The sequence below is a fragment of the Candidatus Binatia bacterium genome, from assembly GCA_029243485.1.
Classification (GTDB): Bacteria; Desulfobacterota; Binatia; order UBA12015; family UBA12015; genus VGTG01.
In genome coordinates this window covers 1-56160 of the sequence record JAQWRY010000011.1, presented here as the reverse complement: position 1 = coordinate 56160, position 56160 = coordinate 1, and the positions used below count along the sequence as shown (strand labels likewise).

Here is a 56160-nt window from a genome sequence, read left to right as displayed (position 1 = left end):
CAGCGACCAGCGGATCGCCATCTCGCCGTACTGCGCCGCGAGCACATCATTCGCGTATCCCACCGCGAGCGGCCCCAGGCCTTGGCCCAGCAGGGTGATGGCCAGAATGATCAGTGATGCCGCCGTCGCCCGCATATGGGGTGGGGCGATGTTCTGGCCCATCGAGAACGCGATCGGGGCCCAGGCGCCTCCGACCAGCCCGGACGGAATCATGAAGTAGATCGCCTCGCGCCCGTCCGGCCACAGCAGGGTGAGGCCGAGGAACGGCAGCATCATCAGGATCGAGAGTGCGCCCGCGAATGGGTACCAGCGCAGGTCCCGCCGCCCGAGTGCATCCGTGATGCGCGCGCAGACGACCAGGCCCACCATCCCGGCTACGTTGCTAATGATGCCGAACCGCAGCCCGATCTCGAGTCGGCTCATACCATGCACCCGTTCGAGGAATGCCGGCATCCAGAACCCGAACCCGGTGCCGGCGAACGACGCGATGCCGGCGCCGAGCGCCACCCCCCAGAAAGTGGGTTTCCGCGCGAGCGTTCGTGCCACCTCGAAAAACCCCACGCGTTCCACCACCGCCGGAGCGTCCGGGTCCAGAGCCCCCCGTTCCGGTTCACGCACGGTGAGCCGCAGGACGATCGCAACGAGAATCCCGGGAAGGCCGACCGCGACGAGCGTCGACCGCCAACCGATCGCGTCGACGAGAAATCCACCGATGAGCAGCCCCAGCATGCTTCCCAGCGGCACGCCGCCCTGGAACACCGACAGTGCCGTCGCGCGCCGCTCGGGTGGGAAGTAGTCGGAGAGGAGCGAGTGAGCCGGCGCCGCCCCGGCTGCTTCGCCCACTCCGACTAGGACACGGGTGACCGCGAGTTGGAACGCACTACGTGCCAAACCCGAGGCCGCTGTGAACAAGCTCCACACGACCAGCCCTGCGGCGATGATCGACCGACGAGAGTGGACATCCGCCAGTCGCGCGACGGGGACGCCACACAGAGTGTAGAACAACGCGAACGCGGGGCCGATCAGGAACCCGATCATCGTATCGGAGACGCCGAGGTCCTCCTTGATCGGTCCGATCATCTGCGTGAGCACGTACCGGTCGAGGTAGTTGAAGACGTACATCACCAGCAGAACGCCGAGGACGTAGTTGCGGTAGGCGGGCGACGTCTGGAGTTGCGGGGTGTCGGACATGGCGCTTGAGCCGCACCCAATCCCATTTGGGGCGCGGAGGGAATGATCCACGCAGCGGGCTGGGCCTTTCCATCCGAAGCGGATCGTGGCTAGGGTTGACCCGTGTTCAGCCTGGCGATTTTTGGAGCGAGTTCCGTCGACGGTGCAGACCTCGACCCCTGCGAGCCGGTGACGGCCTTAGCGTTGTTCGGGGGCGGGGAGATCGATTTCTCCGCGGGCCCGGTGGCGCCCGCGCTCGACATCACCGCCATCGCGATTTTCGGCGGTTTCACGGTCAAGGTCCATCCACGGCAGGTCGTGCGGCTGAGCGGCATTAGCCTCTTCGGCGGAAAGACGATCGAGCCCCGGCAGCTCGCCGACGCGGACTCGCGCCTTGGTGACCGGGGCGACGATGAGGAGGACAACGTGACCGACCTGTTCGAGGAGCCGCTCGAGATCCGGGTCTTCACGATGTTCGGCGGCCTTGCCGTGAAACGCTGGGTCCTCGGCCAAGACGACGAAGCCTGACCCTTTCACCGGATTCGGACCGGAGAAGTAGAGGCACGGTTCCCAGCGGAACGGCTCAGCGTCGCGTCTCGAGGAACTCCCGGGCCCGGGTGTTCTGGGCGTTCACCAGGGCGGCGCATTGCCGGACCGATTCGAGCGCGCCCAGGGGGTGGCATCGATCCAGTGCATCATCGCTCGAGTACGGCTGTTCCTGAAGCGCGTCGAACACCCGGGCCCCGCCGTCTTGCGCTGCGGCCCGGTCTTCGAGTCGGACTACGTCTCTGCGCTAGAAGGCTCCTCCCCGCCGACCCGACGCCGCATGACGACCGTCCAGAGCGCGACGGGCAGGAGCGACAGCACCGCGTACGTCCCCGGGAACACGATTAGCTCAGGGCGGGCGAGGAGTGAGACGATGATCATCGTCGCGAGTGCACCATTCTGCAGGCCGACCTCGATCGAGATCGTAAAGGCGTCCGTCCCGTCCAGCCGTGACGCGCGAGCGAGAAGGTATGCGATCACCAGCATGGCCGAGACGAGAAGGAGAGCGGCCCCGGCCGACGCCTGGAAGTGTTGGAACACCGTGTCCCACTCGCTGCCCACGATGAGGAAGAGTGCCGCGCCCATCAGAACGGCCATCGTCTGACGCAGAGGCCCGCGAACGCGCTCGGTTAAGTCGGGCCATCGCGCTCGGATCCCCATGCCGATCCCCAGGGGAAGGAGCGTCACGACGAAGAGCTGGACCACCGTGCGCCCGACCGGCAGTCGAATCGTCTCGGTGCCGTCGATTCCCGCCCCGAACGTGTCGATCGCGAGATTGATCCAGAACGGAATAGTGAGGAAGCAGAGCACGCTCGAGAACGACGTCAGCGTGACCGAGAGCGCGATGTTTGCTCGGCCGAGGTAGCTGAAGACGTTGGAGGTCGCGCCGCCGGGGCAAGCCGCGATGATCATGATGCCGATCGCGACTTCCGGCGAGAGGCCCGGCGCGTGCGCGAATGCGAGCGCTGCGACGGGCAGAATGATCATCTGCCCGAGAAGGCCGACGAGAGTGGCGCGCGGGAATTCCACGACCCGTCGGAAGTCGCGGGTCGTGAGCTCCATCCCCATGCAGATCATGATCACCAGGAGGATCACGGGCACCGCCAGCACGTACCAGTCGGTGACGAAGGTGGTGATCGTATTCATCAGAACCGAAACATCAGGCCCAGGTTCAACTGCGTGCGCCCGTGTCCGCGAAAGTCACCGCTACGTCGAAGAAGAGAAAGTGGTTCTCGTAGCGCAGCGGGATGGCACCACCGGCTCCGCAGAGCGAGCCTTCGAATTCGCTCCTGACGGAGCTGTCAATCTGGAATGGCCTCGCGACGATCAGTGTCGTACTCTCTATTTTGGAGTAGCCCGCCAATCCGTAGACGGACAAGAACGGGAGCACGAACACGTCCGCGCGCAGAAAGAGATCGAGGGTCTTCTGGGGGGACGTCGGGACCCGCAGGTCCTCCCCGAACGATTGGCGGCCGATCGTGATGTTGTCCACCAAGACGTCCTGCTCGAATGCGCTCGTGACGAAGGATAGCCCGAAGGGCGGGAACAGGCCGCGTTCGCGGAACTCGTTTCCGAAGAACGGGAGGTGCTTCTGCCAGGCATCACTCCGACTCGCCCCCTCCAGATCCTGGTGGAATTTCTGGATCGGCCCCTCTGCGAGTGCCGGCGGAGCGAACGCCAGAAGGAGCGCGCCGGCGATGATCGGAAGGAGAGTCTTCAAATGCGTGCCTTACGGCATCTGCAGGAGCTCGATCAGAAGAGCATCCCCTTCGCGCTCGAGGTATGAGAATGCGATCTCCGGCGAGAGTTTCTTGTACCAGATCGCCCGGTAGCCCACGGTTCCGAGCTTTGCGATCCAGCTTTCGACGTCGTCGACCCGGTAGCGCAGGTGGTGCATGCCTTCGCGTCCCGTGTCGATGAACTCCCGGTGTGGGCTCTCGCCGTCTTGCCACTCGATGAATTCGATCTCGAGATCGCCCGAGCGGCCGAAGAGGATGGCTAGTTTCACATCGGCGATCCGCCCGCGGTACTCGGCCTCCTGAACGGATCCGTCGATCTCGGTGAACGGGCCGAACAGGGCCTCGTACCGCTCTCGGGCCTCCGCAAGAGATTTTACGACGAAGCCGACCTGGTCGACCGGGGGCAGGCCGAGGCTTGCGACGCCGTCTGATGCAGAAACAGTGGACATGGGCTCCTCCGAGGTCGAAAACTGGGCTGCTCTGGCACGCTAACGCGTCGGAAACGGGCAGGGCAAGTGTCGTAGGACTTGCACGGACCGAATCGAAAAAGAGAAGATGAGCAATGGCCACCGACGAGAAAGACCTCCGCATCAACCCAGGCGACATCATGGGTTGGCCGATTCTCAAGATCGACTACCTGGCCGACCCGGCTCGGATTGCCGCGCTCCTCCCCCCGGGCATCGACCCGGGTAAAGAGCCGACCGTCCACCTGTCGATCTATTGCTACCCGGTTCCCGACGAGCCGGAGTTCGGCATCGTGATCGCTGTCGACGCCGACTATCGCGGGACGCCCGGCGTCTACACGCTGGGCTACGGCATCGATCAGGAAGCCGCGATCTACATCAGCAAGGACATGAACGGGCAGCCGAAGTTCCCGTGCGACATCGACTACTATCGCATGGGCGACAACGTGACCGCGCGGTGCTCGCATCAGGGCTACACGTTCGTCGAGTTCAGCGGGAAGACGGGCGAGGTCGTAGACCTCCCTGCCTCGCACGAGGAGAACGAGTGGTGGGTCAAGGTCTCGCGCGCCGTGGGTGGCGCCGAGAAGGCGTATGATCTCCCTCCGCGAGTCGTGATGGTGAAGACCACGTACCAGCCGGTGCGCCGCGAGAACGTCCAGGGCAAATTGAATCTGATCCAAAGCCCGTGGGACCCGATCGCGACCCTGCTCCCGATGAAGGGTGACGCGTCCGCGTACCTATGGACGGCGATGCCGACGGCGCGCGACATCACGCAAGAAGGCGCGCTCGATCCAGACGGCTTCTGGCCCTTCGTCGATACGATCGGAAGTTCTCGCTGGCCCGGAACGATGGGCGGTCCCCGCCGCGAGCTCTGAGCCCTCGCGCGGAATCACGGACCGCCGAGAATCGGCTTGGGGTCGGGGGTGCCTTGGGTGGTTCGTCGGGATCGCGGCGCCGCGCAGGGGGGCGCTTCGGCTCGGCGGGGTGCACGGAGCCCGCACTCTCGACCCCGAACGCCGCAAGGGACACTTCGATGTCTGATGGAGGAGCTCCTCGCGCACTGCGAGTCGCGGTTTGAAACGCTCGTCCGCTGGGACACAGGTTTCTACATGGTGCGTGGGCCGCTCGCGGCCGAGGGGCAAAACCTTCATGGTCCCACCGCCTGCTCGGCACTAGACGCCATAGCGTTCGTCAAAGAATCGCTCCCAGGATCGGGCGGGTGCCCTCAAGGGACCGGCGGAGTTCGCCGATCCGTTCCATGAGGCCGACGGGATTTTCGGCCCGGAACCACAGGAGCGTCATGATCAAGGTATTGCTCATCGAGGACAGCGAGACGGATGCCTCGCAGATTGAGGATCTCTTGCGCGGAGTCGAGCGCGAGAGCTTCGAGGTTACATGCGTCGATAGCGTCGGCGCGGGTGTCGAGCAGTTCGCACAGGAGTCGTTCGACGCAGTGCTCCTAGAATACCACCTCGCGGGCGGCCATGACGTGCCGGAGCTCGCGAATCTGAAGGACCTCGCGCCGATGCTGCCCGTGGTCCTGCTCTGCACGCGAGAGGAGCGCGATCTCGCGAGTCTTGTCATCGGTGAAGGCGCGGAGGACTACGTCGAAGAGAATCACCGCTCCGGTGAACTCCTTGCGCGCTCGGTCCTTTGGGCGATCGAGCGCGTCGATGCTGCGGCACGGCTTGCCTTCCTTTCGCGCAACGATCCTCTCACGGGCCTCGTCAACCGCGCCGTGTTTCGGGACCGCGTCCTACAGACGCTCGCGCGCAGCGATCGCAACCAGACGTCGGGCGCTCTGCTGCTGGTGGATCTCGATTCGTTCAAGGCCGTCAACGACGCGTATGGCAACGACACGGGAGATATTCTCCTTCAGCACGTCGCGACGCAGCTGCGGAATTCGGTCCGCCCGTACGATGTGGTCGCCCGGTTGGGCGGAGACGACTTTGGTATTCTGCTCGAAGACGTGGTGGATGCTCAGGAGGCCGGGGTGGTCTCCGCTCGCCTGCTCGACGCCATCGCGACGCCGCTGATCGTCGCCGACCGAGAGATCGTGAGTACCGTGAGCATCGGGGCTGCGCTCTTCCCGTCGGACGGCACGGAACTCGGAGCTCTGTTGCGAAGCGCCGGTTTCGCACTGGATCGCGCCAAGAGACAGGGCGGTGCCGCAGTTTCCTTCTACATGGACGTGTTCGGACCCGGCCACGGCCAGAGGATGACGGCGGCGTCCTGACCGTCCTGACCGTCCTGAAGTGACTGGTGCGGTGAACTAGCGCGTGAGCCAAGTGCGGAGGGTTTGCGCGACCTCGGGATCGTGCAGCAGGCCGAGGTGGGCCCGGCCGTAGACGATCCGCACATGCTCGGCTGGGAACCGGAGCGTCTTCTCCGGGTCGGCGTGTCGGCCGAGCCCGCTCTCTGGGTGCACGAGCCCATCACCGAGGAGTCTATCGGCTGGCTGACTCTTCTCCTCAGACAACGTGCCGGCGATCGCGTAATGGGCGATGCCCTCGGCCAGCGGTGACGGGCGCCGATGGTCCGCGTTGTCCTCGTGCGGGTCATGATGATGCCAGTCCTCGGCGCGGATGTTCCCGTGCCGTAGGTCGGTGATGCCGTCGCTGCGAATCCGGCCCAGCGCCGCGAGCGGCGCGGTGTAGGGACTGAAGCCGGCGACGCGCTGAAGATGGAAGCCGCCGCGTTCGAGAGCGGCACCGTGATGCGGTGTGCCGACGTACACGGCCTTGTCGACGTGCGAGACCCAGGCGTTCTTCTCTTCTTCTCCGACCTGGAGGGCCGCGCGCGTGACGAGTCCGCCCATGCTGAATCCGAGGAGCGTGATGGATTCGATCTCGGTTGGCCAAGTGTCCAAAAGCTCTGCGAGCGCCGAGGAGAGTGCGCGCCCGTTTGCGGATACGTGTCGTCCCGAGTTGTAGCGAAGGTAGACGGGTGTGTAGCCGAATCGCTCGGCGAGCATCTGGCCGTGATCGTGGCCCTCCCAGGTCCAGTGCCGGTCGTTCATGCACAGGCCGTGCGCGAGGACGAGGACGCGGCTCGATGGTTGGAAGGGCGAGCCGGGTTCTACGGCGGCGCGCAGGTCCACCGGCTCCGCATCTTTTTCGTGGAAGGTGCGGAACTGGAGGGGAATCGCGAGAGGGTTCTCGGTCCGTTCGAGGTGATCGCCGCACACGCCGTTCAGCAAGGCTGCGACCGCCTCCCGCTGCGGGCCGGGAGGAAAGAACCCGTCCAAGTGGCTCGACAGGGGGGCGAGGGCGAGCTCGGAGATCTCGCGGACGCCGCCGTTCACACGCCGGATGATTTCGTGAACGAGACCGGCGATGCCGCGGGCCGGTCCCTCGGGTTCCGCGCCGAACGGGAGCGGTGCCGCGGAGATGTTGCGGTACATCCCTTCGACGATGTGTGTGACCTGTTCGACGGCATCGAAAGCCAAATGGGTTGCCCCGCGGATCGTCTGTCCGGTCTGCATGATGGGGCCTAGTCTAGCACAGCGGTGGTGAACGGGGGCAAATGTGGCTCTCTCCGGAAGTTAAACGAGGGTCGACGCGGCCGCGGTCGGCTCGCAAAAAGCGCTTTCAGATCAGCTGACTTTCTGAGCGGACGGGCCTGGCCTGGGCGTTGCGAAGAGCAGTGCTCCATGACGACTCCGACGCGCGGCTTCTCGCCCGGTGAGCTTCCCGTCACGTCTTCCACTCCTGCGCACGCGATGCGCGACGGCCGCACCCGAACCGGGACCGTCGCGGGGAGGGCTCTCGGCTTCCTTTCGGCCGGAACCGGTGTGATGCGAGCCCTCGTCACGCTACAATAGGCTGGCCGCGGATTCCGGGGCATGGGGGAGTCGAAGCATGCAGGCCTATGACCTGGTGATCGTCGGTGGTGGTGTGGGGGGGACGGCCCTCGGAGGCGTGCTCGCGCGCGCCGGTCTCGAAGTCTTGATCGTGGAGCGCGAGACCGAGTTCGTCGATCGGGTCCGCGGCGAGTGGATCGCCCCGTGGGGAGTGGCCGAGGTGAAGCGCGTGGGCCTCTACGATCGGTTCGTGGCTGCGGGGGGCCATCACCTCGCGCGGCACATTGCCTTCGACGAGATGGTGCCTCCCGAGATGGCGGCCGAAAACCCGCTGCCGATCGGAGCGCTCGTGCCCGGCATTCCGGGACCACTCTGCCTCGAACATGTCACGCTGCAAAACGAGGCACTAGAACAGGCGGTCGAAGCGGGCGCCGAGTTTCTGCGGGGAGTGACGGCGGTCCAGGTCACGGCTGGCGAGCAGCCACGCGTCCGTTTCACCCACGAGAGTGAGGATCGCGAAGTCTCGTGCCGCCTCATCGTCGGCGCGGACGGGAGGTCCTCGACGGTACGTCGGCAACTCGGACTCGAATTGGTGGAAGATCCGGTCGATCATCTGATCGCCGGCCTGTTGATCGACGGCGCGAACGGCTGGCCCGATGATTTGCAGGCGGGTGGCAAGGTCGGCGACATCAACTATCTCATCTTCCCCCAGGGCGGTGGCAAGATCCGGCTCTACGCAGACTACGACGCGGCCGAGCGCGGACGCTTCGGAGGAGAGGGTGGAGCCGAGCGGATGCTCGCGGCGTTCGACATGCCGTGCGTGCCCCTCAGCGGTGCGATCGCGGGGGCGCACCCGATCGGCCCGTGTCGCTCGTATCCGAGCAGCGACTCGTGGCTCGAGGGCCCGCCGTACGTGCCGGGCGCGGTGCTCATGGGAGACGCCGCCGGTTACAACGACCCGATCAACGGTCAGGGTGTCTCGGTCACGATGCGCGATGCGAGGATTCTCGGGGAACTTCTGCTCGAGGATCACGACTGGCGCTCTGAGGTTTTCGCACCGTACGCGGAGGAGCGTCGCGAACGGATGCGTCGACTGCGGGCTGCTGCGCTGTTCGCAACGGCCTTGAACGCTCGTTTCGGGCTCGAGGATCTGGAACGACGGCGGTGCGCGATCGAGCGCATCCGCGACGACCCGTTGTGCATGATGCCTCTGATCTCGGTGATGGTGGGGCCGGAAGCCGTGGAGGCGAAATACTTCGAGGACTCGTTTCGGGAGAGTGTGTTCGCGGTCCCGACGTAGCGGACTCGGAGACGTTTACGCGGGCGTCAGTGCGTCGAGGCGCGTCCCTTCGGCGAGCGATTCGCGCTGTTCGCGGGCCCCTTCCAGGCGGACACAGAGCCCGGCGTCGTCGGCACGGCGAACGTCGATCTTCGAGAGCCGAGCAGCGCGGCCGTAGAGGATGAACACGTCTCCCGGGAGGACACTGGTGTTTTCACTCGGCGCGCCGAAGTATTGCCCGTTCGACCGCTGTACTCCGAGGACGAGGATGCCTCCGAGCGGCAAGTTCCACGACGCCTTACTCGCCCGAGAGGTGCAGAAGATTTTGCGTAGTCATGAACTTCGATCTCGGTGAAACGACGTAATGCGCGTGCGGTCAGACGGGAGAGCACGCGATCGAGGTCATGTCGGATCCTTCGGGCTACGCAGCCCGGGGTGTCGGGGCCGGTCGGTCACAACCAGCCGACGTGTCGGAATCGCGCGAAGAGCCCCGCGCACAAGCTGAGTGTCACCGTGGACACAGCGGCCAGGACAGCCGCCGAATTGAGCCCGGGTAGGTGGTCGAAGTTCATTCCGTAAATACCGGCGACCATCGTCGGCACGGCGATGATCGCGGCCCAGGAGGCGAGCTTCTTCGTAATGTCGTTCTGGCGGAGGGAAACGAGAGCTACGTGGGTTTGGACGGCGGCGCCCGTAAGTTCGCGGAGATCGTCGAGTCGGTCGTTCAGCCTTAGCACGTGGTCATGGACGTCGCGGAAGTACGGTCGCAGCGTAGCGGGCACGAGCTCGCCGCGCGCGAGGGTCAGTCGGTTGGTGATCTCGATGAGGGGCGCGACGGCGCGACGGGCCGACGCGACCGACGCGCGTGCGGCGTAGACCTCCCGGATGAGCTCCTGATCGACTTCGTCGGCGAGCAGTCGTTCTTCGAGTGCCTCGACCAGTTCCTCGAGTGCATCGATCACCGGGACCCACTCGTCGACGACTGTGTCGAAGACCACGTGAAGCGCGTACATCGGCCCGCGCTCGGGGTGGCTGGGGACGTGTTGGCATCGCGCGCGGAACGTCGAGCCGGCGGGACTGGAGCCGTGGTGCACGGTGAGCACGTGCTGCGGCCCGACCGCGATGTGGGTCTCTCCGAGCTCCACCTCCGCCGCGGACGCATTCCACCCGCCGGTGCGGAGGACGAGGAGCAGGCTGTGATCGTACTCCTCGAGCTTCGGCCGCTGGTGGGCGGACTCCATGTCTTCGACCTCCAACTCGTGGAGGTGCAGATTTCGTTGGAGGGATTCGAGGCTCTCGTGGTCCGGCTGATCGACCGATACCCAGACGAAGTCGTTGGCCGAGCGAACGTCGTTCAGAAGAACGGATTCGAGCTGCTCGACCCCCGCGTCCTCGACCCACTGCCCATCGACGTAGAACGCGCACTCTGTGATTGGCGCCACAGCGGGGACGCCTACCATAGCTTGGCCTCTCGGAGCCATCATTTCGCTGGGGGCGCCTACGGGCCGCGGTAGACCGAGATTTCGACCGCATCCGGGATCTGTGTGTACTCGATCGTCGCGGGGCGGTTCTCGGAATCGTAGCGCCCGCAGTTCCGAACGTACTCTAGGTAGTCGGCGGCGCCGAAGACCTCGCCGACGTTATCGGCCACCACGATGCTGCCGGGGCGCAGTTGGCCGGATTTCTCGAGCAACTCGAGATCGCCGCGGTACAGGTCTTTCCAGTGGTCGAGGAACACGAGGTGGAAGGGCCCCTGGAGCGTCGGGATCTGCTCGGTCGAAGCGCCGTGGATCACCTCGATCCGATCGGAGAGCCCGGCGAGCTCGATGTTCGCGCGCGTTGCTTCGGTCGCGCTGCGTGACTTCTCTACCGAGACGATCCGTCCTGCGGGTCCGAGCGTCACGGCGAGGAGGATCGACGAGTACCCACAGAACGCGCCGAGCTCGAGAATTCTCGCCTGCTCGGGAAGCTTGTCCAGCACTTCGCGAACGAGTGGCCCCTTGTCCGGACCTACGTTCATGAGGAAGCGCTCTTCGCGTGCGAATCGGTCCATCAACCGCAGGACGTCGGCGGGGTCTCCCGAAGCGGCGTGTTCCGCGAGGTAGTCCCGTACGCGCAACGGGATAGGAGGGGCCCCGGTGACCCTGTCGTAGAGCATGTGGCCGCCGTTGCGCAGGGTGAAGCCGAGGGCTGGGGGGATGAGGAAGCGCCAGAACTGCATCGATCAAGCTCCTGTCTTGGGGGCGCAGAGGATCATCTGGGTGCCACAATCGGCCTGTCCTCTCGTCTCGGTCTAGACCAGAGGCCGAGAACGTTCCAGCGTTGCGAGAGTCATGGTGGGGAGCCGCCCTGCGAAGTATGGTGCCTCGCAGAGGAGTCCAGTTGATGAAACCTTACCTAGAGCGCCCGGATTGGGTCCGACGTTTGAATCAGTTCGGCCCGGCCGTCGGCGGTGCCGCCCACGTCATTCCCCTTCTGCCCGAGGAGTTGCTGGCGTCGGCGCGGGAGGCCACCGGGCTGTACGATGTCGGTGATGCGCTCTTCGAGGAGACGTTTCGTCGGCGGATCGAATCGGTCGACCGCGAGTCGAACCTCAACCTCGTCGGTCGGCTCCTCTGTCGTGCCGAGGCGCTCCGGGTGCTGCAGACGCGTTTGCGACTGCGCGCGTTATGGGCCGAGAAACCCGAAATCCTCGACGAGCCGATCGAGCGCCCGGTCTTCATCCTCGGTGCCCCGCGGACGGGTACGTCGATTCTGCTCGAGTTGCTGGCCCTCGATTCGAATCTCCGCGCGCCGATTGCGTGGGAGGCCCATCACCCGCTCCCGCACGGCGCCGCTACGGATGCCGGCGCTGCGATGGAGATGGCCGAGGCCGAGCAGGAGCTCTGGGCCGACATCCAGCCGGAGCTGATGACCCTGCACGAGCTGCGCAGTGATCTTCCCTGCGAATGTGTGCACTTCATGGCTCTCGACTTCGGCTCTGTCTACTGGGCGATGCACTACGCGACGCCGTCGTTTGATGCGTGGGCCGGCACGCAACCGGACCTCGGGGCGCGAACCTACCGCGAGCACCGTCGCTTTCTCCAGACGCTTCAACACGGATCGAATCCCAGACGATGGCTGCTCAAGTCACCCGGCCACCTCGCGACGATGGAAGCCCTGATGGACGAGTATCCCGATGCCGTCATCGTTCACACGCACCGCGATCCGATCAAGTTCGTCGGTTCCGCCGCGAGTACGACGGGGCTGATCCACTGGCTTCGTTCCGACGTGGTCGACCGTATCGCCGAGGGACAGATCGGGCTGCACGGGTTCTCGTTCATGCTGAACCACGTTCGCTCTCTGCGTATCGACGGGACGCTGCCCGATGGGCAGTTCGTAGATAGTCACTATCTCGACCTGATCGGCGATCCAGCCGTCGCGCTCCGCAAGATCTACGAAGGCGCGGGGCTCGATTGGCCCGGCGGGCACGAGGACGCGGTGCGTGGGTATCTACGAGACAAGCCGCATGGCAAGTTCGGCAAGCATGAGTACAGCCTCGGCGAATACGGTCTCGACGAGGAGCAGGTCCGAAGCACGTACGCGGAGTACGTCGCGCACTACGGCGTGGCGTCGGAGGCCTAGCGCAAGGCACGAGCTGCGGGGTCGGGGCGTGCGGGGTGTCGCTCGGGAACGAGCGGATGTAGCCCAGCAGGGCGCCGCCGGGAGGTGGGACCCGAGAGCGAATCAGATCGATCATCTCGTGGGTTCCCTCGCCGAGGGGAAGAGAGGGGGCGTCCCACGCGCAGGCAGTCGCGAGGCTCGATACGACGGCGCGACCGATGTCCGCAAGACAGATCCGTCGGCGGCTGAACCGGTCGGCGAGCCGCCCCGCCGCATCGAGGATCGGCAGCTGAATCGCCCAGGCCTCCCGCGGGAGGTACGGGGCCCGAACGAAAAAGGGCGCGGCGCTCTCGTACGCGCCGCGCCCCTTTCGAGCGGTGGTGTGAGCCGAGACTAGAAGATCTCGAAGAGCCCGGCTGCGCCCTGGCCGCCGCCGATGCACATTGTGACCACGCCCCACTTGGCCTTGCGGCGCTTGCCCTCGAGCAGAAGGTGACCGACGCAGCGCGCGCCCGTCATCCCGAAGGGGTGGCCGACCGAGATCGAGCCGCCGTTCACGTTGTACTTCTCGGGGTCGATGCCTAGCGTGTCCCGCGAGTAGAGGCACTGACTCGCGAACGCCTCATTGAGTTCCCAGAGGTCGATGTCGTCGACCTTGAGGCCCGCGCGCTCGAGGAGGCGGGGGACGGCGTAGACCGGGCCGATGCCCATTTCGTCGGGTTTGCAACCGGCGGCGGCGAAGCCGCGGAAAGCGCCGAGCGGCTCGAGGTTCCGTTTGCTGGCCTCGCCGGCTTCCATCATCACGACGGACGCTGCGCCGTCGGAAAGCTGCGACGCGTTCCCGGCGGTGATGAAGTGATCTTCGCCGCGGATCGGCTTCAGACCGGATAGGCCTTCGAGCGTCGTGCTCGGGCGGTTACACTCGTCCTTGTCTACCGTGTAGTCGACCGTCGAGGTCTCGCCGGTTTCCTTGTTTTTCACGATCATGGTCGTCGCCATCGAAACGATCTCGTCGGCGTAGAGATTCGCTTCCTGGGCGGCTGCGGTGCGCCGTTGGCTCTCAAGCGAGTACTCGTCCTGCGCTTCGCGGCTGACGTTGTAGCGCTCGGCGACGATGTCGGCGGTTTCGATCATCGGCATCCAGAGGCCGGGGTATTGCTCAGCCAGCGGCTTGTCGACCTGCAGGGTGAAACCCTGGCCGGTCATGCTGTGCGTGATCGACTCGACGCCCGCGCCGACGACGATCGGTGCACCGTCGACGATGATCCGGCCGGCGGCGGTCGCAATCGCGTTCAGGCCCGAGGAGCAGTGACGACTAACGGTGACACCGCTTGTGGTGATCGGACAGCCGGCCTTCAGTGCCGCAACACGGCCGATGTTGTTGCCCGTGGTCCCCTGCGGGGTGCCGCAGCCAAGCACGACCTCTTCGACTTCCGCGGGATCGACACCGGCGCGCTCGATCGAGTGCTTGATGGCATGGCCGGCCATGGCGGCTCCGCCCGTGTTGTTGAATCCGCCGCGGTGGGACTTCGCGAGCCCGGTCCGTGCGGTCGAAACGATGACTGCTTCACGCATGCTGGAATCTCCTTGTTTCGGTGTCGACGCCGCCGCTGGAATCCGGCGATCCCTCTATCCGTATCATCGAGAACCGGGTTTCGCTTGAGAGGGTGAGCGAGCGGGTCCGGGGCCCGCCCAGTGGCCGAATCGCGCCGGAAACGGTCGCCGTCTTTGCGTCCACCGTGTTTCCGACGGGCGACAGCTTGCCGCCCGGCGCGGGCTTGCCGCCCGCCCGCCCGACCAGGCCACGTCGAAGATCTTCTCCTGCATCTTTCCCTCGGCGTCGACCCAGCCCTTGATGATCTGGGTGCGATCGAGCATGCCGCTGTTCGCGTCGCGGATCGCCCAGGCGCCGGTCAAGGCTCCGGTCCTTCCCTTTGATCCAGCCGCCGACGTCACCGGTGCGGCGTCGTTCGGCCGTGCTGGCGGCCGCACCGTGACTGCCGACGATGAAGTTGTCTTCGGCGACGTTCGAGGCGAGCCCGCTGTGATTGTCGGTGCCGCCGGGGCCGCGGGCGTTCCTGTGGACGTACTTGAGAAACCCCTTCTCCCGTTCCTCGAACGAGTCGAGGCTGCGAAGCTCATCGAGCAATTTCTGATCGTGTCCGGGAGCGCCTGCCGTCAGCGTCGAGCGAGTACTCCGAGTGCATGTGCGTCTTGCCGAAGTAAGCGTTCGTGGGAAGATTGCTCGCGGCAGGGACTGCGTGGGCGGTGACCAGGATCCCGAGGAGAGCGACGCGGAGAGGGCCTGCGACGGTCGAGATCATCGTCGCTGAAGATAACGCGATCCCGCGCGGGCATCTTCGGTCGTGGTCCTTGGCCGTGCGGTCCGGTCAGGTGTCCTGCTTCTCGAGCGCGCCATCGTCCGGCTCGCGCCGCTTGCGAAGTGCGCCGAGCAGAGCCGTCATCAGCCCCAGGACGATTTCGTCCGCGAACGGGACCAGGTCTGGCACGACGAGATCGATGAGGAACGCCGCGGCCGTCACCACGAACAGAACCGGGAATCGCAGCTTCGCGAAGAAGCTCACCAGGAATGCGACCGCGATGTTGGGCGATTTCTTCATGGACGAAGAGTAGTGGAGGGCTGCCGAGAGCGCATCCACTCGCGCCTCGCCGTTCGCCAGGCCGCTGGATTGAGAGCATGGTGGCCGGATGGCGCAAACCGCGACGATCTACACCCTGCAAGTCGAGCTCTCCGACATCGACCGGAACGTCTTTGAGAGCGTGTCGCTTCGTGTGGCGCAACACCCCTCGGAGGACATGCCGCGGCTCGTCACGCGAGTTCTCGCCTATTGTCTCTTGTACGGACCCGATCTCGAGTTCGGCCGAGGGTTGTCGAACGCCGAAGAACCCGCGTTGTGGCACAAGGAGCTCGACGGTCGCATCGTGCACTGGATCGATGTGGGGCATCCGTCCGCCGACCGGATGCACCGCGCGAGCAAGGCCGCGAACAAGATGACGATCGTCACGCACAAGGATCTGTGGCCCCTGCAGAAAGAGGCGGGGAAGCGCGCAATCCACCGAGCGGACGAGGTGGAGGTCTGGCGCCTCCCCGGCGACTTAGTCTCGAAGCTCGCCGAACTCACGACGCGCAAAAGTCAGTGGGTCGTCGTCTACGCGGACGGGGGCTTGATGGTCACCGTCGACGACGCATCCGAGCCGCTGGAGGGCGTGGTCGAGCGGCACAGGCTCGCGACGCTCTCGGGCCCGGGCTAGCGCGGGTCGTCGCTGCTGCCGCGAGCGGTAAGCGGCGGGCGAGGGATCCCAGGGCTGACCCTCGCTTCTTCTCGGCTGGTCGTCCCCTCGGTGGTCCCGTAGAGTGCCGTGCGAAAGGGCCGACGATGAGCGAGAGCGAACCCCAGTCCGAGAAGCCGAACCCGACGGCGCCTGCCTGGTTCCAGTGGGGGATCTTTCCCACCGTCATGGGTGGTGCCGTGCTGAGTGCCGTTGCACTCGTGAACGGTGGAATGGCTCCGGCGATCGCCGTGCCGCTGTGTCAGGTCGCCGCCGTCGTCTGTGTAGCGATCGCCGAACACATCCACCCGTATCACCGAAGCTGGAACATTCCGCGGGCGGATGTCGGCGTCGACACCGCGCATACCCTCACGATCACCATCGGGGTCGGTCTCGCCTCGCCGATCGTGATCGGTGCGGGGGTCGCACTCGGTGGGTTTCTCTCGCGAACGATCGGAGCGACCGTCTGGCCCGAAGCGTGGCCGCTGGTGTTCCAGATCGTCCTCGCTCTCGTGATCGGCGAGATCCCTGGCTACTGGCTGCATCGCCTGGAGCACGAATGGGACGGCCTGTGGCGGTTCCATGCAACGCATCACAGCGCGCCCCGCCTCTACTGGCTCAACGCGGGACGCTTCCATCCGTTAGACACGCTCCTCACGTTCGTGCCGTCCTATGGGCTTCTCGTTCTACTCGGGTGTCCGGAGTTCGTGCTCGGCTTGTTCACGTTGGTCACCGGCGTGCACGGCATCTTCCAACACGCGAACATCCAGTTGCGCTTGGGTGCGCTGAATTGGTTCTTCAGCATGGCCGAGCTTCATCGTTGGCATCACTCGAAGACCGTCTTCGAGGCGAATCACAACTACGGCCAGACCGTCAGCATCTGGGATGCCGTCTTCGGCACGCGCTTCCTGCCGGAGGATCGGCTCCCGCCGAGAGACATCGGGATCGCCGACCTTCCCGACTTTCCCATGACCTGGGCGGCACAACTCGCTTCGCCGTTCCGTTGGGAGAAGATCAAGCAGGGCTCGCCCGAGTAGTCGGGAGCCGTCGGCCCTCAGTTTTGTCGGAAGCCTTGGCACCAGCTGCTGCCGTGCGTTCGACCTTGTGGTGCATGAAATCGTTATCGCCCACGCCGGCGGTATTCCGCATGGTCGCGTGGCTCACGTTGATGCCCTCGGGAACGACTCGTCCCGTGCCGCACACTTTCGCCGCCGCTGAAACGCGATGTCTGGACACGGGTTTCGGGTGAAACTTGGCTGCGGGGGCCCCATCGTGGTTTGTTCGACCGCATATCGGCAGATCCCGAATGGAAAACGACCGGCTGCATCCTCTGTGAGTGCAATTGCGGAACCGAAGTGGAGTTCGGCGGTGACGACGGGCGGAGCTTCAAACGGATCCGTGGAGACAAGAAGCGCCCGCTCTCGAAGGGCTATGCGTGCGAGAAGGCCGGCTGGCTCGACTTCTACCAAAACGGTCGCGACCGCATCACGCCGCCGCTGCATCGTAAGCCCGACAGCAGTTTCGAAGAGATCAGCTGGGAAGCCGCCATCGAGGAGGTCACCCAGAAGTTTGCCGCCATTCGCGACGAACACGGCGGCGACAGGATTTTCTATTAGGGAGGCGGAGGGCAGGGGAACCACCTCCCTGGGGCGTACTCGCGCTCGTCCCTGGCTGCTCTGGGCAGCGTTTGTCGGTCGAACGCGCTGGCGCAGGAGAAGACGGGGGAGTTCTGGGTCAACAGTAAGGTGTTCGGCGGGATCGTTCGCGGCGACTTCGACCACTTCGAGGTGGCGCGCTTGATCCATCCGCAGGGTGCGGAGGTGCTCGTCCTCACGATCGGCGGTCGTGCGCGGGTGGCCATGAAGCGCGGCCGGCCCGCCGTGGCACAAGACCGTACCGGCGCGCGTGTCGGGGGTCTGAGCGGAAGGCGGTCTACTCGAGATCCAGGCCCGTGAGTTCCCCGTCTTCGCGCCACGTCTCGAGCACCCGGAAGAACTCGACGGAGCCTCCACCGTAGAAGCCGTCCTGCGCGCTTCGCTCCGTCGGCTTGCCTTCGTTGTTGTAGTATCCGGGCGTGCAGTTCTCGAGGAAGTCGCCGGTGTCGCGCGCCTTGCGGATGCAGGTCTCGACCCATTCGGTCTCGCCCTCCGGCGACGCCTCGACCTTCTTAGCGCCCTTCTTCTCGACCGCTTCGATGATGTAGGCGATGTGCTTCGCCTGCTCGTTCAGCAGGTGTGGGTAGCTCGCGGTGAAGCCGGCCTGGGAGTTGCTCATGATGTAGCAGTTCGGGAAACCGTGAACGTGCATTCCGTGGAGGGTGCGAATGCCGTCCGACCACTTCTCCTGCAGGCTCTCCCCGCCGCGGCCGTAGAGCTGCATCCCGGCGCGCCGTGAGTAGTCGGTCCCCACCTCGAAGCCGCTCGCGTAGATGATGCAGTCGACCTCGTACTCCTGGCCGTCCACGACGAGGCCCTTCTCCGTGACGCGCTCGACCCCGTTGCCCTGGGTGTCGACCAGCTTCACGTTCGGGCGGTTGAAAGCGCCGAGGTACTCGTTGTGGAAGCATGGGCGCTTGCAGAATTGGCGGTAGTACGGCTTCAGAGACTCCGCGGTCGCCGGATCCTGGATGATCGCTTCGACGCGCGCGCGGATGTCCTCCATCTTCTCGAAGTCGGCGAGTTCGACGGCCTTCGCGATCCCCGCAGGAGAGAAGTCGTTGGCCCGGCCCTCGCGCATGCGGACGAGCAGGTTGCCGATGAGGTCCGTCCAGCCGTCGTTCACCAGGTCCTCTTCTTGGGGGACGCCGGAAACCAGATTGTTGAAGTTGTCCATTCGGTGCTGATGCCAGCCCGGTTTCAGGGATTTCTCCCACTCGGGGTCGGTCGGTGGGTTGTCTTTCACGTCGATGGACGACGGCGTGCGCTGGACGACGTAGAGCTGATCGGCGAACTCGGCGAGGTGCGGCACGACCTGGACCGACGTGGCTCCGGTTCCGATGATGGCGACGCGCTTGCCGCGCAGCCCCGTGAGGCCGCCTTCGGAGGAGCCACCGGTGTACTCGTAGTCCCAACGGCTGGCGTGGAACGAGTGGCCGGCGAACTTCTCGATGCCGACGATGCCGGGCAGCTTCGGTCGGTTGAGGGGGCCGGTTGCAAGGCACACGTGGCGGGCCTTCATGCGGTCACCGCGGTTCGTCGTGATCGTCCAGCGTGCTTCGTCGTCCTCCCACCGGATCTCGTCTACCCGCGTCTGGAAGCAAGCATCGCGGTAGAGGTCGAACTTCCGGGCGATCGCCTGGCTGTGCTCGAGGATCTCCTTGCCGAAGGAGTACTTCTCCTTGGGGACGTAGCCGACTTCTTCGAGAAGCGGCAAGTACGTGTAGGACTCGATGTCGCAGGCGATGCCGGGGTAACGATTCCAGTACCACGTGCCGCCGAAGTCGCTGGCGGGGTCGATGATGCGAAGGCTCTCGACGCCGGCCTGTCGCAAGCGCGTGCCGGCGAGAAGGCCGCCGAACCCGCCGCCGATGATGAGCACCTCGACTTCGTCGTGGAGAGGGGCCCGCTCCACCGGTGCGGCGTAGGGATCGTCGAGATAGTGCTCGAACTGACCTTTGACCTCGACGTACTGCTCGTTCCCGTCGGCGCGGAGACGGCGGTCGCGCTCGTCGCGGTAGCGCTGCCGAAGGGCATCGGGATTGAAGGCGAGTTCTTTTTCTGGGGACTCGGTCTGCGGATCTTCCTGGCTCATGGTCGTCCTCCCCCGCTTCGAGGCGAGTTTGGAGTTAAGCCAAACGGTTCCTGAAGCGCAGTGCAACGACGGCCTCGATGCGGCGGTCGCGGGCCCTGGGATCCAGGTCTGGGCGGTTCTTTCGTTGCGGGATTCGAGCTCAGGCCGTGGGTTCGAGCTTCAGCTTCGCGTTGTCCCAGGACAGGACGCGCTCGTCCGGCAGGATCTCGATGACCGCCCTCCCGCCGGAGTAGTGGCGCTGCGCGGTTTTGGGCATCGACCTACGGGTGGTTCGGAAAGCGGCGTACTTCTCGTCGAGCAGGCCGCCCACCGCATCGATGAGGGCGGGGTCCTCCACGAGTCGTGCCCGGCCCGTCACGTGGACCGCCTTCAGTTCGGCCCACCTCTCACCGCTCTCGGTGAGGAAGGAGACGCGGTCGTCGTTGCGAATGCGAAGAACCTTCTTGGTTTTCGCGGGAGTTGCGACGTAAATCCGCAGGTCTTTCGCAGCGAACCATACGGGCAACGCGATCGGGGTGCCGTCGCGTCGCAGGGTCGTCAGGATTCCGGTGTGGGACGCTGCGAGAAACGCGAAGGCCTCGTCGGGTTTCATTCGAACGCGCATGGGCTCCCGGTATTGCGATCCGATTTGCAACGCAACACCTCGGCGGGGCACTACCAGTGGCGAGGAGTGTCGTGGGCCATGGAGTGGATCCTGAGAGAGGTGTTGATCGGCGGGCAGTGGTCGCCCGCCGAGGGTGGGACGTACGAGATCGTCGATCCGTCGACCGAAGAGGCGATCGGGGCGGCGCCCGAGGCGCCGCCGGCCCAAGTACAGGCAGCCTGTCGGGCGGCCCGTGAGGCGTTTGAGTTTGGGCCTTGGCCGGCCCTGTCGGGGGCGGAGCGCGGTGCCTGCCTGCTGCGCGCGGCCGATCGCATCGAGAAACGCGCGCCCGAACTCATCCGTCTTGCCATGGCGGAGACCGGTTCGACTCGGTCGCACGCGGATCAGGTACAGGTGCGGGTGGCCGCCGAACGGCTTCGAATGTACGCGGCCCTCGCAGGGGAGAGCAACGAGACGGTTCTGCCGCCCCTCGAGCGCGAACCCATCGCGGGTAGTAGCGCTCGCACCGCGGCCGTGGTGACCAGTAGGGAACCCGTGGGGGTCGTCGTGTGCATTTGTCCCGCGAACACTCCGGCCACGAATTGCGCAGGGAAGGTCGGACCGGCGCTCGCGATGGGCAACACGGTCGTGATGAAGCCGCCCGTGCAAGACCCCCTCGGCATGGCCGAGCTCGCGCGCGAACTCGACGCGTGCCTGCCACCGGGGGTGGTGAACTACGTCGCGGGTCGGGCTCCGGAGATCGGAGAGGCGCTCGTCGCGTCGCCGGACGTCGACATGATTTCGTTCACGGGAAGTACGCACGTCGGTCGCCGGATAGCGGAAGTGGCCGGTCGGGGCATGAAGCGCACCCTCCTCGAGCTGGGAGGAAAGTCGGCGAGCATCGTCTTCGCGGACTGCGGCGGCCGCCGTCCTCCGGATTGCGAACGAGGCTTCTTCTACGAGCCCACATTGTTGACCAGCGTCGACAACCGGATGGAGGTCGCGCAGCAAGAGATCTTCGGTCCGGTCATCGCGGCGATCCCGTTCGACGACGGGGACGAAGCCGTCCGGATCGCCAACGATTCCGAGTTCGGGCTCTACGGTTACGTGTGGACGGCGGATGCCGAGCGCGCGCAGCGCGTCGCGAAGGGCATTCGCACGGGTACCGTGCAGATCAACGGCGCTCCGCCCAATCCCTGGGCGCCCTTCGGTGGATTCAAGCAGAGCGGTGTCGGTCGCGACGGCGGTCGCTATGGGCTCGAAGCCTACAGCGAGCTCAAGTACTTAGGCTGGGCGACGTAGGCCCGGCCGCCTCGGGGGACGTGGCCGCCTCGGGGCACGTGGTCGCGTCGCTACGTTCTGTGGCGCGATGGCCACGGGGGCACCACTCGGTGGCGCCAACGTCGTGCGGCCAGCGTTACCTGCACGCCGTTACGAATTTTGGAGTTCACCGGGGCGTGTCTCCTCGGCAGATTCCCGTATCCCTCCTCTGTGGCGTCGCCGCCACTCTTGTGGCGCTGCCGGGAATGGTCCTCCACTCGTTCTCGGTCAATCGACGACAGTCACGATAGAGGGGACAGGATTCAATAATCCGCTCGTGAATCTGTTCACGTCGATCGGGAATGTCGGACCGATCACGTCGGGGCCGGGGGGAACGGATACGTCCTTCGAGATCGTCATTCCGGTGGGAGCGCCTACGTATGTGCTGGTCCTGAATCCGCCATTCATCCCGTACGAGTCTACGACGGGAAATGCCGATGGCGCATTTCAGCTGAACGCCCTCTAGATCAGGCGCGCGACGGCTGGCCCCGTAGCTTCTGGGCCGCCTTGCGGCTCAGGCGGCCAGGCCGCGCCGGGTGAGTCGGGACGCGTCTGCTAGGTACTCCTCGTACGTCATGTCGAGATCGTAGAAGTTCCCACCGTCTAGTTCGAGGACGCGCGTCGCGAGGGAGCCGACGAACTGGACGTCGTGGCTCGCGAAGATCATTGAGCCTTCGAACTTGAGCATGCCGTTGTTGAGCGCGGTGATCGATTCGAGGTCCAGGTGATTCGTTGGGCCGTCGAGCACGAGAACGTTGGGGGCCTGCAGCATCAGGCGGCTCAGCATGCAGCGGACCTTTTCTCCTCCGGAGAGCACGCGCGCGCTCTTCTGCACTTCGTCGCCGCTGAACAGCATACGACCGAGGAAGCTCCGCACGAAGTTCTCTTCCTGCTGGTCGGTGTACTGGTGAAGCCACTGGATGAGGTTTAGGTCGGTGTCGAAGAACTCGGCGTTGTCCTTGGGGAAGTAACCGAGGTTGACTGTGTGTCCGGATTGCACCTCGCCGCTGTCGGGCTCGCGCGCGCCGCTGATGACTTCGATTAGGGCACTCACGGCGAGATCGCTTCCGGTGACGGCGATGCGCTCGCCCCGACGGACCGTGAAGCTCAGATCGTCGAACAGGGTCTCGCCATCGAGGGTCAGACCGACTTTGCTGACGGCGAGAACATCCTTCCCGAGCGGCTTCTCGGGCTCCGGGAACTCCACCCATGGGTACTTGCGGGAGGACGGCCTGATCTCGTCGAGCGTGATCTTGTCGAGCAGGGACTTGCGTGACGTCGCCTGGCGGGATTTGGATGCGTTCGCGCTGAAGCGCTGAATGAACGCGCTCAGCTCCTTGATCTTGTCTTCCTTCTTGCGGTTGGCCTGGCGGCGCTGGTTGAGCGCCATCTGGCTGGTCTCGTACCAGAAGGTGTAGTTGCCCGTGTAAACCTGGATCTTCTGGTAGTCGATGTCGGCGACGTGGGTGCAGACGCGGTCGAGGAAGTGGCGGTCGTGGGACACGACGATGACCGTGTTCTTGAACCCGTAGAGGAACTCTTCGAGCCAGAGGATCGAGTCGACGTCGAGGTGATTCGTCGGCTCGTCGAGCAGGAGGATGTCGGGTTCGCCGAAGATCGCTTGCGCGAGGAGGACTCGGACCTTCTCGTCGTCGGTGAGATCGCGGACGACGCGACTGTGCCGGTCTTCTGTGACTCCCAGCGAACCCAGGAGCTGGCCCGCGTCGGACTCCGCGTTCCAGCCGTTCAGGTTACCGAACTCCTCTTCGAGCTCGCCGGCCCGGATGCCGTCCTCATCGCTGAAGTCGGCCTTCGCGTAGATGGCCTCTTTCTCGGTCATGATTTCGTGCAGGCGGGTGTGGCCCATGATCACGGTTTGTAGGGCTTCGACGTGGTCGTACTCGAAGTGGTTCTGTTTGAGGGTGCTGACGCGCAATCCGCTGGGCACCGTCACGGAGCCGGAGCTCGTCGGCTGTTCTCCCGAGAGACAGCGCAGGAACGTCGTCTTCCCGGTGCCGTTGGCACCGATGAGCCCGTAGCAGTTGCCGGGGACGAACTTGGCGTCGACGTTCTCGAAGAGAATGCGTCCGGCAAAGTCGAGGGTCAGCTTTTCGGTGGAAATCATGGGTGGTTCTCGCAGGATGGGGCTGTCGGGGTCGCCTCGAGCCGGGTCGTGACGGAAGAGCGGCCCGGGTGCGTCCGGCGGCGTGGTGCGCCGCGGCGGGTGGGCCTCCATCATATCAAAACTGGACCGTGGACACCTTAGCGGACGAGGCGGCGGACCGCTCTTCTCCCCCCGAGCGGGGCTTACGGCCCCAGAGTCGCGAGCCCGCGTTGTCGTGCCGGTGGCGTGGCCAGACCGCCGATCCGTACCCCGCGGGCCCCGTGTAGAACCCCACCGTCTGGGTCTGCGGCTGGAAAGCGAACTCCAGGGGGCACTGCTCCCGGAGGTCGGTGTCGAGCCGTTAGAGCGCGGTGATCAGCTCCTCGTCGTTGTCCGCGTCGTAGCCGAACGCCGTCGGTCTCGCCGTAAGTCGCCTCGGGGATGAGGGGAAAATCGATGATGCCCGGTTCGGTTGGATCGCTCGGGTCTGTCGGTTCCTCGACCGTCGGTTCGTCGGTGACGGTCGTGCTTTCGTTCGAGGTCCCGCTCGTCCCGCCGCAACTCGCGGTGAGCAGGGTGATGCCGATTCGGGCAACGAGGTGAGAGCGTGCGCTCGACCGAGGAAAGTCGTGCGGATGCATGGGTTCGATCTCTTTCCGCATGTTTCCACCCACGGCCGGAGGAGGTCCGCCGCACGTTCTTTGCGCTTTTCGGCTCGGAGCCTGGATCAAGAAAAGGCGGGGTCGGTTCCGCAACGAGTGCGCCGCTTCGGTCCAGGTTGGGACTAGAGAACGTCTTGTCCTCGGCGGATCACAGCGCGCGGAGGCGCGTGGTGATGAGGACGGTGAGCGTGGTGGCGGCGGTGGCGCAGCCGATCAGGAGGAGGGCGGCGTGGAGGCCGACGGCGCTGGCGAGGAAGCCGGAAAGGAGGCTTCCCAGCGGCCCGCCGCCGAGTACGCCGAGGGTGTAGACGGAGAGGACGCGCGCTCGGTTGGTTTCGGAGGCGTGTTGCTGGAAGAGAGTGCGCATCGTGTTCACGAATACCGAGCCGGTGAGACCCCAGAGGAACACGACGAAGACCGTCCCCGCGAACGGAAGGTCGGCGGCGAGCAGGCTGACGGCGCCGGCCGCCGCGAGATAGCCGAAGCCGAGCGCACGTCCGTTCCTGCGGATGCCGCCTCGCTGCAGGATGAACAAGCCGCCGACCAGGGCGCCGAGCGGGAACATCCCGGTCAGGATCCCCATCTCGGTCGCGCCGCCCGCGTATTGGTCGCGCACGAGCAACGGCAGGAGGACCATGAACGGCCCGACGACGAGAATCCCGGTCATGACCGCCATCATCATCACGGGGCGAAGGATCGGGGAGTGTGAGACCTCATCGAGCCCGGCGCGAAGTTCGACCAGTCCGAGGCGCGGGTGGTCCTCGCGGTGCGCGCGGGCAGGCGTGAGCGCGACCGGGAGCGCGCCGACGAGAACGAGTCCGGCCTGCAGAGCCAGTGCCGGTGCGGGGCCGAAGAACGTGATCGACGTGGCGAGCAGTGAGCCGCTGAGCTGCGCCGCATGACGCGTGACCGACACCCCGGCGATCGCAGTGCTCATCCCTCCCTGCACGACGTCGGACAGCTGCGTGTCGCGGGACGGGATCGCGAACGCCTGTAGCGTTCCGACCGCGAGCGCGTACGGGATCAGAGCGGCGTAGGACACGGCATCGCTAGCGACGAGCAGGCAGAGGCCCGCGGCGACCAACGCGCCTCCCAGATGTATGGCCAGCAGCAGTCGGCGTGGGTCGATTCGATCGGCGATCGCGCCGGCGAACAGGACGAACGCGAGCGTGGGCATCGTGAGGGCCATCTGCGCCGTTCCGACGTCGGTGGGCGAAGAGTCGAGGAAGTCTACGACCAGCCACTGGAACGAGACCTGCTGCATCCCCCAAAAGGAAAACCACGAAGCGAGCCCGCACAGCAGTGCACCGTAGCCTCGAGCGGTGGCCCGGTCTCGGGCTTTGGTGGTCGCGTCCTCCACGTTCGGTTTTCTGTAGCGGCCGGAAGCCGCCCAGGACAGCGAGAGCGGCGGTCATGATGAAGCGTCGTTTGCCTCAAGTAAGAGATTTCTGGGCGCGCGCTGGGTTCGGGTGGGTCGAAGTTCGGCGCGATCGTCCTGGTGCTTGGCGCGATGCTCGAGGTTCCGCGCTTCACGATCTGAAAGGGTCGTCGCATGTACGACCGGCGAATCAGAATGATACATCGTCCCCACTTCTCTGTGTCCGGGACCGTATTGCACGCGGTGCTCGGGTGCTCGTTCACGGACATGGGCGTCCCACTCGTCGGCAACCCTTCGGAAGGTGTTCCGGGACACCTTTGGATCGACTCCAGCCTCGTCGCGGGAGCGGATGTTGATGTCACTGGGGCCGGCTTCAGCGATCTCACCGTCGGAAATCTCTCCTCGACGTCGATTGCGTCGGGTGAGGGCGAGAACTTCTGGGACTTCGACGAGTTGGGGTTTCCCCCGAGGGGGCACTCGAGTTCGCGGTGCAGGGAGATGCGATGTCTGGGGCCGCGTTCTTCCACCTGCTCAACCCGCCGTTCATCCCGCTCTCGAGTTCGGGAGTGAGCCCGGCGGGTGAGTTTACGCTTCCCTGAGGGAGTCTCCGGCGCTCCGCGGTGCCCTCATTCTGGCGGCGTTGCGCAGTCCGTGTAGTCGATTCTAACGTTCACGACCGCGGAATCGTTCGACGATGCGCCGTGCGAGTTGGGTGCTGTGATGGAGAAGACGGGTCCGGGCCCGGGAGGCTCCGTCAGTACGGCGCTGGTCGCGCCGTCGCTGTCTTGCGGAGCCTTTCCGATGACGTCGATCCAGGTGCTGTTTACCGCGGCCATCCGAACGCTGAACCCGGCCCCGTCATCGAAGGCCCCGGAGCTGGAGCTCAGGAGGACGTAGTGCCCCAAAAAGCTGGGGGGAAGCTCCCCTTTGTGGGTTGGGTTGCAACATGTGAAATCGGTCGCCCAGAACGTGTGGCGCGATTGGAAGCCCTTGTTCGGAAACGGCTGCCAGATCGCGGACGATTCGTCGACCGAGACGTCGATTGGCGAGCGGTTGTAAGGGGTGTTGTTCCAGACAGCGACGTACGCGCAGCGATTGTGCCCCGATTCGCAAGTGGGGATCATTTCCCACTGCCCCGACGTCGGGGTTTCCTCGGAGCCGACGAGGAGACCCTCCTCGGAAGAGGCTGGAGTCGAACCGTCCCCGGCACGCGGAAAGCGTCAGCGTGGGTGCGCGAACGGCCTCGTGATCATCTGCCCGCCTGGCCGACGTCCACGCCGGACAGATGATTCCTCGAGGCCTCGCTGCCGCCGCCCGGGCCGTCTTTCCGGAGTTCGCAGCTATCGACCTGCACGTCGGCGACGCTGTTGTCGTGTGCGCCGCGGAAGCGAAAGCAGACCTTCGACTCACGGACGGATCCGCCCACGACTCGGTTCAGCGACGGGATCCCCGATGCTTCGCCCTCGGCCGCCGCCGCGGCCGCGGCGAAGACGTAGCCGGAGTCGACGAGGTCGTTGTCCTCGAAGAGGTTCCGCACGGAGCCGCCGCGAACCTTGACGAGCGAACCGCGGACCGAATTGCGCAGGAAGCGGCCGCTGATCGAGTCCTTCAAATCGATGGCGGCCGACCCGCTGCGTTCGATCGTGTTGCCGGTGACCTCGCACTTTCGGCAGGACTCGATGACGATCCCTTCCTCGCCGCTACCAATCACCGTGTTCTCCTGGATCAAGGTGTTTGCGGTACCGGCGCCGATGTGGATTCCGTCGCGCGCGCTGTCGATCACGCGGTTGCCCGAGATCCGATGTGCTCCGCTCCGCCCGCCGTCGGTCGCTCCGGACACTTCGATGCCGTAACCGTTGCCCGACACCTCGTTGCCGACGACTCCGTTTTGGCGACCTCCGCGGATGCGCACGCCGCGCGAGAACCCGGAGATGCGGCAGTTGCGCACCTGGGTTTGCTCCACGTTGTCGAGACGCACTCCGTACCCGGAGGCGCCACCTTCGCGTGCGCGAATCTCATGTCCTGCGCAGTCGAGCTTCGCGAAGGGGGCGAGTCGGACCCCGTGGTGGTCGCAATCGACCACGTCTCGGTCGAGGACGAGATCTCCCCGGACCGTCCAGCCGCAGGTCGAGTTTTTCTCGAAGGCGCGTCGGATCGAGTCGTGGGCGAAGAAGCCGCCGGCCGCGATCAGCACGACGAGGATCAGTACCCGACGGCCCCAGCGGGGACGCCTCCGCGACATCCTTCGCCGCTGGAGGGCTCGCGGGTCTCGGTTCATGGCCCACCATCGTACAGGTGTCGCAGGCCCCCGGCGAGGTAGATCGCCCGGTCTGTCACCACGAACTTCTCGGCGCGCCAAGCGCGCACGACCGGATGTGTTCCGATGAAGGTTCCGTCCGGCTGATGCCGTCGACGCCGGGTAAGCTCTCGACCCGCTGCGTTCCAGGGGCGGCACCGTTCGTCTTCCAGAGATCCATTCCAGACTCGGTCGCCTCCCAGAAGAACACGAGCTCACCCATGATGAGAACCGGAGAATGAATCGTCCGACCCTCGGTTCCGGGAATGATCTCGGTGCCGTCGCGCGTGCCGTCCGAGCGGTAGACGCCCTGGAGCCCGGCGAGCACGACCTCACGTCGCCACGGAACGACCGGGCGTTGCGGGACGAAATCGTCAGTCGGCTTAAAGTTGTCCCGCACCAGAGATGTGCTGGGGCCGTTGCCGTGGTTCCTGTGGTGTGAGATCCCGTCGGTGAATTCGGCGAACACCGAGTACACGCCCGACTGCTTCGCATCCGGTGGCTGTGCGGAGGGGCCTGCGGCGTTCGCGAATTCTTAGGTGATCCATGGGACCAGCGCGCGCCTCTGCCCCCCCCCACCACCACCATTCTGCAGGTCTGAGGCAGCGATCTGTCTGAGAGCGGGACCGCAGCCGGTTTGGGGCTAGGGACGTTCCTCAATCTCGGCGGCTTCTCTAACCGTCACTCTTGCCGCGCCCCGATCGTGCAGATCAGCCCACGTCTCGGAGTCGGGCCGGCCGAGCTACGGGGGCCATCCGGTTCGCAGCCTGGGCCCGGATCCCCGGCCCGATCGGGATTCAGGCGACAACGCCTGCCCGGTGGGTTATTCGCTGTGACGGATGGACCTGCCCAGCAACTTCGCTGCGCTCGATGCAGCCATCATCGTGCTCTATCTCGGCGCGACGGTGCTCGTCGGCGTCGTGGCGAACCGGCGGATCCGCGGTGGCGTTGCGACGTACCTGGTCGGCGGTCGTGCGGCGGGCGCGTCTCTCAACTCGGCTAGCTATGTCGGAACCGGCCTCGGTCTGGTCACGCTCATGTACGCCTCGATTGACGCGTTCTCGAACGGGTTCGCGTACGTCACGTTGGCGTTGATCAGTTTCGCGATCAGCGTTTTTCTCGGGCTGACCGGTTTCGTGGTCGGCCCGCTCCGGCGACTCGAGTTGCTTACTATCTCGGAGTATTTCGAGCATCGTTTCGATCGCCGCACGCGAGTCATCGGTGGCGGTATCGGCGCTCTCGCCGGCATTTTGAACATGGGGCTCTTTCCGAAAATGGGCGCGACGTTCGTCACGTTCCTCACGGGGGCGTCCCTCACCGCGCCCGGCAGCGAGACGACCGTCAACCTGGTCATGTCGCTGCTGATCGTTCTCGTGATCGCGTACACGATGCTCGGCGGCATGTTGTCGGTTCTCGTGACCGACTATCTGCAGTTCGTGGTGTTGAGCATCGGTCTCTTCATCGGGGTGGCCGCTTGTCTCTCGCATCCGCAGCTCGGATGGGAGGGAATCGTCGGGGCGATGGCCGAGCACCGCGGCGCGCGGATGTTCAACCCGGTTGCTGAAGGTGGGTACGGCTGGATTTGGGTTGGGTTCAACGCCGTCGTGTTTCTGGCGGCGGCGATTTGCTGGGCTCCCGAAGCCTCGCGTGCGCTCACGGCGAAGAACGAGAGTGTGGCGCGCGCGACGTTCCTTCTCGCGGCGCCCGGCCAGTTCGTCCGACTCGGCGTGCCGGCGCTCTTTGCGGCAGCCCTTTTCGCTCTCGCTGCGCAGACGCCGGAGTTGGAGCAGCACTTCTTTCCCGCGGGCCTCGGCGGCGATGCGAGCAATGCGGCGCAGGCGATGCCGTTTTTGCTGAGTCGCCTTCTCCCCACGGGAGTGCTCGGACTCGTCGCCGCTGGAATGCTCGCGGCCTTCATGTCGACCCACGATAGCTACCTTCTCTGCTGGTCCTCGGTTCTGACGCACGACGTGATCGGACCGCTCACGAAGGGTGGGCTCAGCGAGCAGGCGCAGATTCGGATCACACGGATCGGTGTGCTGGCGATTGGTGTCTTCCTGCTGGTGTGGGGTGTCTGGTACGAGTTACCCGACAGCGTCTGGACCTACATGGCGGTGACGGGAACCATCTATATGAGCGGGGCGTCGGTCGTGTTGATCGGCGGCCTCTACTGGTCGCGCGCTTCCCGTGCCGGTGCGCTCGCGGCTTTGCTCGGGGGGCTCGTCGCGGTGGTCGGGCTGTTTCGCGATCAGCTCGCGGCGTCGACGGGTCTCGATGTTCCTGGTGAAGTGATCGGGCTCTCGAGCTTCATCTTCTGCGCCGTTCTATTCGTGGTGTTCTCTCTTCTGTTCCCGGATCGGGGCGAGCCGTGAGTACCGAGAGTCTGATCACGGCTTGGGGCTGGATCTACGGTCTGGGGCTGGGAACGTTCTTCGTCGTGGCGGTCGTCCTCATCCCGCTCGGGGCGCGAGACGTCTGGCGTCTCTATCAATCGGTGTCCGACGAGTCCGGGGAGGGGAAGCGGTGAAGCTGCGCTTCGGGGCGCGCGACGTCGAGTTTCCGGGCGCCGGATTGGTGGATGAGATGAAAGACTCGGCGTCGTTGCTCGGCGATCGCGCGGGCCTTCGGGCGCGGCTCGCAGGGGACGGGTACCTTCTCCTGCGAGGCTTTCATCCTGCAGTGGAGATCTGGGCTGCGCGCGAGGCCATTCTTTCGCACCTCGCCGCCGCGGGTGCGCTCGCGCCAGACGCGGGACCGTCGTCTGCACGTTGTCGTCCGGGGGGAACGCCTCCGAACATGAAGGGACAGCGCGCAGTCACGCACCACCCCTCGGTCGCTGGGGTTCTCGAAGGGGAGCGAGTGACGAGGTTGTTCGGGGATCTCTTTGCCGAGCCTGCGCTGACCTTCGACTACAAGTGGTTGCGGGCGACGCCTCCCGGGGATTTCACCGGCGTGCACGCGGACTCGGTTTACATGGGTCGGGGCTCTGCGCGGTTGCTCAGTTGTTGGGTGCCGTTCGGTGACGTGACGCCGGCTCTCGGGTCGATCGCGCTCTGCGCCGGCTCGGATCGGTTGGCTGCGTACGCACCGGTTCGAGAGACCTACGGTCGCTCCGATTCGGACCGCGACGGCTACGGCGGCTGGCTCACTCTGGATCCCCTGGAACTCGTGGAGCGGTTCGGCGGGAGTTGGCATACGACGACGTTCGCGGCGGGGGATGTCCTCGTGTTCGGGATGCAGATGCTTCACGCGTCGTTCGCGAACACTACGGATGAGTATCGTCTGAGTTGCGATACGCGGTTTCAGCCGGCGGCTGATCCGATCGACGAGCGTTGGGTCGGCGCGGGAGCGGTCGAGTCGAAGGGCAGACAAGGTCCGCACGTCGCGACGGATGCGATGCGGCGTGCGTGGGGGATTTAGGGATGGGTACTGAGCCGATGCAGCACGCGTTTCGTTCCGATGTCCTCGCCAGACATGACGCGGTGGCTCTCGCCGACCTGTTGCGGCGCAAGGAAATCGGGGTCGCGGAGGTCGTAGAGGCCGCAGTCGCGCGAGCCCAGCAGGTGGCGTCGTTGAACGCCATCGCGCACGAGGGTTTCGAGCAGGCGCGGCTTCGCTCGAGCGATCCTCTCGAGGGAGCCTTCGGTGGGGTGCCGACATTCATCAAAGACAATACGGCGCTCGCCGGGCTGAAGACCGATCACGGCTCCGCAGCAGTTCGTTCGCGCCCGGCCAAGCATTCCGGCGTCTACACCAAACAGTACATGTCGGTGGGCTTCGTGTGTCTGGGCAAGAGTGCGATGCCGGAGTTCGGGTTGAACGCGACGACGGAACCCGCGTACGCGGAGCCGACGCGCAATCCGTGGAACACGGAGTACTCGACCGGCGCGTCCTCGGGAGGTGCGGCGGCTCTCGTGGCGGCGGGCGTCGTGCCGATCGCGCACGCGAATGACGGCGGCGGGTCGATCCGCATCCCTGCCGCGTGTTGCGGTCTGATCGGTCTGAAACCGACCCGGGGTAGGCACGTCGTACCCGAGTCGGCACAGGCGATGCCGATCGACTTGATCAGCGAGGGGGTCGTCACGCGGAGTGTTCGCGACACGGCGACGTTCCACGCGGAGGCGGAGAAGTACTACCGGAATCCCGCGCTGCCCCCGATTGGGCTGGTCGAGGGTCCGGCGAAGCGGCGGTTGCGGATCGGGGTGATTGTCGACTCGGTCGCGGGTGCACCGTCCGACGCGGCGACACGTGCCGCGGTCGAGGAGACGGCGCAGCGTCTGGCCGCACTGGGCCACCATGTGGAGACCACGCCGAGCCCGGTCGCCGCGCAGTTCTCGGATGATTTCCTCTTGTACTGGGCGGCGCTGGCCTTCGTCCTGAAGTTTGCGGGGAAGCGAATCATCGATCCTAGCTTCGATGCGGCGCGGCTGGAGGGTTTGACCGTCGGTCTCAGCGACCTGTTCATGCGCGGCTTCTACCGCCTTCCCACGGCCCTTTATCGTTTGAAGAAAAGTCGCCACGAGTACTCACGTACCTTCGACACGTTCGACGCTCTGGTCACTCCCGTCGTTGCGCACACGACACCGAAGCTCGGCCACCTGAGTCCCACCCTCCCGTTCGAAGAGTTGATGAACCGCCTGCGCAACTACGCGTCGTTCACCCCACTAGCCAACGTGACCGGCGCCCCCGCGATCGCCCTCCCGGTCTCGAAAACCCCCGAAGGCCTCCCCATCTCCATCCAACTCTCCGCCAATCACGCCGCCGAGCGCACCCTCCTAGAACTGGCCTTCGAACTTGAGGGAGGGGACGTTGGTTAGTCTTGCCGTTTTTGTTTAGCCTTCGTCGGGCCAGAGTAGAACGGCAGTGCGACTAAACAAAAATCGGGAGACTAACCAACGTCCCCCTCGCTTTGGGTAGCCCGAGACGCGAACGGAGATACGAGGGATGACGCGCACGCGGTGGATCTGGCTGTTGTTGATTGTGCTCTGGGTTGCGTTCTTCAGCTGGTACACCTCGTTCGGGGGGCCCCTCACCGAAGCGGAAATCGCGCACTACATCTCGCGCGCGGAGAACCGTGAGCCGCCACCGTCACCGGAGCGAGTCGCGATGCTGCGCAAGTTCATGGAAGAGGATACCGGTGACGACTTCGTGATGGTCAACTTCATCGACATGTACGAGGCGCCGCTGCAGGTCGAGGGGGTGGAGCCCGGTGAGGCCAGCGACGATGTGCTGGGGAAGTATATGGCGCACATGTACCCGGCGTTGTTTGCCCGCGCCTGCCATCCGGTTCTCTTCGGTGCGGCAGCGGCCCCGGCGATGGACCTCATGAACGCCGACGGGATGGAGGAGTGGACCACCGGCGCGGGGATGCGCTATCGGAGTCGACGGGACATGCTCGAGATCGCGACTACCCCGGCGTTCCAAGGGGCCCACGAGTTCAAGGTCGCGGCAATGAGCAAGACGATCGCTTTTCCCCTCGACCCTTGGATCCAGCTCGGGGATCCGCGTTTTGTTATGGCTCTACTCTTCGCATTGATCGGCTGCGCCCTCAGCTGGCGGGAAGCCGCGCGGCGCACTGCAGATTCCTGACGTTCCCCTTCAACTCGAGTGACGACTCGACTCCGACAATGAAAGGTCTCTCATGGCTGACTCCCCCTCGTACACGCCGCCGAAAGTCTGGAAATGGGATGCGGAAAGCGGTGGTCGCTTTGCCAACATCAACCGCCCGATCGCGGGGTCGACGCATGAGAAGGAACTGCCGGTAGGTGAGCACCCGCTGCAGCTCTATTCGCTCGCGACGCCCAACGGCGTGAAGGTCACCGTATTGCTCGAAGAGCTTCTGGCGATCGGCAAGGATGCCGAGTACGACGCGTACTTCATCAACATCGGCGAGGGCGCCCAGTTCGGGAGCGGGTTCGTCGCGGCCAATCCGAACTCCAAGATCCCAGCCCTAATGGACCACAGCACCACGCCAGCGACCCGTGTCTTCGAGTCCGCAGCCATCTTGCTCTATCTGGCTGAGAAGTTCGACGCGTTCCTGCCGAAGGATCCGTCGGCACGCGCTGAATGCATGTCCTGGCTTTTCTGGCAGATGGGCAGTGGTCCGTTTCTCGGAGGGGGCTTTGGTCACTTCTATGCCTATGCGCCGGAGAAGTACGAGTACCCGATCAATCGCTATGCGATGGAAGTGAAGCGCCAGCTCGATGTTCTCGATCGGAACCTCGCAGACCGCCGATTCCTCGGCGGTGACGAGTACACGATCGCCGACATGTCGGCCTACCCCTGGTACGGAAGCGTCGTGTTGAACAACATCTACGACGCCGAGGTCTTCCTCGAAGCGAAGTCGTACAAAAACGTCGTGCGGTGGGCGGAAGAGATTCAGGCGCGTCCCGCGGTGCAGCGTGGCCAGCGCGTTAATAAGGCCTGGGGCCCGGAAGAGGAGCGCGTGATCGAGCGCCACAGCGCGAGCGACCTGGACATCTCGTGAGCGCGCCCGCTTCGATCGCGCTCGACGAAGGCCGGTTCTACGCGGATCGGGCCGGGGCGAATGCGGCCTTTCGTTGGCTTCGTCAGGAGGCGCCGGTGTGGTGGTTCGAGCCACGTGCCTTCTGGGTCGTGTCTCGCCTCGAAGACGTTCAGCGCATGTCGAAGCAGCCCGAGCTCTGGAGCTCGTCGGCGGGGATCACGATGCCGCAAGGCCCTGGCCGGGTGGAGCCGGGTGTTGGTGCGGATCCCGCGCCGTCGATCATCCAGATGGATCCGCCGAGCCACAATCGGCACCGTTCGCTGGTGAGCCGGGCGTTCACGCCCCGCCGGGTATCCGACATGGAAGCCCGAATGCGAGAGATCGCCATCGAGAGCATCGAGAACGCGCCGTGCGGGACACCGATCGACTTCGTGGAGCACATCGCCGTTTCGCTACCGATGCGGGTGATCGCCGAGATGCTCGGCGTGCCCAATGAAGATCTCGATGACTTCCGACGTTGGTCCGACGCCGTCGTGGTGCAGGCGGGCGCCGACGCGGATCGCACGGTCGGCAGCCAGGCGGTTGGCGAGGTGTTCCTCTACTTCTCGAAGATGCTCGAGCAGCGCCGTTCACAGCCGGGAGACGATCTCATTACGGCGCTCCTGCAGGCAGAGCTCGAGGGGCGTTCCCTCGAGGAGTCCGAGATCCTCATCTTCTGCATGACGCTTCTCGTCGCCGGAAACGAGACCACGCGCAGCCTGGTCGCCCAGGGTACCCGACTCCTGCTGGAGAACGGCGATCAGCTCGCGCGGCTGCGGTCGGGAGAGGTCGCACTGCCGGACGCGGTCGAGGAGATGCTGCGGCTGACGACGCCAATCCGGTATTTCTTCCGGGGAGCGGTGCGTGACATCGAGCTGCACGGTCGGACTATCAAGGCCGGCGACCCGGTGATGATGCTCTACGCAGCTGCCAATCGAGATGAAATGGTTTGGGGTGAAACGGCGGATGATCTGGACCTCGGGCGTCCACTCGAACCCCACGTGTCTCTTGGCTTCGGGCAGCATTTCTGTCTGGGCGCGAGCCTGGCGCGGCTGGAGGCGAGGATCCTGTTCGAGGAACTGCTCGCGCGGCGCTCGCATTGGGAGCTTGCGGGCGACATCGAACTCGTCGACAGCAGCTTCGTGAACGGCATCGAGCACATGCCGGTCGTATTGCGCGCGTAGCGCGCCTGCCCCGTAGGCGGCTGCGGCTCAGGGCTCCTGACAGCTGCGCCTGAGCTCTTACGACGACGGCCCCGTCGTTGACCACAGACGTTTGCTCGCGAGAGATCGCCCGACTGGCGGTGCTCGGACGTGACCGGCCCGGCGCGGCCCGCCTACATCGTACTGATCTCGTAGATCCGGATGCTCGCGAGGAAGGGGTTGCCCTTGGCGATTTCTTTGGCCTCGTCGAGGCTCTCGGCCTCGAGGATGGAGTAGCCCGTGATCGAGTTCATCCCCATGGGGAGGTCCTTGGTCCCGTCTCGCGAAATCTCCCGCGCGTCGCCGTGAAAGCCGCCATTCTCTTCGCTCTTGTCGGCGATCGATTCGAACCAAGTGCGCCACTGGGAGAACGCATGGATTGAATTTCGTAGCGATGCTGCATATGTGCCCGCGCAGCCCGAATGGTCCTGCCTTCTGCCAGCGCTGCGTTCTCCCCGGCTCGTCTCGGCCCGATCACGCTGAAGAACCGTGTAATCAAGGCGGCGACCTTCGAGGGTATGTCGCCGGGTGGAAAGCCGAGCGACAAGCTGACCGAGTTCCACCGCAACATTGCTCTGGGCGGTGTTGCGATGACGACGATCGCGTACTGCACGACCGAGGCCGACGGTCGAATCAGCGACGGGATGATGTATCTCCACGAGGCGATCGAGCCCGAGCTTCGGCGGCTCACGGGCGCCGTTCACGAGGCCGGTGCTCTGGTTTCGGGCCAGATGACCCACTGCGGAAACTTCTCGCGGAACCGGAAGCTACAGCGCCTCGCCCGACCGCTCGGTCCTTCTCGCCAGTTCAGCATGATCGGTGCGACGGTCGGGATGCCGTTTGCGGGCGCGATGACCGAGGCCGACATCGACTACCTCGTCGAGACGTACCGGGCGTCCGCGGATCGGATGAAGCGCGTGGGCTTCGATGCCGCGGAGATCCACTTCGGCCATGGGTATGGTCTGTCCCAGTTCATCAGCCCGAAGACCAACCGGCGCAATGACGCTTACGGGGGTAGTCTCGAGAACCGGATGCGGCTTCCGCTGCGCGTGCTCGAGGCCGTTCGCGAAACAGTCGGGGACGGTTTCCCGATCCTCGGGAAAATCAGCATGTCCGATGGTGTCGCGGGTGGCGTCGATTGGGAGGAGGGCGTTCGCGTCGCCCAGATGCTCGACCGAGCGGGGATCGATGCGCTCGTGGCGAGCGCGGGGACGAGTAGCTTTAATCCGATGCTGATGTTCCGCGGACCCAGCATCGTTCACGGGATGATCGAGATGGAACGGAACCCCATCACTCGCATAGGGCTCAGGCTCATCGGCCCGAGGATGTTCAAGAAGTACGTCTACGAGGAACTGTACCTCATGGACCGCGCGCGCCGCGTACGTGACGCAGTGGATTGCGCCGTCGTCTACATCGGCGGATGCTCAACCCGGGAGAGCGTCGATCGCGCCATCCAGGACGGGTTCGACTTCGTTCAGATCGGTCGCCCGCTCTTGTTCGATCCCGCGTTCGTTCGTCACGCAGAGGCGGATCCGGGCTACGTGAACGGCTGCACCCACTGCAATCGGTGCGTCGCTCTCATCGACCACCCGGATGGCATTCGCTGCCCCTTGAACGACGAGGCTGAGCAGGGAAGCGGTGTCTCTCCTTGACCTGATTGGTCAACGTCGGGGTCGAGGCCGCGGCAGTCCTCTTGGCCTACGTCCCGGCTACTGATCCGCGCTCTTGGAGGAGATGAAGATCCCCCCAGCTTCCGCTGCGATCTCGTCTCTGACCCGGCTCTCGCCGTCGACGATCTCCTTCGGCCCATCGCGTCGCACGAAGCGAGCTACGTCTCCGGCGTCATGGTGCCGGTCGATGGGGGGATCGCCTCGCGGTATCCCACGCCGACGCCAGAGATGCCGGGCGACGTCAAGTCCTGAGTGAGGCGGGCGGCAGGGCAATACCCGCCGCCGCCCCATTCTCGACTCAGGTCCGCTCGATGATGATGGCCGGGGCCATGCCCCCGCCGGCGCACATCGTGATGAGTCCGACCTGCTTGTCGCGACGCTCCAACTCATCGAGCACCGTGCCGATGAGGATCGCGCCGGTGGCACCAATGGGGTGGCCGAGCGCCATCGCTCCGCCGTTGACGTTTACTCTGTCGCGGTCGAGGTCGAGATCGCGCTGGAACTTCTCGGAGACGACGGCGAATGCCTCGTTGATCTCGAAGAGATCGATGTCGTTCAGGGTCATGCCAGCTCGCTTCAGCACCTTGCGGGCCGCGGGGACGGGGGCGTTTAGCATCAGCGTGGGATCGTCGCCCATGTTCGCGGTGGCGACGACGCGCGCGCGTGCCTTCAGGCCGTGCTCCTTTGCGTACTGCTCGCTGGCGAAGAGGAGAGCCGCCGCACCATCGACGACGCCCGACGAGTTTCCGGCGTGGTGGACGTGTTCGATGTTGAGGTCGGGGTACTTCTTGTTGATTAGCTCGCGGAAGGTGAGCGAATCTTCGGTGTGCCGGTAGTCGGCGATCTTGGGGAAGCTCGGCGACAGCTGCGCAAGCGACTCGGCGGTCGTCTGTGGGCGCGGGAACTCTTCACGGTCGAGCGCGACGGTGCCGTCCATGTTCAGAACCGGGATCAGGCTCTTGTCGAAGCGGCCTTCCTTGATCGCCTGATCGGCGCGGGCCTGAGAGAGAGCTGCCAGCGCATCGAGCGAGTCGCGGCCGATGCCTTCGAGCGTCGCGATTGCGTCGGCGCACACACCTTGGTGCGACTGGGGATGAATCTCTTGCAGGTGCATGTTGCCGGCCCCCATCGGGAGCATGCCCTTCTTCGGGAGCGACATCATCTCGGTGCCGCCCGAGATGACGAGGTCTTCCATGCCCGCGATCACCGCGTGCGCCGCGTAGTTGGCCGACGTGATCCCGGAGCCGCAGAACCGGTCGAGCGTCGCGCCGCTCGCGGTGACGTCGAATCCGGCGTCGAGGGCGGCCATCCGTCCGAGGTCGCCACTCTGTTCACACACCTGCGAGCTCGTCCCCCACACTACGTCGTCGACGTCGGCGGTGTTGATCCCGTTCCGCTCGGCGATCGCCTTCAGCACCGTGGAGGCGAGATGCTGGGGGTGGAGGTGCGCCAGCGCGCCCTTGTTCTGTTTGCCGATTCCTCGGGGCGTACGGCAAGCGTCGATGATCAGAGCGTTGGTCATGAGTTTTCCTTTTGGAAGGGCGGCGTGCGCCAGGTAATCCGTTGCGATGAATGTACATACTGGCTCGGGCACCTCCAAGGGAGGCCGGGCCGGCCTCGCTGCGTGATTTCGCGTCCATGATGGTCGACGACTACAACTGGTCGGCCTGGGGCGATCTGCTTCGCGGCGTGCAGAGCGGAGATCTCCCGTTCGATCACGTTCACGGGAAGCCGATCTTCGAATACCTCCGCCGCAGCCTCTAGAAGGAAGCGGTCTTCTCTGCCTCGATCGCAAGTATCTCCGGCCCGCAGAACGCCGCCATCACCGGCGGACGTGAGCGCACCCGGGGCGAGTTCGCCGCGCTCTTCGACCGGACGAGCCGTGGTTGCGGGTGTCCCCACCGAGTCCCGTCGAAGTTGAAGTCGACCCCGCGCCCCGACGCGTTCGAGAGGCTTCCGGTCGCCGTGTCGACGTCGATGCCCTGGTCGAAGATGAACGTGACGTAGCTATCGGCAACGAGAAGCTCGGCACTTCGGAGGTGACGTCCCTTGTCCGGGTACTGGTGGATGACGAGCGGATCGGTCGAGCCGGTGCCGTGAATGCGACGCCAGATCGCCTCCATGTACGCCGCCGTCGGTGCGATCTCGGAGGTGAGGCTCCCCGGGATGCTCGGGTCGAGGTAGTTCTCGCGCGTCCACGGAATGCTCTCATTCGCTTCGTCGACGAAGACGCCGGCGATCACGATGCCCGATGCCTCGTTCACGTATGCGGAAGTGAGCGCGGTGACCCCGCGGCGGATGTTCTCCTCGGTGACCTCCACGGGAAGGTCCGCTTACAGAGGCAGCAACGCGTCCATCGGTACGAACTCGACGAGGTCGAACGGAAGAACCCCGTCCTCGACCAGGAAGAAATCCGTCCCGCCGTCCGCGTCCTCTTGATTTCCGCCGTCGTGCTCGTCGACCTGAAACAGGAAGAGTGAATCAAAGATCTCATCCTGGAGACCGTGCGCGCCGCAGCCCATCAGGAAGGCGACGAGTTTGCGCTGCTCGAGCATCGCAAACGGGGGCGGTTGGTTCGTTCGAATGTGCTCGACGAATGCCTGGATGAACGGCTCCCAGTGAGTGTACTCGCCGTACTCCCGCTCCGCCGGGCCGTCGGCCCAGTAGCCCGAGTCGGGGAAGGCCGCGCCGAAGAGTGCCGCCTCCCGCACCGCGGGCTCGGCGAAGAACTCCTTGAGCGGACCGGGCGGGAGGCTTTCGATCGCCCAGCGCGTGACCTGCACATGGCCCCAATCCCCGTGGGACCGGGCCGGAGAGGGCGCGAGGACGAGTGAAACGAGGAGCGCGGCGATCAGAACTCGTCGAAGAGTCATGCAGGTCGTATAGCGCGGCGTGACCGCCCTGGTGGTCCTGTCCTGGAATGTTACGCACGCGGCGGACGCCGCCGGCGATAGCGGGTTCCGGCCCCTCGTCACAGAGGAGACGTTGTCGCAGTGGACGATGGAAGGCGAGCCGACCATGAGCTTCCGCTTCGAAGAGGGAGAGCTCGTTGGGCAGCCTACCGTGAACGAACCGAAGAGCGGTTTCCTTTGCTCGCCCGTCGAGTTCAAGGATTTCACGCTGAAGGCCGAGTTCAAGATCACTCCGCCCGACCTGAACTCGGGTATCCAGTTTCGAAGTGCGGTGCGAGCGGACGGTGTCGTCGCGGGGCCGCAGCTCGAGCACGCATTGAACACGAGTTTCGTGAACGGGTTTTCGCGCGCACGGGGCTTGCGATCTACAAGATGTTCAACGACCTCGCGTGGAGCCCGGTCGACTATGGGAGCGCGGGCATCTGCGACGAGGCTGGCGACCGAGGGTGGATCTATCCCGGGGATATGGGCGGTGATGCAGACGAGTTCGGAGCCCAGGGCGAGCGGCTCGTTCGGCCGTCCGCGGTGAGGGGCTCCGCCTCTCGGTACGCCGTCGCCTCTCCCGATGCGACGTACTCGTGTTCTTCGTACCCGTCGTCTCCCGCTGCAGTGGCGGCACCAATGAAGGGGCCGTTGCCTCCGGTGATCTCTTCCGAACGATCCGCGGTCGGCCCCGAAGAGGAGGGCTCGGACGACGTCTGTTCGGTGGAGCCGTCTCCGCAGCCAAGAGCTACGATCATCACGGCTGCGAGCAGGCCGGGGCGGAGTGGGAATCGCATGGGGGCTCCTCTTGGGGTGGGTCGATCGGTGCGTCGTGGAACCTCGCCGGTGAGGGAAAGGCGGCTAAGGGTTTCAGAGGCGGGCGGGCCTGCCCTGATTCGAACGACCGTTCAGAACCCGGGAGCTTCTACGGATCTCGGCCGGGTGCGGGAGTCGCTGTCGGGTTGGAGTGATCCTCGGCGAAGGAGTGGGGGTGTGGAGCGGGTTCGAGCGGTCCTAAAGGCCGGCCCCCGATTCATCGAAAGACCATAAGTGGGCGAGCGTGACCGACCGCCGGTGATCTACTGGCTCCTCCCGACGATCCTCGTCGTGCTGCGGGCGCTGCCGTTCCTCCACGCCCTCTCCCTCGAGCCCGATCCCGGCGTGGTCGTGTTGCAGGTCGGCTATCTGCCGAAGGACTTCCTGACGTACCTCGCGTTCGCGCGTCAGGCGGCCGAGGATCCATCCCTACTGTTTCACAATCCGTTCACGACGGAGCCGCACACGGCGCGTTTCATCCTGCCGTTCTTCTGGCTTCTCGGACGTCTGTCGGCATGGACGGGGGTGCCGTCGACTCTCTTGCTGGAACTCGTGCGCGTGCCGCTCGTGTTCCTCTTCTTCGGAGTGTTGTGGTGGTTCCTGCGACCCATCCTTCTGGATCGGCGCACGCGCTTTGTGGCGGCGACGATGATCGGGCTCTCGGGTGGCCTCGAGGGTTTCGTTCGTCCTTTCGCCGGGGCGATGCCGCCGGCAGCCGCGGTCGAGGTCCTGGGGAGTACGTCGCACCTTTTGGGCTGGAGTACGTTTGCTGCGCTCTTCAATCCGGTTTGGGTCGCGGGCCTCACGTCGACGCTCGTCGTTCTTCGGCCGTTGTTGCGACCGCACGGACCGACGGGTCTCGGTGAGCAGTTTCTCGTCTCCGTCGCGTTCTTCATCGGCTTCTGGATCCATCCGTACTCGGCGATCGTGGTTCTCGCGGTCGCCGGAACGTACGTCGTGGCCGGTTGGATCTTCGAGCGCCGGGTCGACTCCGGCCGGCTTCTCGGAATCGCGGCCCTCGCTCCGCCTCTCTTACTCCTTGCGGTGATTTCGGGCTGGCAACGCCAGGATCCGATCTACGCCGCCGCGTCGACCAACGTCGTGGGGCCGAACGGCGTCGGCGTGTTCTGGTGGCCGATCACGCTAGGCGCGGTCGTCGTCTTCGCTTTGCGTGGGGCGCAGAAGTGGGTAGCGGACGAACATCCGTACCGTCTCGCACTGTTCGCGTGGGTGCTCGCGGTGCTTCTACTGCACAGCTCACCGGTATTGAACGGCTATCACTTCGTATTCCATCTTCACCTGCCGATCGCGATCGTGGCAGCCGTCGGATTGCGCGAGGCTTTGTCGGAGTGGGGCACGACGACTGCGGCTGGGCGCGTCGCTACGGCGGCTCTGGTCTTTGCGCTGCTCCCGTCGGTGTTTTTCGTGACTCGCGACGCGATCGACGACGTGAAGCGGGAGAATGCGTTTCCCGCGGCTTACGGGGATGTCATTGCGACTCTCTCGGATCTGCCGCCCGGCAACGCGTTGGTCCCGGTTCAGCTCGGCAACCTCCTCCCCGCCTTCACCCCGCACCGCGTCTGGGTCGGACACTGGTTTCTCACCCCGAACGCCGTCGCACACGGTCGGCACTACCAGGACCTGATCGACGAGAGCGTCGATCCCACAGACCTCCGCCGCCTCGTCGACGCGCAATCGATCCGCTATGCCGTCCTGCCCACCGTCCGGGCAGCCCGCTGGACCGAAATCCTCGGCGACCGTGTCCTCGCCCTCCACCCCCACCAAGAACTAGCCCTCCTCATCCTCCGCCCTTCTTAGTATACGCCGTCGTATGGATGACGTGCTTGCGGGTGTCGTGGATCGATGTCGGGCCGCCGTGACCGGGGCGGATCCTCAGGGCGAGATCGCGGTGATCTTGCTCGAGGCGGCGAAGAATCCCGCCGTGGCGAGTGCGATTGTGGCTCGGGAGGGGCTCTTCACCCTCGAGGACCTGGCGATCCACCGGAGCGACGATCTGACGGTTCTTGCCGCGTCGATTCCGCCTGGGTTCAGCGCGGCTCCCCACAACCACAACATCTGGTCGGTCGTGAGCGTGTGTCAGGGCCAGGAAGACAATCGGTTTTTTGAACGTGATGGCGACGGCCTGAAAGTGGCGGGCGAGGTCTCCGTTGTCGCTCCCGGCGTCCTGCAGAACGCCGCGGAGGCGATTCACTCCATTGGGAATCCGCTCGAGACTCCCTTGCTCGCGCTTCACGTGTACGGTGGCGATCTGTTCGCGACGCCGCGGAGCAACTGGGACCCTGATACGCACAAAGAGATCCCGTTCGCTTGGGAGAAGGTCAGCTCGGCGTCCGGCAGCTGAGCGAAGGCATCACGACGCCGCGACGATTTCGCTGACCGCGCCCGGCTCTTGAAGCCGCCACTGTTCCCGCCGTCGCAGGTGCAGGTGCCGTTTCACCCAGTTGACGGATTGCCCTCGGCGAACGACGTCTGCATCGTGATCCCGCAGCATCCGGAGCATGCGGTCGGCAAGGAGCTGACGAGCGAAGAACTTGCTGTGGTGGCGGGCGGTGCGGTTTCGTCGGGTACGGATGCGACAGCGCCGTCGGCGGCGATCGGCGGTCTCGACGCATGTAGCCTCACGGCGTGCCTTGAGCCGATTGGCGTCGTAGCCGCCGTCGCTGGCATCTCGGTCATCGTCGGCGGCAGCGGCTGAGCTCGGCAGCCGGAGGTGCAGCGGCTCGGACCGTCGCTCGTGCCTCGGCCGATGCGAAACGCCCTGAATCGACCACTGAGATTTTCGGCCGATGGCGGGAAATCTCTAGCGCTCGGCGTGGAGGATGCGCCGGGTGCTTCGCGAAGGGCCTCGCAGGGGGTAAGGAGGGACCGACGTGAAGACCAACGCCATCCAACTCAAAGGGCCCGGTGTCGACGGGATTGCGGCTTCGGCGCGCGACGTACCGGAAGTCGGCTCCGAGCAGGTGCTCCTGCGGATGGGCGGATCTTGCCTGAACTACCACGATGCCGTGGTCATCTGGGGGTTCATTCCGGGCATGCGCTACCCGCGGATTCCCCTCTCCGACGGTTGCGGTACCATCGTCGAGCTTGGGAGCGCCGTCGCAGGATTTGCTCCCGGCGACCGGGTGGCGGCGAACTTCTACCCGAGTTGGCACTCGGGCCCGCCGACGATCTTGGGCAAGCAGCCCATCCCCGGTGAGGGTGTGGACGGCATGTGTGCCGAGCACGTCGTCGTCGAATCGAGTAGCCTCGTCCGTGTGCCGAGTCATCTGAGCGAGCTCGAAGCGGGTACGTTGCCGTGTGCCGCTGTGACCGCGTGGGCGGCGCTCCGGGACGGAGACGTCGCCGAGGGGCAGACCGTCGTAGTGCAGGGGACGGGCGGCGTGTCACTCTTCGCGCTGCAGTTGGCGAAGGCGCGTGGTGCTCGCGTGATTCTGACGTCGTCGTCGGATGAGAAGCTCGAACGCGGCCACACCCTCGGTGCCGATGAGGGCATCAACTACCGCACGCACTCGGAATGGTCGCGCGAGGTCCTTCGGCTCACCGACGGCCGAGGCGCCGACATCGTGGTCGACGTGGGCGGCGAGGGTTCGCTCGGCCAGGCGGTTCTCGCCACGAGGATGGCCGGCCACGTGGCGATCGTCGGGGTGCTCGGCGGGTTCGGCAACGCTGAAGTCCCGGTCACCGTCGCGATGACACGAAACATCAAGATGCAGGGCGTGACCGTCGGAAGTCGTGCCGACTTCGACGCGATGTGCCGATTCATGGAAGAGAAGAAGATCCGTCCGATCGTGAGCGACACGTTCCCAATGGCGGACCTCGCCGGTGCGGTGAAACACCTCGAAGAGGGACGTCACTTCGGCAAAATCGCGATCGAGGTCGGTTCGTAGGAGACCCTCCACATGGCGGAATCCAATAGGCCGCTCGCCGGCAAGGTCGCCGTCGTGACCGGCGGGAGCAAGGGGCTCGGGCGGGCGATGGTGCTCGGCTTCGCGGAGCGCGGCGCGGACGTCGTCATCGCGAGCCGCAAGATCGAGCCGTGCGAGGCGGTCGCGGTGGCGGCGCGGGCGCACGGGGTGCGAGCGATTGCGGTGTCCTGCCACGTGGCGGACTGGGCGCAGTGCGATGCGCTGATCGAGACCGCAGTCGCGCAGCTCGGTCGCATCGACATCCTGGTGAACAACGCTGGCATAGCGCCGGTCGCGCCGACGATGAAGGACATCACCGAGGTGCTCTTCGACAAGACGATCGGTGTGAACCTGAAGGGACCCCTCCGGCTCGGCGCGATGGCGGCGGAACACATGGGGGAGGGCGGGGCGATCATCAACATCAGCTCTGTGGCCTCCGTCCGGCCGACGCCGTTCACGACGGTCTACGCGGCAGCGAAGGCGGGGCTCAACGTGCTCACCTCAATCATGGCGCAGGAGTTCGCCCCGAAGGGGATTCGGGCGAACGGCATCCTCTGCGGAACGTTCTCGACCGATAGCTTCAATGCCGCCGTGCCGAACGACGAGGCGAAGAAGATTGCTGTCGGGGGGTCGACAATGAACCGCGTGGCCGAGGCGGAAGAGATTGTGGGAACGGCCGTTTACCTGGCGACGAACGCCTCTTCGTACGTGACGGGTCAGATGATTCACGTCGACGGAGGCGTCTTGCCGTGATGGGGCGCGGCTCTTGAGACCCGATCCCCAGATCGACGTCGCTCGACTGCGCACCTGGCTCGAGGAGACGCTGGGCGAGAAGTTGTCGGTAGCGGCAACCGTGTTGAAGGGTGGGGGTTCGTGCGAAATCTTTGGCCTCCGCGTCGGCGACCGTCAATGGGTCTTGCGACGGGCGCCCGCACACGCGTCCTCCTCGACTGCGCATGACGTCTTGCGTGAATATCGGATCCTGAGTGCGATTCAGGACCAGAACGTCCGCATCTCACGTCCCGTTCTCGCTTGCGACGACCCGACGATCGCGGACGGTGCGTTTTATGTGATGGAATTTGTCGACGGCGAGCCGATCCGTCGCAGCATCCCGGACGCGTATGCGGACTCCCCCCGAGACCAGGCGCGCGCCCTCACGGATCTGATCGATTGTCTGGCGGAGATCCACAACATCGACTGGCGAGCCTGCGGGCTCGAGTCGTTGGGGAATCCGGTGGGCTATCTCGAGCGGCAGGTGCCGCGTTGGCGGAAGCAACTCGACTCCTATCGGTGCCGGGAGTTGCCCGGTGTCGACGAGGTTGGAGCGTGGCTGCGCGACAACCTGCCCGCCGAACAGCCGCCCTGCCTGGTGCACGGAGACTACAAGCTCGACAACGTCCTCTACAGCCGTGACACTCCGGCCCGCGCCCTCGCCGTGGTGGACTGGGAGATGGCGTCGATCGGCGATCCGCTCGTCGATCTGGCTTGGGCGCTGATCTTCCTTCCGGAAGAGGGCAACGTTCTCGCGCTCGGCGCCGCGGGCCAACCGGGTGGCTTTCAAATCGATGGTTTGCCGACGCGAGAAGAACTCGTGCAGCGCTACGCGGGCGCGACGGGTCGGGACGTCTCCGCTCTGGACTGGTACCGGGTCTTCTCGCCGTGGAAGCTCAGCATCGTGCTCGAGGGCAGCTACGCGAAGCACCTCCGCGGCGAGTCGAAGAACCCGAACCACGCGTTTTTCGGCCAACTAACAGACTCTCTGCTCGAACGTGCGCGGGACGTCATACCCCGAGGCTGACGGCCGGCAAATCCCGGGACTTCGGTGGCGTAGCTTTACCGCACCGCGCTGCTCAATAGTCAGAGGGGCTTCTGCGGCACGATCTGGGAAGCTTGGAAGGTGCCAACGCGATCCATGCGGTGGGCGAGATGATTCGCGCCGTTCGCGAAAGAACGCCGCCGAACATCTGGACGTTCTTCGATGATCTCCCGAGGGACGACTTCAAGCAGCTTTTCCCGAACCCGTTCCTTGATGCGGCTTCTTTCGTTCTCGGCTCCGATGTCTTCCGAGCGGTGGTCGGGGGCTCGCTGAACGGGAGGGTGGTTCCGGAGTCGAGCCACCACGTGGCGACGGTGGAGTTGCCGTCGGGTGGAAAGCTCCTCGTGCAGGTCTTTGGACGGAACGAGGAGTACGACCCGGCGAACGGAATCGTCGCCGGCCTGAGCGACGTGATGTTGGGCATGGTCGAGGCCGGTCGGATCGGATCCGAGATCTACAAGGACTTCATTTTCCCCGTCTTCTATCGATCTTTGGCGGCGCTCTTGGCGCCGGTGGCCGGCGGCCCCGAGAAGGCCGCGTTGCGTATCGATCGCGTCGAAGCGCTCGAGTGCAGCGTGCCCTTCAACGAGGAATTCAGTCGCACCGGGGACGCGCGCGTTTGGGCAAAGGGCTTTGCCGGGTTCATCTGGGCGTTTTCCGAGCCGGTCGTCACGGCTCCGCGCCGACCTCGAGCCGCTCGTCGAGATGAAGCAGGTCAAGGGCGAGTCTGAGTGGCGTAACGGCCTGTGGGGCGTGGTGGGGGTGCCGGTCACCAAGGCGGCGGCCGTGAAGCAACGGGGTGTCTCTGCGAGGGGTCTCAGTTCCCAGCGAGTGTATCGTTCCGGGTGAGCATCGTTTCCGAATCAGGATTACATGCCGACCGGGTTGCAGTCCTTGATGGTGACGTTGCCCTGAAGCAGGTTGCCCTTAGAGTACTCACGGAAGTGGCAGGTATTCGTCTCGGGGTCGTAGCTCTCGGTCCAGAGGTTGTCTTCCTTCCACGTCGAGCCGATGTGGCGCTCGCCGGTCGGGATCGTAAGCGTCATCACGCCACCCCAGCGCTTCACGAAGATCTGCTGGAAATGGAAGGCGTACGCGCCCCAGCCAGCCACGAGGACGAGCGTGGCGACCGCGATCGCGGGCTTCCAGGCCTGCATCCTCACGCCGAGGACGCCGAGCGCGAGGAGGGTGAGGCCGAAAACGGCGGCCCAATAGGCGTAGGTAATCACGTGAACTTCCTTTCGACGAGGGGAGTTCCGATCACGGTAGCCGCCGAACGAGGAGGGGTCGAGGGTTGCCTGAATGGCAATCGTGCTGAAGCTGGATTCACGGGGGAGCGGGCCGACGGGCAGCCCCAAGCTCTTGCCGCAGCCATGACCGACTCTCTCTCTGGGGCGAAGGCGCCAGCGAGCGAAGCATCTCCGGCACCGCCGATTCCCGCGGTTCTTCCCCGCTACAGCCCGTCTGCGCCGCCAGTTCTCCAGACGCATTCGCCCTGAACCCAGGTCTCCTCGACGCTGACTTTGCCGATGTCGGTCGGTGCGACCTCGCGCGGGTCGCTCCCGAGCACCACGAAGTCTGCGAGCTTGCCCACTTCGAGGCTTCCGACCTCGTGGTCCGAGTGACATTGCCAAGCGGCGTCGATCGTCATCGCACGCATCGCCGCCTCGACCGGAACGCGCTCGTCGGGCGCGAGGATCTGATCCGTTCGCCACATCGTCCGCGTGACGGCATTCTCGATGCAGCGCAGCGGGTTCATTTCCGTGACCGGGTCGTCGGAATGCAGCGTCCACCGAATCCCCTTCTCTTCGCAGGCGCCGGTTCGATCCAGCTTCGACGCCTTGTCGACTCCGAAGATGTCCTGGACGAACGCCTGGCCCCAGTAGTGGACGTGGCCGATGAGGAAGCTCGGTGAGATTCCCAGCGTGGACAGGCGCTCGATGTGTTCGTCGTGCAGGATGCTGCAGTGTTCGATCCGGCAACGGTGGCCCGCCGGATCGAGTCCCGCTTCGTGCGCTCGCTCGAAGGCATCGAGGACGCGATCGATCGCGGCGTCTCCGTTCGCGTGAACGCAGACTGCCCAGCCGGCGCGCAGGCGTTTCAGGACGGAATCCTCGAGCGCATCGACTTCGACGTAAGCGATTCCGCGATTGTCATCCTCGAGTCCCGCGCCGAGGAAGGGTTCTCTCTGGAGACCTGTCCGCCCTTGGTTGGACCCGTCGCTCACGATCTTCCACCCCGTGACGCGTACCCACTCGTCGCCTTGGCCCCACGTGACGTTCGCCTCGTCCCATGCTTCGGCGCGAATGTCGGAGACACTAAACCGCAACCGTGTCGTCATGCGGTTGCTGGCGCGCAACGCCTCGTATAGGTCGAGCTCTCGCCGGCCCTGGAACAAGCCGGTTCCCTGGTCGCACACCGTCGTGATGCCGACGGCGTTTGCGGAACTCAGCACGTCGAGGCAGGCCTCGGCGAGGTTTCCCGTGCGGAGGCCTGGGTTGTGTCGCGCCACGAGTGCCATCGCCGCGCCGCCCTTGAGGACGCCGTTGGGGGCCCCGTTCTCGTCGCGCTCGAGCTCCGAACCGGCGGGCACTTGGGTGCTCGAGTCGACGCCGGCCAGCTCGAGTGCACGCGAGTTGCAGTACGCGAGGTGAAGCGAGGCGTTGTAGACGAACACGGGATGCTCGGTGGAGATCTCGTCGAGCATGGCGTTGGTGAGGGTGTTCGGTCCCTCCTGAAGCGAGGGATCGAACTGGCGTCCCACGATCCACTCGCCCGGTTTCGTCGTGAGCGCGAAGTTGCGGAGGTGTTCCAGGGCGCTCGCGATGGTTTCGAACCGAAACGGTCCGATGTTCTCGAACGCGCGAAGCATCGCCAGCGGGGCCAGGTGCATGTGGGGTTCGACGAACCCCGGTAGGACCACCTTTCCTTTCAGATCGAGCCGTTGGGTGCCTTCAGGGAGTGCCTCCGGAAGATCCGACTGCCGTCCGACCCAGGCGATCTTGCCGTTTGAGACGAGAAGGCTCTCTGCCTCGGGTGCCTCCGCGTTCATGGTGAGGATGCGCGCATTGGTGAACAGGAGGTGTCGGGCCGCCGCACGGGGCGAGTGGCCTCGAAGACCGCGCCCGTGCGCTGTGAGGTCGACGCCGGCGAGTCGTAGGGTCTCCGCGAACACGTTTGCGCAACACGGGCAGGCGAAGGGGTCGGGCGAGTGCCTTCGGGGTACGAGCGACGACGGCGCCTCGAACTCCGATTCGTGGTCCGTCGGGCTGCGGGAGTCATCGGAGAACATGGGTGCACACTAGGACCTCCAGAGTTGGAACGGAACCAGAGAAGCGGATCTCGGTCGCGCCTCGACGACTGCGCCCCGCCCATTACGCTCCCCGGCTGGGCGCAGCAGGGTGGGATGGAGATCTAGGTGTCGTGGAAGATTTTCGAGGCGGACGATCAACAAGATCGGTACTTCGTAACGGAAGCCTATTACCGCACGCCCGCAGGCAAGACCGTGGGGCCGGTTGCCGTGGGCATTGTCGGCTTGCATATCGGCCGGCGGGCGCCGGGCACCACGGAAACATGGGTCGGGCCGATGTCCTCCCGGGGATCGCGGTGCTCGAGAGCAACCCGATCAAATCGAGAACGGCGCCGGCGAAGACCAGAACCTGACTGCGGTCGTCTTCCCTCCTGAGATTTCCTCCGCGTCGAGTCTATAACGGGGTGGGCCGGACGTCAGCCGCTCAGGCCCGGCCCGCGGGCTCGTTCAGGGACAGCCGACGTTGCCCAGAGCGGGAATTTACGCCTCAACGAGGAGGCATCGAACATCTTCTGTTGCCCAGACTCACCCACTCCTTGTACCATTCAAGGCGGGTCGACGTGGCCCGAGGTACTTTCTATTCCCAACAGGAGAATCATGCTGGCCCCCAGGAACCCGGTGTTGTGGCCGTCCCTTCTGATGCTGATCGCGCTGATCGCAGCGGCCCCGGCGGACGCGGAGAATCGAATCCGGTTGCGTTCCGGCGGTGATCGGGCCGACACCATTACGATCGACGAGACCGCAGAACCTCCGATGATCACCGTGAGTTCCGGCGTGACCGTTCGCGGCGGGCCCGGTACCGTGCGGGCCGTGGGTGGCGGCAAGTTTCAGATCCTCGTCCCGGGAAACGTGACTTATCACCTGAAGGCCAGAGGCGGCGTAGACACGATTACGGTCGTGGACGGTCCCGGATCATCGACGTATTGGCTCGGCGCTGGTGCGGAGAGTGACTTCGTCTTCGTCCAGGATGGTCCCGGCGACGATCGGTACAAGCTCGAGGGAAAGGGCGGAGACGATACGTACGAAGTCTTCGACGACGCGGGGGACGGGAACGACTACTACTATCTCAAGGGCGCCTCCGGTGCCGACCGTTTCGGGATCTCGGACGGTGCGGGCGACGACACGTACAAACTGAGGGGGTCGGCGGAGGCGGACCTCACCTTCACGGACGCGGACGGTGACCTCGACGTCGTGAAAGTGAAGGGCATCGAACTCGAGCCCTGACCATCGGCCCGCGCGAGTGCGAAGGCCAGCGGCAGGCTCTCGACGCCGGAGGTGAGCGTGTTGAGGCCGGGCCAGCCGTCGTACGCCCACACGGTCCCCTGGCGGACCGCATCTCCTACGTATGCCGCCGCTCGCCCGCAACGACTCCACGGTCGCGCCCTGGGTCGCGGGGTGATCGTGAACGCGGCGAGCGAGCGCGTCTCCGCCGGTGGATTGAGGAAGCGGTCCATCAGATAGAGGTGGGTCGCGATCGATCGCTTCGTCCCAGGTGGCCGGGCGCCCGGCTTTCTCGCCGTCGTCGTGCCACTCGGCATCTCGTTCTACACGTTTCACTCGATCAGCTACATCGTCGACACGTACCGGGGCCTCCGTCCGCCGACGGGATCGTTTTCGGACTTCGCGCTCTACGCGTACGCCTTCCAGATCTACTTCGACTTTTCCGGCTACACGGACATCGCGATGGGAGTCGCGGGGCTGTTGGGCTTCCGCCTGCCGGAGAATTTTCGGCATCCGTATCTCTCCGAGAACCCGAGTGAGTTCTGGCGGCTTCGCACCTTCCACCTGGCGAAGGCCTATCGGAACGATCTGCGCGAGCGAAAGGTGTTCGTCGCCGCGTTCACCGCCGCCCACGTCGCGTTCCGTCCGATCCACCTCTACTACCTATTGGACGAGATCGCGGCGGCCGACCCCGACGTTGTGATCATCGGGATCAACCTGCGCATTTTCTCCCCGGCGGGGAGCTACCCCAACGGAAGGTTCCTGAACCTCTCGCGCAAACTCTCGTTGGTGCGGCAGTTCCAGATTCGGGAAAGCCTGCATGAGGAGGGGGTCGGGGTTCTCGATCCAGCGGTATACCGGCTGCAAGAACAGAAACGGACGCTCTACATGTCGGAAGGCGTGCACGCGATCGGGAGCAAATGGCTTCTCGCGGCCGGTCGCCAAGCGGGCCAGGCGCTCGGAGTCCGCCCCCAGTGGATCTTTCTGCGATTTACGCGCGAGGTGGCACTCTCGACGTACGATGTGGATCCGTCCATTCATCCACAGGCTGTGATTGCTGCTGCGATACTGAAGAGCCTGCGGGGGAGCGGGGTGTCGGTCTTGTTCTCTGTTTCTCCGATCAACCCGGGCCCACTCGGGCGACTCGGTTTGCTCGATTAGCTGGCCCTGTCCGACAAGATCGATGCGTTGCAGGTCGCCATCGGTGCGCGACCACAGGAGTGGCTCAACCTCTACGATCGGCTTCCCGAACGGGACTTTCGCGACAACCAGAACCACTTGAATCCGTCGGGTCTCGCATTCGTGTCGAGAGAGCTCGCGGGCGCCAAGGCCCGTATTCTCGCCCTCCGAAGGCGGATGTCGCGCAAACTGCAGCAAGAAGTCGAATCGAAGTGATCTGGAAACCGAGGAACGGTCATCGCCCTCGGTGCCTCGGTTCGCCCCCGCGCTAGGAATGCCAAGCGTCGGGACGGCGCCTCACTCGCTCGGAGTCTCGAAACTGACTGGCGCCGTTCTTGAGGAGGTGTGGTTCGTAGACAGAGCTAGAGCCGGCGCCCGAGCTGTTCCGGAGCTCCGCCGTGATCGTCGCCGTTGGATCGAAGCCGAGTGTGGGGATGCCGAAAGCTGCGGTGATCGTGAGCTGAGCGAACATGGTCGTCGCGGCTCCTGCCACGTTCCCGGGCCGTTACGAAAGTGACGACTAAAGATTCGGCGTGGACTAACGAACGTCCCCGAAATAGTAGAGGAGCATGGCCTGGGCGTTGCCGTGGTCGCCACCTTTGATGTGTAGGCCGAAGGCCATCCTGACCACCGCTCGATGCTGAACGTGGTGAGGCTGGACAAGTACTACAGTCCGTGGGAGGTGGAGCGTGCGATCGGTCACTTCGTCGAGCACTACAACCACCGGCGCTTCCACGAGTCGCTGGACAAGGGGACTGAGAATCGCCATGCAGAACTCGACGCCGTACTTCTTCGTGCGAGGGTCGATCTGATTCCCGCAGGATCGCGCCTGCGGGCAAAGAGAGGAATGGGTCGATGCGACGAAGGACGGTCGTAGTCGTCGCCCTCGCGGCTGCGGGATTGGTGAGCGGATGCTCCGGCGGAGGAGAGAGCGGCGCAGGGGACGGCGGCATAGGGTCCGAACCGATCGAATCCTCCATGCTCGGCTGTGTGGCACCCGAGCGGCCGCCTTCTCCCTTTGCATACCGCCTGGAGACGCTCATCGAGGGGCTGGATCTCGAACGGCCGACAGTGGCCCGCCCCGACCCGGTCGAACCGGGGCGTTGGTGGGCCCTGGAACAAGCGGGAAGGCTCGTCACGTTCACCGAAACCGACCCGAGTATCCGGGTTCTCCTCGACATCTCCGACCGGATCGTCGTGCACCCGAATTTCGAGATCGGCGCGCTTGGTTTCGCATTCCATCCCGGTTTCCCCGAAGATCCGCGGGTCTATCTCACGTTCACCGCCCATCCTGAGACGCCCGAGACGGTTGCGACGTTCTACCTGTCGGCGTTCCGTGTGGACGCCGACTTGGCGCGAATCGCGCCGGAGAGCGAGGCGGTGCTTCTAAGGGTCGCTCTCCCCACCGAGTTTCACCACGCCGGGACGCTCGAGTTCGATCCCACAGGGATGCTGCTTGTCAGTCTCGGAGACGGAGGCGTCCCCGAGAACGGTCAGGATCGGACTACATTGCTGGGCTCGCTTCTTCGCATCGACGTCGATGGTCCGCGGCCCTACGGCATTCCTTCGGACAACCCGTTTTCGTCCGAGGTCGGAGCGCGCCCCGAGATCTACGCATCCGGCCTCCGAAACATGTGGAAGTTCAGTGTCGACCACGCGACCGATCGGATCTTCGGCGGCGACGTCGGGGGTGGCAGGCGCGAGGAGGTCGACCGCATCGACGCCGGGCGCGATTACGGTTGGCCAACGTGGGAGGGCACGATCTGCCTCGGCGAGCCTTGTGATGATGGATCGGTACCACCTCTCGCGGATTACGGTCACGGCGTCGGCCGAGCCGTGGTCGGTGGGTACGTCTATCGGGGGCGAGAGCTGTCCGCGCTCGATGGGAAGTTGCTCTATGGCGACTGGCGCTCGGCAAAGATCTGGGCGGTCGACCCCGACGACTCCGGCTCCGAGCCGGATCTGCTCCTGGAGGAGGGGGAGAGCATGAGCTCGTTCGCCGAGGACGGGGAGGGCGAAGTCTACGTCGTGACCCGTCTCGGCGGGGACAATCTCCGGCGCATCGTAGCGAACCCGCAGAGCGACGGCGACGCGCTCCCGGATCGGCTCTCCCGCACGGGCTGTTTCGACGTCGACAGGCCGACCGAACCCGCAGATCACCTCCTCCCCTACGAAGTGAATCTGCCGCTTTGGTCCGACGGCCTCGAGAAGGACCGTTGGCTGTCTCTGCCCCCCGAAGGACAGATCCGTGTGAACCCGGACGGCGATTGGGATCTGCCCGTGGGCTCCGTTCTCGTGAAGAGCTTCCGCTCGAGCGGGCGACTGGTCGAGACACGTCTCTTCATGCGGCACCCCGACGGGGTCTGGGCCGGCTACACATATGAATGGGAAGACGACGAAACCGAGGCATGGTTGCGGCGCGGCTCGCGTCAGGTCGAGCTCGGAGATCTCTTGTGGACGCTCCCTACCCGGGCCGACTGCCTCGGGTGCCATACCAAGGCGGCGGGCCGCACCCTCGGTCTCGAGACCGCCCAGCTCGATCGCGGCGTCGTCAATCCGGAGACCGCCGGGGAGATCTCCCAGATCACTCTCTGGAAACAGCTGGGACTTTTCGAGGATCCCACGGCGCCCGGGCTCGAAACGGGCGACCCCCTGCGCGCGCTTGATGATCGCGAGGCTGCTACTGCGACACGCGCGCGGGACTACCTTCATGTGAACTGCTCTGGGTGTCACCGCCCCGACGGCTCGGGCTTGTCGAGCATGGACCTGCGGCGCGCGACGCCTGGTTCGGAAATGGGCCTGTGCAACCGGGAGCCTCAGATCGAGGTCGAGGGGTTCGAAGGCATGTCGCTGCTCACGCCGGGCGTGCCGCAGCAATCCATCCTATGGCGGCGAATGACCAAGACCGGCGCGCGGCGCATGCCGCCGCTCGGGAGCGCGATTCCCGACTTGGGGGCGATTCCGATCGTGCGGTTCTGGATCATGGGGATGGACGGGTGTGACGAGCGCTGAGACTCCGCGTGGGGCCTGTCGATTCGAGGCTCCGGGTACGTCGCCGCCCCAGCCCTCACTCCCTCACGAACAGACGGACCGCCCCGCTCTTCTTGGGATGTAACGCCTCGAATTCGGGCCCGTATCCCGCCTCCGCGAACATTCGCCGATGGAAGTGCAGCATGTAGGGAGGCGCCATCATCGTGACCAAGATGACCCGGTCGGCTCGCTCGTATAGTACGACGTTCGAGCGAGAGAGAGCGCGGAGAAGGTCGTCCGCGACATTCAGCGCAAGACACGACGTCGTTTTTCGGCGGAAGAGAAGATTCGGATCGTCCTCGAAGGACTGCGGGGCGAGGAGAGCATTGCGGCTCTGTGTCGCCGAGAGGGCCTGGCTCCGAATCTCTACTACCGCTGGTCCAAGGAATTCCTGGAAGCGGGAAAGAAGCGGCTGCTGGGCGACACGAAACGCGAGGCGAGCGCCCCCGAGGTAAAGGGTCTTCAGGACGAGAACGACCGCTTGAAGCACGCTCTGGCCGAGACGGTGCTCGAAGTGCGGTTGCTCAAAAAAGTCTCTTGGGCTCCGGCTCGGACGACGGTACGAGCGATTGAGAGCGGCGGAGAAGCGCGAAGTGATCCGCCT

56 protein-coding genes and 3 pseudogenes (1 of these 59 only partly in view) are annotated in these 56160 nt (G+C 65.0%); 33 read left to right on the top strand and 26 right to left on the bottom strand.

Features of this window, described 5'->3' with window-relative positions:
- Nucleotides 1–1191 carry the 5' portion of an MFS transporter gene (locus tag P8R42_05680; GenBank protein ID MDG2304136.1) on the bottom strand. The gene continues 84 nt to the left of window position 1, outside the view, so only the first 1191 of its 1275 coding nucleotides appear in the window; the start codon lies at nucleotides 1189–1191; the stop codon falls past the left edge of the window.
- A 102-nt stretch (nucleotides 1192–1293) separates the two neighbouring features.
- On the opposite strand from P8R42_05680, the gene P8R42_05675 reads away from it, so the two are divergent.
- Nucleotides 1294–1698: a hypothetical protein gene (locus P8R42_05675; protein ID MDG2304135.1), complete on the top strand. Its 405-nt coding sequence runs from the start codon at nucleotides 1294–1296 to the stop codon at nucleotides 1696–1698.
- A gap of 55 nt (nucleotides 1699–1753) precedes the next feature.
- Here the strand turns inward: P8R42_05675 and P8R42_05670 are convergent, their stop codons facing one another.
- The 4 genes from P8R42_05670 to P8R42_05655 are packed head-to-tail and all read right to left on the bottom strand — an operon-like array spanning nucleotide 1754 to nucleotide 3904.
- Nucleotides 1754–1906 carry a hypothetical protein gene (locus P8R42_05670; GenBank protein ID MDG2304134.1) on the bottom strand — a complete coding sequence of 51 codons (153 nt, stop codon included), beginning with the start codon at nucleotides 1904–1906 and terminating at the stop codon, nucleotides 1754–1756.
- A gap of 44 nt (nucleotides 1907–1950) precedes the next feature.
- On the bottom strand, nucleotides 1951–2862 hold the full coding sequence (locus P8R42_05665; protein MDG2304133.1) for a bile acid:sodium symporter family protein: 912 nt from the start codon (nucleotides 2860–2862) through the stop codon (nucleotides 1951–1953).
- Nucleotides 2863–2887: 25 nt separating this feature from the next.
- Nucleotides 2888–3436 carry a hypothetical protein gene (locus tag P8R42_05660; GenBank protein ID MDG2304132.1) on the bottom strand — a complete coding sequence of 183 codons (549 nt, stop codon included), beginning with the start codon at nucleotides 3434–3436 and terminating at the stop codon, nucleotides 2888–2890.
- 9 nt (nucleotides 3437–3445) lie between these two features.
- Nucleotides 3446–3904 carry a VOC family protein gene (locus tag P8R42_05655; GenBank protein MDG2304131.1) on the bottom strand — a complete coding sequence of 153 codons (459 nt, stop codon included), beginning with the start codon at nucleotides 3902–3904 and terminating at the stop codon, nucleotides 3446–3448.
- 113 nt (nucleotides 3905–4017) lie between these two features.
- Between P8R42_05655 and P8R42_05650 the strand changes: the two genes are divergently transcribed.
- Nucleotides 4018–4794, top strand: coding sequence for an acetoacetate decarboxylase family protein (locus P8R42_05650; GenBank protein MDG2304130.1), 777 nt, complete (start codon nucleotides 4018–4020; stop codon nucleotides 4792–4794).
- Nucleotides 4795–5219: 425 nt separating this feature from the next.
- Nucleotides 5220–6155, top strand: a complete 936-nt coding sequence (locus tag P8R42_05645) for a GGDEF domain-containing response regulator (GenBank protein ID MDG2304129.1) — start codon at nucleotides 5220–5222, stop codon at nucleotides 6153–6155.
- Nucleotides 6156–6191: 36 nt separating this feature from the next.
- Here P8R42_05645 and P8R42_05640 read toward each other — a convergent pair whose 3' ends face one another.
- Nucleotides 6192–7403: an alpha/beta hydrolase gene (locus P8R42_05640; GenBank protein MDG2304128.1), complete on the bottom strand. Its 1212-nt coding sequence runs from the start codon at nucleotides 7401–7403 to the stop codon at nucleotides 6192–6194.
- 168 nt (nucleotides 7404–7571) lie between these two features.
- Between P8R42_05640 and P8R42_05635 the strand changes: the two genes are divergently transcribed.
- Together P8R42_05635 and P8R42_05630 are read left to right on the top strand one after the other, a co-directional pair.
- Complete coding sequence (locus tag P8R42_05635; protein ID MDG2304127.1) at nucleotides 7572–7742, top strand: hypothetical protein; 171 nt, start codon at nucleotides 7572–7574, stop codon at nucleotides 7740–7742.
- A gap of 37 nt (nucleotides 7743–7779) precedes the next feature.
- Nucleotides 7780–9021 (top strand): FAD-dependent monooxygenase, encoded by a 1242-nt coding sequence (locus tag P8R42_05630; GenBank protein ID MDG2304126.1) that lies wholly within the window; start codon nucleotides 7780–7782, stop codon nucleotides 9019–9021.
- Between the two features lie 15 nt (nucleotides 9022–9036).
- On the opposite strand, the gene P8R42_05625 is transcribed toward P8R42_05630, so the two are convergent.
- The 3 genes from P8R42_05625 to P8R42_05615 form a co-directional block, all read right to left on the bottom strand.
- Nucleotides 9037–9285: a hypothetical protein gene (locus P8R42_05625; GenBank protein ID MDG2304125.1), complete on the bottom strand. Its 249-nt coding sequence runs from the start codon at nucleotides 9283–9285 to the stop codon at nucleotides 9037–9039.
- Nucleotides 9286–9452: 167 nt separating this feature from the next.
- The gene (locus P8R42_05620) at nucleotides 9453–10442 is read right to left on the bottom strand and encodes a magnesium and cobalt transport protein CorA (protein ID MDG2304124.1); all 990 of its coding nucleotides are present in this window, start codon (nucleotides 10440–10442) and stop codon (nucleotides 9453–9455) included.
- Nucleotides 10443–10498: 56 nt separating this feature from the next.
- Nucleotides 10499–11221: a class I SAM-dependent methyltransferase gene (locus P8R42_05615; GenBank protein MDG2304123.1), complete on the bottom strand. Its 723-nt coding sequence runs from the start codon at nucleotides 11219–11221 to the stop codon at nucleotides 10499–10501.
- Nucleotides 11222–11385: 164 nt separating this feature from the next.
- Between P8R42_05615 and P8R42_05610 the strand changes: the two genes are divergently transcribed.
- Nucleotides 11386–12624, top strand: a complete 1239-nt coding sequence (locus P8R42_05610; protein MDG2304122.1) for a sulfotransferase — start codon at nucleotides 11386–11388, stop codon at nucleotides 12622–12624.
- 372 nt (nucleotides 12625–12996) lie between these two features.
- Here the strand turns inward: P8R42_05610 and P8R42_05605 are convergent, their stop codons facing one another.
- The 3 genes from P8R42_05605 to P8R42_05595 all read right to left on the bottom strand — a co-directional run bounded on the left by P8R42_05605 (nucleotide 12997) and on the right by P8R42_05595 (nucleotide 15224).
- A complete protein-coding gene (locus P8R42_05605) occupies nucleotides 12997–14178 on the bottom strand; it encodes an acetyl-CoA C-acyltransferase (protein MDG2304121.1) in 1182 nt (393 codons plus the stop codon).
- A gap of 63 nt (nucleotides 14179–14241) precedes the next feature.
- Nucleotides 14242–14481 (bottom strand): DUF3604 domain-containing protein, encoded by a 240-nt coding sequence (locus P8R42_05600; protein MDG2304120.1) that lies wholly within the window; start codon nucleotides 14479–14481, stop codon nucleotides 14242–14244.
- A gap of 512 nt (nucleotides 14482–14993) precedes the next feature.
- Entirely contained in the window at nucleotides 14994–15224 is a 231-nt protein-coding gene (locus P8R42_05595) for a hypothetical protein (protein ID MDG2304119.1), read from the bottom strand.
- 88 nt (nucleotides 15225–15312) lie between these two features.
- Between P8R42_05595 and P8R42_05590 the strand changes: the two genes are divergently transcribed.
- The 3 genes and pseudogenes from P8R42_05590 (at nucleotide 15313) to P8R42_05580 (ending at nucleotide 17687) form a co-directional block, all read left to right on the top strand.
- Nucleotides 15313–15876: a YaeQ family protein gene (locus P8R42_05590; protein MDG2304118.1), complete on the top strand. Its 564-nt coding sequence runs from the start codon at nucleotides 15313–15315 to the stop codon at nucleotides 15874–15876.
- Between the two features lie 125 nt (nucleotides 15877–16001).
- Nucleotides 16002–16931 carry a sterol desaturase family protein gene (locus tag P8R42_05585; GenBank protein MDG2304117.1) on the top strand — a complete coding sequence of 310 codons (930 nt, stop codon included), beginning with the start codon at nucleotides 16002–16004 and terminating at the stop codon, nucleotides 16929–16931.
- Between the two features lie 252 nt (nucleotides 16932–17183).
- Nucleotides 17184–17687 (top strand): annotated as a pseudogene (locus tag P8R42_05580) (molybdopterin-dependent oxidoreductase).
- 139 nt (nucleotides 17688–17826) lie between these two features.
- Here the strand turns inward: P8R42_05580 and P8R42_05575 are convergent.
- Entirely contained in the window at nucleotides 17827–19644 is a 1818-nt protein-coding gene (locus P8R42_05575) for an NAD(P)/FAD-dependent oxidoreductase (GenBank protein ID MDG2304116.1), read from the bottom strand.
- A 139-nt stretch (nucleotides 19645–19783) separates the two neighbouring features.
- A complete protein-coding gene (locus P8R42_05570) occupies nucleotides 19784–20248 on the bottom strand; it encodes a pyridoxamine 5'-phosphate oxidase family protein (GenBank protein ID MDG2304115.1) in 465 nt (154 codons plus the stop codon).
- 78 nt (nucleotides 20249–20326) lie between these two features.
- Here P8R42_05570 and P8R42_05565 point away from each other — a divergent pair, with 78 nt between their 5' ends.
- Together P8R42_05565 and P8R42_05560 are read left to right on the top strand one after the other, a co-directional pair.
- The gene (locus P8R42_05565) at nucleotides 20327–21529 is read left to right on the top strand and encodes an aldehyde dehydrogenase family protein (protein ID MDG2304114.1); all 1203 of its coding nucleotides are present in this window, start codon (nucleotides 20327–20329) and stop codon (nucleotides 21527–21529) included.
- A 295-nt stretch (nucleotides 21530–21824) separates the two neighbouring features.
- Nucleotides 21825–22013 carry a hypothetical protein gene (locus tag P8R42_05560; protein MDG2304113.1) on the top strand — a complete coding sequence of 63 codons (189 nt, stop codon included), beginning with the start codon at nucleotides 21825–21827 and terminating at the stop codon, nucleotides 22011–22013.
- A 48-nt stretch (nucleotides 22014–22061) separates the two neighbouring features.
- On the opposite strand, the gene P8R42_05555 is transcribed toward P8R42_05560, so the two are convergent.
- The 5 genes from P8R42_05555 to P8R42_05535 all read right to left on the bottom strand — a co-directional run bounded on the left by P8R42_05555 (nucleotide 22062) and on the right by P8R42_05535 (nucleotide 28465).
- A complete protein-coding gene (locus P8R42_05555) occupies nucleotides 22062–23672 on the bottom strand; it encodes an ATP-binding cassette domain-containing protein (protein MDG2304112.1) in 1611 nt (536 codons plus the stop codon).
- Between the two features lie 789 nt (nucleotides 23673–24461).
- Complete coding sequence (locus P8R42_05550) at nucleotides 24462–25673, bottom strand: MFS transporter (GenBank protein MDG2304111.1); 1212 nt, start codon at nucleotides 25671–25673, stop codon at nucleotides 24462–24464.
- Nucleotides 25674–26317: 644 nt separating this feature from the next.
- Nucleotides 26318–26815 carry a hypothetical protein gene (locus P8R42_05545; protein MDG2304110.1) on the bottom strand — a complete coding sequence of 166 codons (498 nt, stop codon included), beginning with the start codon at nucleotides 26813–26815 and terminating at the stop codon, nucleotides 26318–26320.
- Between the two features lie 125 nt (nucleotides 26816–26940).
- Nucleotides 26941–27969 (bottom strand): right-handed parallel beta-helix repeat-containing protein, encoded by a 1029-nt coding sequence (locus P8R42_05540; protein ID MDG2304109.1) that lies wholly within the window; start codon nucleotides 27967–27969, stop codon nucleotides 26941–26943.
- Between the two features lie 55 nt (nucleotides 27970–28024).
- Nucleotides 28025–28465, bottom strand: coding sequence for a hypothetical protein (locus tag P8R42_05535; protein MDG2304108.1), 441 nt, complete (start codon nucleotides 28463–28465; stop codon nucleotides 28025–28027).
- A gap of 361 nt (nucleotides 28466–28826) precedes the next feature.
- Between P8R42_05535 and P8R42_05530 the strand changes: the two genes are divergently transcribed.
- From P8R42_05530 to P8R42_05500, 7 genes are all read left to right on the top strand, one after another.
- Nucleotides 28827–30359 carry a sodium:solute symporter family protein gene (locus P8R42_05530; GenBank protein ID MDG2304107.1) on the top strand — a complete coding sequence of 511 codons (1533 nt, stop codon included), beginning with the start codon at nucleotides 28827–28829 and terminating at the stop codon, nucleotides 30357–30359.
- Nucleotides 30356–30514 carry a hypothetical protein gene (locus P8R42_05525; GenBank protein ID MDG2304106.1) on the top strand — a complete coding sequence of 53 codons (159 nt, stop codon included), beginning with the start codon at nucleotides 30356–30358 and terminating at the stop codon, nucleotides 30512–30514. The genes P8R42_05530 and P8R42_05525 overlap by 4 nt, the downstream gene beginning before the upstream one ends.
- Nucleotides 30511–31407: a phytanoyl-CoA dioxygenase family protein gene (locus tag P8R42_05520; GenBank protein MDG2304105.1), complete on the top strand. Its 897-nt coding sequence runs from the start codon at nucleotides 30511–30513 to the stop codon at nucleotides 31405–31407. Before P8R42_05525 ends, P8R42_05520 begins: the two co-directional genes overlap by 4 nt.
- Before the next feature lie 2 nt (nucleotides 31408–31409).
- Nucleotides 31410–32804 carry an amidase gene (locus tag P8R42_05515; GenBank protein ID MDG2304104.1) on the top strand — a complete coding sequence of 465 codons (1395 nt, stop codon included), beginning with the start codon at nucleotides 31410–31412 and terminating at the stop codon, nucleotides 32802–32804.
- A gap of 127 nt (nucleotides 32805–32931) precedes the next feature.
- Nucleotides 32932–33576 (top strand): hypothetical protein, encoded by a 645-nt coding sequence (locus tag P8R42_05510; GenBank protein MDG2304103.1) that lies wholly within the window; start codon nucleotides 32932–32934, stop codon nucleotides 33574–33576.
- Between the two features lie 52 nt (nucleotides 33577–33628).
- Nucleotides 33629–34474, top strand: coding sequence for a glutathione-dependent disulfide-bond oxidoreductase (gene yghU / locus P8R42_05505; GenBank protein MDG2304102.1), 846 nt, complete (start codon nucleotides 33629–33631; stop codon nucleotides 34472–34474).
- Nucleotides 34471–35676 (top strand): cytochrome P450, encoded by a 1206-nt coding sequence (locus tag P8R42_05500; protein MDG2304101.1) that lies wholly within the window; start codon nucleotides 34471–34473, stop codon nucleotides 35674–35676. Before yghU ends, P8R42_05500 begins: the two co-directional genes overlap by 4 nt.
- A 152-nt stretch (nucleotides 35677–35828) precedes the next feature.
- Here the strand turns inward: P8R42_05500 and P8R42_05495 are convergent, their stop codons facing one another.
- Nucleotides 35829–35948 (bottom strand): YciI family protein, encoded by a 120-nt coding sequence (locus P8R42_05495; GenBank protein ID MDG2304100.1) that lies wholly within the window; start codon nucleotides 35946–35948, stop codon nucleotides 35829–35831.
- A gap of 168 nt (nucleotides 35949–36116) precedes the next feature.
- Here P8R42_05495 and P8R42_05490 point away from each other — a divergent pair, with 168 nt between their 5' ends.
- Complete coding sequence (locus P8R42_05490) at nucleotides 36117–37346, top strand: NADH:flavin oxidoreductase (protein MDG2304099.1); 1230 nt, start codon at nucleotides 36117–36119, stop codon at nucleotides 37344–37346.
- 316 nt (nucleotides 37347–37662) lie between these two features.
- On the opposite strand, the gene P8R42_05485 is transcribed toward P8R42_05490, so the two are convergent.
- Nucleotides 37663–38886, bottom strand: a complete 1224-nt coding sequence (locus P8R42_05485) for an acetyl-CoA C-acetyltransferase (protein ID MDG2304098.1) — start codon at nucleotides 38884–38886, stop codon at nucleotides 37663–37665.
- A 116-nt stretch (nucleotides 38887–39002) separates the two neighbouring features.
- Between P8R42_05485 and P8R42_05480 the strand changes: the two genes are divergently transcribed.
- Nucleotides 39003–39128 (top strand): hypothetical protein, encoded by a 126-nt coding sequence (locus tag P8R42_05480; GenBank protein MDG2304097.1) that lies wholly within the window; start codon nucleotides 39003–39005, stop codon nucleotides 39126–39128.
- Here P8R42_05480 and P8R42_05475 read toward each other — a convergent pair.
- The 3 genes from P8R42_05475 to P8R42_05465 form a co-directional block, all read right to left on the bottom strand.
- On the bottom strand, nucleotides 39125–39685 hold the full coding sequence (locus P8R42_05475) for a hypothetical protein (protein MDG2304096.1): 561 nt from the start codon (nucleotides 39683–39685) through the stop codon (nucleotides 39125–39127). The two genes, P8R42_05480 and P8R42_05475, sit on opposite strands and share 4 nt — an antisense overlap.
- 12 nt (nucleotides 39686–39697) lie before the next feature.
- Complete coding sequence (locus P8R42_05470) at nucleotides 39698–40237, bottom strand: zinc dependent phospholipase C family protein (GenBank protein ID MDG2304095.1); 540 nt, start codon at nucleotides 40235–40237, stop codon at nucleotides 39698–39700.
- A gap of 491 nt (nucleotides 40238–40728) precedes the next feature.
- The gene (locus P8R42_05465; protein MDG2304094.1) at nucleotides 40729–41055 is read right to left on the bottom strand and encodes a hypothetical protein; all 327 of its coding nucleotides are present in this window, start codon (nucleotides 41053–41055) and stop codon (nucleotides 40729–40731) included.
- A 253-nt stretch (nucleotides 41056–41308) separates the two neighbouring features.
- On the opposite strand from P8R42_05465, the gene P8R42_05460 reads away from it, so the two are divergent.
- The 7 genes from P8R42_05460 to P8R42_05430 all read left to right on the top strand — a co-directional run bounded on the left by P8R42_05460 (nucleotide 41309) and on the right by P8R42_05430 (nucleotide 47547).
- The gene (locus P8R42_05460) at nucleotides 41309–42892 is read left to right on the top strand and encodes a hypothetical protein (protein ID MDG2304093.1); all 1584 of its coding nucleotides are present in this window, start codon (nucleotides 41309–41311) and stop codon (nucleotides 42890–42892) included.
- Between the two features lie 13 nt (nucleotides 42893–42905).
- On the top strand, nucleotides 42906–43436 hold the full coding sequence (locus P8R42_05455) for a cysteine dioxygenase family protein (GenBank protein MDG2304092.1): 531 nt from the start codon (nucleotides 42906–42908) through the stop codon (nucleotides 43434–43436).
- Between the two features lie 48 nt (nucleotides 43437–43484).
- On the top strand, nucleotides 43485–43790 hold the full coding sequence (locus P8R42_05450) for a hypothetical protein (protein ID MDG2304091.1): 306 nt from the start codon (nucleotides 43485–43487) through the stop codon (nucleotides 43788–43790).
- Nucleotides 43791–43965: 175 nt separating this feature from the next.
- On the top strand, nucleotides 43966–44982 hold the full coding sequence (locus P8R42_05445; protein MDG2304090.1) for an NAD(P)-dependent alcohol dehydrogenase: 1017 nt from the start codon (nucleotides 43966–43968) through the stop codon (nucleotides 44980–44982).
- Nucleotides 44983–44994: 12 nt separating this feature from the next.
- Nucleotides 44995–45753 carry an SDR family NAD(P)-dependent oxidoreductase gene (locus P8R42_05440; protein MDG2304089.1) on the top strand — a complete coding sequence of 253 codons (759 nt, stop codon included), beginning with the start codon at nucleotides 44995–44997 and terminating at the stop codon, nucleotides 45751–45753.
- 13 nt (nucleotides 45754–45766) lie between these two features.
- On the top strand, nucleotides 45767–46798 hold the full coding sequence (locus P8R42_05435; GenBank protein MDG2304088.1) for a phosphotransferase family protein: 1032 nt from the start codon (nucleotides 45767–45769) through the stop codon (nucleotides 46796–46798).
- A 92-nt stretch (nucleotides 46799–46890) separates the two neighbouring features.
- Nucleotides 46891–47547 (top strand): hypothetical protein, encoded by a 657-nt coding sequence (locus P8R42_05430; GenBank protein MDG2304087.1) that lies wholly within the window; start codon nucleotides 46891–46893, stop codon nucleotides 47545–47547.
- A gap of 138 nt (nucleotides 47548–47685) precedes the next feature.
- Here the strand turns inward: P8R42_05430 and P8R42_05425 are convergent, their stop codons facing one another.
- Together P8R42_05425 and P8R42_05420 are read right to left on the bottom strand one after the other, a co-directional pair.
- A complete protein-coding gene (locus P8R42_05425; protein MDG2304086.1) occupies nucleotides 47686–48045 on the bottom strand; it encodes a hypothetical protein in 360 nt (119 codons plus the stop codon).
- A 224-nt stretch (nucleotides 48046–48269) separates the two neighbouring features.
- A complete protein-coding gene (locus tag P8R42_05420; protein MDG2304085.1) occupies nucleotides 48270–50108 on the bottom strand; it encodes an amidohydrolase in 1839 nt (612 codons plus the stop codon).
- A gap of 615 nt (nucleotides 50109–50723) precedes the next feature.
- Between P8R42_05420 and P8R42_05415 the strand changes: the two genes are divergently transcribed.
- From P8R42_05415 to P8R42_05390, 6 genes and pseudogenes are all read left to right on the top strand, one after another.
- A complete protein-coding gene (locus P8R42_05415) occupies nucleotides 50724–51350 on the top strand; it encodes a hypothetical protein (protein ID MDG2304084.1) in 627 nt (208 codons plus the stop codon).
- Between the two features lie 288 nt (nucleotides 51351–51638).
- Nucleotides 51639–51896 (top strand): annotated as a pseudogene (locus tag P8R42_05410) (hypothetical protein).
- A 639-nt stretch (nucleotides 51897–52535) separates the two neighbouring features.
- Entirely contained in the window at nucleotides 52536–52742 is a 207-nt protein-coding gene (locus tag P8R42_05405; protein MDG2304083.1) for a hypothetical protein, read from the top strand.
- A gap of 421 nt (nucleotides 52743–53163) precedes the next feature.
- Nucleotides 53164–53403, top strand: coding sequence for a hypothetical protein (locus P8R42_05400; protein ID MDG2304082.1), 240 nt, complete (start codon nucleotides 53164–53166; stop codon nucleotides 53401–53403).
- The gene (locus tag P8R42_05395; GenBank protein ID MDG2304081.1) at nucleotides 53382–55538 is read left to right on the top strand and encodes a PQQ-dependent sugar dehydrogenase; all 2157 of its coding nucleotides are present in this window, start codon (nucleotides 53382–53384) and stop codon (nucleotides 55536–55538) included. The genes P8R42_05400 and P8R42_05395 overlap by 22 nt, the downstream gene beginning before the upstream one ends.
- A gap of 262 nt (nucleotides 55539–55800) precedes the next feature.
- Nucleotides 55801–56160: pseudogene (locus P8R42_05390) on the top strand (transposase).

Excerpts from the sequence above, each read along its gene's own strand:
- P8R42_05665 (MDG2304133.1), bottom strand. The coding sequence starts at position 2,862 with ATGAATACGATCACCACCTTCGTCACCGACTGGTACGTGCTGGCGGTG.
- P8R42_05655 (MDG2304131.1), bottom strand. The coding sequence starts at position 3,904 with ATGTCCACTGTTTCTGCATCAGACGGCGTCGCAAGCCTCGGCCTGCCC.
- P8R42_05650 (MDG2304130.1), top strand. The coding sequence starts at position 4,018 with ATGGCCACCGACGAGAAAGACCTCCGCATCAACCCAGGCGACATCATG.
- P8R42_05645 (MDG2304129.1), top strand. The coding sequence starts at position 5,220 with ATGATCAAGGTATTGCTCATCGAGGACAGCGAGACGGATGCCTCGCAG.
- P8R42_05640 (MDG2304128.1), bottom strand. The coding sequence starts at position 7,403 with ATGCAGACCGGACAGACGATCCGCGGGGCAACCCATTTGGCTTTCGAT.
- P8R42_05635 (MDG2304127.1), top strand. The coding sequence starts at position 7,572 with ATGACGACTCCGACGCGCGGCTTCTCGCCCGGTGAGCTTCCCGTCACG.
- P8R42_05630 (MDG2304126.1), top strand. The coding sequence starts at position 7,780 with ATGCAGGCCTATGACCTGGTGATCGTCGGTGGTGGTGTGGGGGGGACG.
- P8R42_05615 (MDG2304123.1), bottom strand. The coding sequence starts at position 11,221 with ATGCAGTTCTGGCGCTTCCTCATCCCCCCAGCCCTCGGCTTCACCCTG.
- P8R42_05610 (MDG2304122.1), top strand. The coding sequence starts at position 11,386 with ATGAAACCTTACCTAGAGCGCCCGGATTGGGTCCGACGTTTGAATCAG.
- P8R42_05605 (MDG2304121.1), bottom strand. The coding sequence starts at position 14,178 with ATGCGTGAAGCAGTCATCGTTTCGACCGCACGGACCGGGCTCGCGAAG.
- P8R42_05600 (MDG2304120.1), bottom strand. The coding sequence starts at position 14,481 with ATGCTCGATCGCACCCAGATCATCAAGGGCTGGGTCGACGCCGAGGGA.
- P8R42_05595 (MDG2304119.1), bottom strand. The coding sequence starts at position 15,224 with ATGAAGAAATCGCCCAACATCGCGGTCGCATTCCTGGTGAGCTTCTTC.
- P8R42_05590 (MDG2304118.1), top strand. The coding sequence starts at position 15,313 with ATGGCGCAAACCGCGACGATCTACACCCTGCAAGTCGAGCTCTCCGAC.
- P8R42_05585 (MDG2304117.1), top strand. The coding sequence starts at position 16,002 with ATGAGCGAGAGCGAACCCCAGTCCGAGAAGCCGAACCCGACGGCGCCT.
- P8R42_05575 (MDG2304116.1), bottom strand. The coding sequence starts at position 19,644 with ATGAGCCAGGAAGATCCGCAGACCGAGTCCCCAGAAAAAGAACTCGCC.
- P8R42_05570 (MDG2304115.1), bottom strand. The coding sequence starts at position 20,248 with ATGCGCGTTCGAATGAAACCCGACGAGGCCTTCGCGTTTCTCGCAGCG.
- P8R42_05565 (MDG2304114.1), top strand. The coding sequence starts at position 20,327 with ATGGAGTGGATCCTGAGAGAGGTGTTGATCGGCGGGCAGTGGTCGCCC.
- P8R42_05555 (MDG2304112.1), bottom strand. The coding sequence starts at position 23,672 with ATGATTTCCACCGAAAAGCTGACCCTCGACTTTGCCGGACGCATTCTC.
- P8R42_05545 (MDG2304110.1), bottom strand. The coding sequence starts at position 26,815 with ATGATCCCCACTTGCGAATCGGGGCACAATCGCTGCGCGTACGTCGCT.
- P8R42_05540 (MDG2304109.1), bottom strand. The coding sequence starts at position 27,969 with ATGAACCGAGACCCGCGAGCCCTCCAGCGGCGAAGGATGTCGCGGAGG.
- P8R42_05530 (MDG2304107.1), top strand. The coding sequence starts at position 28,827 with ATGGACCTGCCCAGCAACTTCGCTGCGCTCGATGCAGCCATCATCGTG.
- P8R42_05515 (MDG2304104.1), top strand. The coding sequence starts at position 31,410 with ATGGGTACTGAGCCGATGCAGCACGCGTTTCGTTCCGATGTCCTCGCC.
- P8R42_05510 (MDG2304103.1), top strand. The coding sequence starts at position 32,932 with ATGACGCGCACGCGGTGGATCTGGCTGTTGTTGATTGTGCTCTGGGTT.
- yghU (MDG2304102.1), top strand. The coding sequence starts at position 33,629 with ATGGCTGACTCCCCCTCGTACACGCCGCCGAAAGTCTGGAAATGGGAT.
- P8R42_05495 (MDG2304100.1), bottom strand. The coding sequence starts at position 35,948 with ATGAACTCGATCACGGGCTACTCCATCCTCGAGGCCGAGAGCCTCGAC.
- P8R42_05490 (MDG2304099.1), top strand. The coding sequence starts at position 36,117 with ATGGTCCTGCCTTCTGCCAGCGCTGCGTTCTCCCCGGCTCGTCTCGGC.
- P8R42_05485 (MDG2304098.1), bottom strand. The coding sequence starts at position 38,886 with ATGACCAACGCTCTGATCATCGACGCTTGCCGTACGCCCCGAGGAATC.
- P8R42_05480 (MDG2304097.1), top strand. The coding sequence starts at position 39,003 with ATGATGGTCGACGACTACAACTGGTCGGCCTGGGGCGATCTGCTTCGC.
- P8R42_05470 (MDG2304095.1), bottom strand. The coding sequence starts at position 40,237 with ATGACTCTTCGACGAGTTCTGATCGCCGCGCTCCTCGTTTCACTCGTC.
- P8R42_05465 (MDG2304094.1), bottom strand. The coding sequence starts at position 41,055 with ATGCGATTCCCACTCCGCCCCGGCCTGCTCGCAGCCGTGATGATCGTA.
- P8R42_05455 (MDG2304092.1), top strand. The coding sequence starts at position 42,906 with ATGGATGACGTGCTTGCGGGTGTCGTGGATCGATGTCGGGCCGCCGTG.
- P8R42_05440 (MDG2304089.1), top strand. The coding sequence starts at position 44,995 with ATGGCGGAATCCAATAGGCCGCTCGCCGGCAAGGTCGCCGTCGTGACC.
- P8R42_05420 (MDG2304085.1), bottom strand. The coding sequence starts at position 50,108 with ATGTTCTCCGATGACTCCCGCAGCCCGACGGACCACGAATCGGAGTTC.
- P8R42_05415 (MDG2304084.1), top strand. The coding sequence starts at position 50,724 with ATGCTGGCCCCCAGGAACCCGGTGTTGTGGCCGTCCCTTCTGATGCTG.
- P8R42_05400 (MDG2304082.1), top strand. The coding sequence starts at position 53,164 with ATGCTGAACGTGGTGAGGCTGGACAAGTACTACAGTCCGTGGGAGGTG.
- P8R42_05395 (MDG2304081.1), top strand. The coding sequence starts at position 53,382 with ATGCGACGAAGGACGGTCGTAGTCGTCGCCCTCGCGGCTGCGGGATTG.